The 57,671-nt window shown below is 53.0% G+C and carries 50 protein-coding genes and 1 rRNA gene (1 of these 51 running past the window's edge); 40 read left to right on the top strand and 11 right to left on the bottom strand.

Features of this window, described 5'->3' with window-relative positions; translation table 11 throughout:
* Positions 1–453, bottom strand: a 16S ribosomal RNA gene (locus ABLU78_RS18430); the annotation flags it as partial.
* 591 nt (positions 454–1,044) lie between these two features.
* Here ABLU78_RS18430 and ABLU78_RS18435 point away from each other — a divergent pair.
* Entirely contained in the window at positions 1,045–2,166 is a 1,122-nt protein-coding gene (locus ABLU78_RS18435; protein ID WP_032713608.1) for a cupin domain-containing protein, read from the top strand.
* Positions 2,167–2,258: 92 nt separating this feature from the next.
* Here the strand turns inward: ABLU78_RS18435 and ABLU78_RS18440 are convergent, their stop codons facing one another.
* From ABLU78_RS18440 to cusR, 3 genes are all read right to left on the bottom strand, one after another.
* Positions 2,259–2,579, bottom strand: coding sequence for a hypothetical protein (locus tag ABLU78_RS18440; RefSeq protein WP_045378631.1), 321 nt, complete (start codon positions 2,577–2,579; stop codon positions 2,259–2,261).
* Positions 2,580–2,688: 109 nt separating this feature from the next.
* Positions 2,689–4,131 carry a Cu(+)/Ag(+) sensor histidine kinase gene (locus ABLU78_RS18445; RefSeq protein WP_048229570.1) on the bottom strand — a complete coding sequence of 481 codons (1,443 nt, stop codon included), beginning with the start codon at positions 4,129–4,131 and terminating at the stop codon, positions 2,689–2,691.
* Positions 4,121–4,804, bottom strand: coding sequence for a copper response regulator transcription factor CusR (gene cusR, locus ABLU78_RS18450; protein ID WP_048229572.1), 684 nt, complete (start codon positions 4,802–4,804; stop codon positions 4,121–4,123). The genes ABLU78_RS18445 and cusR overlap by 11 nt, the downstream gene beginning before the upstream one ends.
* Positions 4,805–4,977: 173 nt before the next feature.
* Between cusR and ABLU78_RS18455 the strand changes: the two genes are divergently transcribed.
* The 6 genes from ABLU78_RS18455 to ABLU78_RS18480 all read left to right on the top strand — a co-directional run bounded on the left by ABLU78_RS18455 (position 4,978) and on the right by ABLU78_RS18480 (position 12,691).
* Positions 4,978–6,363, top strand: coding sequence for an efflux transporter outer membrane subunit (locus ABLU78_RS18455; protein ID WP_032713606.1), 1,386 nt, complete (start codon positions 4,978–4,980; stop codon positions 6,361–6,363).
* Positions 6,364–6,380: 17 nt separating this feature from the next.
* Complete coding sequence (gene cusF, locus ABLU78_RS18460) at positions 6,381–6,725, top strand: cation efflux system protein CusF (protein WP_020079739.1); 345 nt, start codon at positions 6,381–6,383, stop codon at positions 6,723–6,725.
* A gap of 45 nt (positions 6,726–6,770) precedes the next feature.
* Positions 6,771–8,033: an efflux RND transporter periplasmic adaptor subunit gene (locus tag ABLU78_RS18465; protein ID WP_048229573.1), complete on the top strand. Its 1,263-nt coding sequence runs from the start codon at positions 6,771–6,773 to the stop codon at positions 8,031–8,033.
* Positions 8,034–8,044: 11 nt separating this feature from the next.
* Positions 8,045–11,194 (top strand): CusA/CzcA family heavy metal efflux RND transporter, encoded by a 3,150-nt coding sequence (locus ABLU78_RS18470; protein WP_048229574.1) that lies wholly within the window; start codon positions 8,045–8,047, stop codon positions 11,192–11,194.
* A 278-nt stretch (positions 11,195–11,472) separates the two neighbouring features.
* Positions 11,473–12,231, top strand: coding sequence for a DNA/RNA non-specific endonuclease (locus tag ABLU78_RS18475; protein WP_207117396.1), 759 nt, complete (start codon positions 11,473–11,475; stop codon positions 12,229–12,231).
* Positions 12,232–12,346: 115 nt separating this feature from the next.
* Positions 12,347–12,691, top strand: a complete 345-nt coding sequence (locus tag ABLU78_RS18480; protein ID WP_048229578.1) for a DUF1294 domain-containing protein — start codon at positions 12,347–12,349, stop codon at positions 12,689–12,691.
* Between the two features lie 736 nt (positions 12,692–13,427).
* On the opposite strand, the gene ABLU78_RS18485 is transcribed toward ABLU78_RS18480, so the two are convergent.
* Together ABLU78_RS18485 and ABLU78_RS18490 are read right to left on the bottom strand one after the other, a co-directional pair.
* Positions 13,428–14,186 carry a caspase family protein gene (locus ABLU78_RS18485; RefSeq protein ID WP_084832200.1) on the bottom strand — a complete coding sequence of 253 codons (759 nt, stop codon included), beginning with the start codon at positions 14,184–14,186 and terminating at the stop codon, positions 13,428–13,430.
* A gap of 5 nt (positions 14,187–14,191) precedes the next feature.
* Positions 14,192–14,677: a hypothetical protein gene (locus ABLU78_RS18490; protein ID WP_070534019.1), complete on the bottom strand. Its 486-nt coding sequence runs from the start codon at positions 14,675–14,677 to the stop codon at positions 14,192–14,194.
* A gap of 310 nt (positions 14,678–14,987) precedes the next feature.
* On the opposite strand from ABLU78_RS18490, the gene ABLU78_RS18495 reads away from it, so the two are divergent.
* The 7 genes from ABLU78_RS18495 to ABLU78_RS18525 all read left to right on the top strand — a co-directional run bounded on the left by ABLU78_RS18495 (position 14,988) and on the right by ABLU78_RS18525 (position 29,916).
* Positions 14,988–15,590 carry a DUF1819 family protein gene (locus ABLU78_RS18495; RefSeq protein WP_102135186.1) on the top strand — a complete coding sequence of 201 codons (603 nt, stop codon included), beginning with the start codon at positions 14,988–14,990 and terminating at the stop codon, positions 15,588–15,590.
* Complete coding sequence (locus tag ABLU78_RS18500) at positions 15,587–16,189, top strand: DUF1788 domain-containing protein (protein ID WP_044865654.1); 603 nt, start codon at positions 15,587–15,589, stop codon at positions 16,187–16,189. Before ABLU78_RS18495 ends, ABLU78_RS18500 begins: the two co-directional genes overlap by 4 nt.
* Before the next feature lie 11 nt (positions 16,190–16,200).
* A complete protein-coding gene (gene brxC / locus ABLU78_RS18505; protein ID WP_348820611.1) occupies positions 16,201–19,842 on the top strand; it encodes a BREX system P-loop protein BrxC in 3,642 nt (1,213 codons plus the stop codon).
* A gap of 44 nt (positions 19,843–19,886) precedes the next feature.
* Complete coding sequence (gene pglX, locus ABLU78_RS18510) at positions 19,887–23,567, top strand: BREX-1 system adenine-specific DNA-methyltransferase PglX (protein ID WP_070534013.1); 3,681 nt, start codon at positions 19,887–19,889, stop codon at positions 23,565–23,567.
* 190 nt (positions 23,568–23,757) lie between these two features.
* Positions 23,758–26,355, top strand: coding sequence for a BREX-1 system phosphatase PglZ type A (gene pglZ, locus ABLU78_RS18515; protein WP_070534010.1), 2,598 nt, complete (start codon positions 23,758–23,760; stop codon positions 26,353–26,355).
* 10 nt (positions 26,356–26,365) lie between these two features.
* Complete coding sequence (gene brxL, locus ABLU78_RS18520) at positions 26,366–28,450, top strand: protease Lon-related BREX system protein BrxL (protein WP_021240660.1); 2,085 nt, start codon at positions 26,366–26,368, stop codon at positions 28,448–28,450.
* Positions 28,451–28,566: 116 nt separating this feature from the next.
* Positions 28,567–29,916 carry a phospholipase D-like domain-containing protein gene (locus ABLU78_RS18525; RefSeq protein ID WP_348820612.1) on the top strand — a complete coding sequence of 450 codons (1,350 nt, stop codon included), beginning with the start codon at positions 28,567–28,569 and terminating at the stop codon, positions 29,914–29,916.
* 46 nt (positions 29,917–29,962) lie between these two features.
* On the opposite strand, the gene ABLU78_RS18530 is transcribed toward ABLU78_RS18525, so the two are convergent.
* The 4 genes from ABLU78_RS18530 to ABLU78_RS18545 all read right to left on the bottom strand — a co-directional run bounded on the left by ABLU78_RS18530 (position 29,963) and on the right by ABLU78_RS18545 (position 36,114).
* A complete protein-coding gene (locus ABLU78_RS18530; RefSeq protein WP_077905616.1) occupies positions 29,963–30,952 on the bottom strand; it encodes a restriction endonuclease in 990 nt (329 codons plus the stop codon).
* A gap of 96 nt (positions 30,953–31,048) precedes the next feature.
* Positions 31,049–34,564: an AAA domain-containing protein gene (locus ABLU78_RS18535; RefSeq protein ID WP_348820613.1), complete on the bottom strand. Its 3,516-nt coding sequence runs from the start codon at positions 34,562–34,564 to the stop codon at positions 31,049–31,051.
* 324 nt (positions 34,565–34,888) lie between these two features.
* A complete protein-coding gene (locus ABLU78_RS18540; protein WP_032724090.1) occupies positions 34,889–35,266 on the bottom strand; it encodes a hypothetical protein in 378 nt (125 codons plus the stop codon).
* Between the two features lie 68 nt (positions 35,267–35,334).
* The gene (locus ABLU78_RS18545; RefSeq protein WP_348820614.1) at positions 35,335–36,114 is read right to left on the bottom strand and encodes an HNH endonuclease; all 780 of its coding nucleotides are present in this window, start codon (positions 36,112–36,114) and stop codon (positions 35,335–35,337) included.
* A 160-nt stretch (positions 36,115–36,274) separates the two neighbouring features.
* On the opposite strand from ABLU78_RS18545, the gene ABLU78_RS18550 reads away from it, so the two are divergent.
* The 8 genes from ABLU78_RS18550 (at position 36,275) to ABLU78_RS18585 (ending at position 43,405) form a co-directional block, all read left to right on the top strand.
* On the top strand, positions 36,275–37,165 hold the full coding sequence (locus ABLU78_RS18550; RefSeq protein WP_348820615.1) for a hypothetical protein: 891 nt from the start codon (positions 36,275–36,277) through the stop codon (positions 37,163–37,165).
* Between the two features lie 138 nt (positions 37,166–37,303).
* Positions 37,304–37,498 carry an AlpA family transcriptional regulator gene (locus ABLU78_RS18555; protein ID WP_001561320.1) on the top strand — a complete coding sequence of 65 codons (195 nt, stop codon included), beginning with the start codon at positions 37,304–37,306 and terminating at the stop codon, positions 37,496–37,498.
* 16 nt (positions 37,499–37,514) lie between these two features.
* The gene (locus ABLU78_RS18560; RefSeq protein ID WP_348820616.1) at positions 37,515–38,798 is read left to right on the top strand and encodes a ParB family protein; all 1,284 of its coding nucleotides are present in this window, start codon (positions 37,515–37,517) and stop codon (positions 38,796–38,798) included.
* The gene (locus ABLU78_RS18565) at positions 38,782–39,339 is read left to right on the top strand and encodes a DUF2857 domain-containing protein (protein WP_348820617.1); all 558 of its coding nucleotides are present in this window, start codon (positions 38,782–38,784) and stop codon (positions 39,337–39,339) included. Before ABLU78_RS18560 ends, ABLU78_RS18565 begins: the two co-directional genes overlap by 17 nt.
* Positions 39,329–40,201: an STY4528 family pathogenicity island replication protein gene (locus ABLU78_RS18570; RefSeq protein WP_348820618.1), complete on the top strand. Its 873-nt coding sequence runs from the start codon at positions 39,329–39,331 to the stop codon at positions 40,199–40,201. The genes ABLU78_RS18565 and ABLU78_RS18570 overlap by 11 nt, the downstream gene beginning before the upstream one ends.
* Before the next feature lie 159 nt (positions 40,202–40,360).
* A complete protein-coding gene (locus ABLU78_RS18575) occupies positions 40,361–40,972 on the top strand; it encodes a PFL_4669 family integrating conjugative element protein (protein ID WP_348820619.1) in 612 nt (203 codons plus the stop codon).
* Positions 40,962–41,387, top strand: a complete 426-nt coding sequence (locus ABLU78_RS18580; RefSeq protein ID WP_348820620.1) for a DUF3158 family protein — start codon at positions 40,962–40,964, stop codon at positions 41,385–41,387. Before ABLU78_RS18575 ends, ABLU78_RS18580 begins: the two co-directional genes overlap by 11 nt.
* A gap of 191 nt (positions 41,388–41,578) precedes the next feature.
* On the top strand, positions 41,579–43,405 hold the full coding sequence (locus ABLU78_RS18585; RefSeq protein ID WP_348820621.1) for a DNA topoisomerase III: 1,827 nt from the start codon (positions 41,579–41,581) through the stop codon (positions 43,403–43,405).
* 47 nt (positions 43,406–43,452) lie between these two features.
* Here the strand turns inward: ABLU78_RS18585 and ABLU78_RS18590 are convergent, their stop codons facing one another.
* The gene (locus tag ABLU78_RS18590; RefSeq protein ID WP_023182588.1) at positions 43,453–43,923 is read right to left on the bottom strand and encodes an Hsp20 family protein; all 471 of its coding nucleotides are present in this window, start codon (positions 43,921–43,923) and stop codon (positions 43,453–43,455) included.
* 387 nt (positions 43,924–44,310) lie between these two features.
* Here ABLU78_RS18590 and ABLU78_RS18595 point away from each other — a divergent pair, with 387 nt between their 5' ends.
* The 18 genes from ABLU78_RS18595 to ABLU78_RS18680 all read left to right on the top strand — a co-directional run.
* The gene (locus ABLU78_RS18595; protein WP_049009522.1) at positions 44,311–44,754 is read left to right on the top strand and encodes an STY4534 family ICE replication protein; all 444 of its coding nucleotides are present in this window, start codon (positions 44,311–44,313) and stop codon (positions 44,752–44,754) included.
* Between the two features lie 70 nt (positions 44,755–44,824).
* Entirely contained in the window at positions 44,825–45,208 is a 384-nt protein-coding gene (locus tag ABLU78_RS18600) for a hypothetical protein (protein ID WP_117125672.1), read from the top strand.
* 111 nt (positions 45,209–45,319) lie between these two features.
* Positions 45,320–45,979 (top strand): pilus assembly protein PilL, encoded by a 660-nt coding sequence (locus ABLU78_RS18605; RefSeq protein WP_348820622.1) that lies wholly within the window; start codon positions 45,320–45,322, stop codon positions 45,977–45,979.
* Positions 45,980–45,982: 3 nt separating this feature from the next.
* A complete protein-coding gene (locus tag ABLU78_RS18610) occupies positions 45,983–46,657 on the top strand; it encodes a TIGR03759 family integrating conjugative element protein (RefSeq protein ID WP_348820623.1) in 675 nt (224 codons plus the stop codon).
* Positions 46,636–47,154, top strand: coding sequence for a transglycosylase SLT domain-containing protein (locus tag ABLU78_RS18615; protein WP_348820624.1), 519 nt, complete (start codon positions 46,636–46,638; stop codon positions 47,152–47,154). Before ABLU78_RS18610 ends, ABLU78_RS18615 begins: the two co-directional genes overlap by 22 nt.
* Positions 47,151–49,169, top strand: coding sequence for a type IV conjugative transfer system coupling protein TraD (gene traD, locus ABLU78_RS18620; RefSeq protein WP_348820625.1), 2,019 nt, complete (start codon positions 47,151–47,153; stop codon positions 49,167–49,169). The genes ABLU78_RS18615 and traD overlap by 4 nt, the downstream gene beginning before the upstream one ends.
* A complete protein-coding gene (locus ABLU78_RS18625) occupies positions 49,166–49,798 on the top strand; it encodes a DUF4400 domain-containing protein (RefSeq protein WP_348820626.1) in 633 nt (210 codons plus the stop codon). The genes traD and ABLU78_RS18625 overlap by 4 nt, the downstream gene beginning before the upstream one ends.
* 211 nt (positions 49,799–50,009) lie before the next feature.
* The gene (locus tag ABLU78_RS18630) at positions 50,010–50,198 is read left to right on the top strand and encodes a hypothetical protein (RefSeq protein WP_064151388.1); all 189 of its coding nucleotides are present in this window, start codon (positions 50,010–50,012) and stop codon (positions 50,196–50,198) included.
* A gap of 20 nt (positions 50,199–50,218) precedes the next feature.
* Positions 50,219–51,823, top strand: a complete 1,605-nt coding sequence (locus ABLU78_RS18635) for an anti-phage dCTP deaminase (RefSeq protein WP_149607546.1) — start codon at positions 50,219–50,221, stop codon at positions 51,821–51,823.
* 175 nt (positions 51,824–51,998) lie between these two features.
* Entirely contained in the window at positions 51,999–52,307 is a 309-nt protein-coding gene (locus ABLU78_RS18640) for an RAQPRD family integrative conjugative element protein (RefSeq protein WP_348820627.1), read from the top strand.
* Complete coding sequence (locus ABLU78_RS18645) at positions 52,300–52,533, top strand: TIGR03758 family integrating conjugative element protein (RefSeq protein ID WP_049106822.1); 234 nt, start codon at positions 52,300–52,302, stop codon at positions 52,531–52,533. The genes ABLU78_RS18640 and ABLU78_RS18645 overlap by 8 nt, the downstream gene beginning before the upstream one ends.
* 9 nt (positions 52,534–52,542) lie before the next feature.
* The gene (locus tag ABLU78_RS18650) at positions 52,543–52,860 is read left to right on the top strand and encodes a TIGR03745 family integrating conjugative element membrane protein (protein WP_348820628.1); all 318 of its coding nucleotides are present in this window, start codon (positions 52,543–52,545) and stop codon (positions 52,858–52,860) included.
* Between the two features lies 1 nt (position 52,861).
* Positions 52,862–53,215, top strand: a complete 354-nt coding sequence (locus ABLU78_RS18655; protein WP_348820629.1) for a TIGR03750 family conjugal transfer protein — start codon at positions 52,862–52,864, stop codon at positions 53,213–53,215.
* A complete protein-coding gene (locus ABLU78_RS18660; RefSeq protein WP_319846450.1) occupies positions 53,212–53,871 on the top strand; it encodes a PFL_4703 family integrating conjugative element protein in 660 nt (219 codons plus the stop codon). Before ABLU78_RS18655 ends, ABLU78_RS18660 begins: the two co-directional genes overlap by 4 nt.
* Positions 53,868–54,635, top strand: coding sequence for a TIGR03749 family integrating conjugative element protein (locus tag ABLU78_RS18665; RefSeq protein ID WP_348820630.1), 768 nt, complete (start codon positions 53,868–53,870; stop codon positions 54,633–54,635). The genes ABLU78_RS18660 and ABLU78_RS18665 overlap by 4 nt, the downstream gene beginning before the upstream one ends.
* Positions 54,632–55,927 carry a TIGR03752 family integrating conjugative element protein gene (locus tag ABLU78_RS18670; protein WP_348820631.1) on the top strand — a complete coding sequence of 432 codons (1,296 nt, stop codon included), beginning with the start codon at positions 54,632–54,634 and terminating at the stop codon, positions 55,925–55,927. The genes ABLU78_RS18665 and ABLU78_RS18670 overlap by 4 nt, the downstream gene beginning before the upstream one ends.
* Positions 55,924–56,283, top strand: coding sequence for a TIGR03751 family conjugal transfer lipoprotein (locus tag ABLU78_RS18675; protein WP_121529923.1), 360 nt, complete (start codon positions 55,924–55,926; stop codon positions 56,281–56,283). Before ABLU78_RS18670 ends, ABLU78_RS18675 begins: the two co-directional genes overlap by 4 nt.
* Positions 56,280–57,671 carry the 5' portion of a conjugative transfer ATPase gene (locus ABLU78_RS18680; RefSeq protein WP_348820632.1) on the top strand. It continues 1,248 nt past the right edge of the window, so 1,392 of the gene's 2,640 nt are visible here — the first part of the coding sequence; the start codon lies at positions 56,280–56,282; its stop codon lies beyond the right edge, outside the window. The genes ABLU78_RS18675 and ABLU78_RS18680 overlap by 4 nt, the downstream gene beginning before the upstream one ends.

Raw genomic sequence — 57,671 nt, forward strand, 5'->3', positions numbered from 1 at the left:
GCCTTCCTCCTCGCTGAAAGTACTTTACAACCCGAAGGCCTTCTTCATACACGCGGCATGGCTGCATCAGGCTTGCGCCCATTGTGCAATATTCCCCACTGCTGCCTCCCGTAGGAGTCTGGACCGTGTCTCAGTTCCAGTGTGGCTGGTCATCCTCTCAGACCAGCTAGGGATCGTCGCCTAGGTGAGCCATTACCCCACCTACTAGCTAATCCCATCTGGGCACATCTGATGGCATGAGGCCCGAAGGTCCCCCACTTTGGTCTTGCGACGTTATGCGGTATTAGCTACCGTTTCCAGTAGTTATCCCCCTCCATCAGGCAGTTTCCCAGACATTACTCACCCGTCCGCCGCTCGTCACCCGAGAGCAAGCTCTCTGTGCTACCGCTCGACTTGCATGTGTTAGGCCTGCCGCCAGCGTTCAATCTGAGCCATGATCAAACTCTTCAATTTAAGTTTGATGCTCGTGAATTAAACTTCGTAATGAATTACGTATGTTCACTCAGAGACTTGGTATTCATTTTTCGTCCGAGGACGTTAAGAATCCATGTCACTTTGAGTGCCCACACAGATTGTCTGATAAATTGTTAAAGAGCAGTTGCGACGCGCTTTAGCGCTCTGTCGCGAGGTGGCGTATATTACGCTTTCCTCTTTCAGAGTCAACCCTGAATTTCAGAATTTTTCTCTTCAACCGAACCGGCTGTTTGTGTGAAGTGATTCACATCTGCCGTGTCAGTGGGTGCGCATTATAGGGAGCTGCTGAGATATAGCAAGCCTTAAAATACAAAAAACTTATCAAGCGCTCATTAATTACACTTTTCACGTTTATCCTTCTTGATATATAAATGCGAAAACCCAGTGTTCCTGCGGCTTGTAGCGTAGTTACAGTCAAAATCGTTTTTTGCGAAAAAGTGATTTTTCTCGCTCTGCCGACGCCCTCACAACGCTAATGGTGAATTAAGCATCACTCTTGACCCATGACAAAGCGCCACGCTTTCCCTCCTTTCTATAATCAGAGCCGTTTCTTCCTACTGGTAATAATCTATGGCTTATCAACTCAACATTAACTGGCCCGAGTTCTTAGAGAAGTACTGGCAAAAGCAGCCGGTCGTATTAAAGAAGGCGTTTCCGAACTTCATCGACCCCATCACGCCAGATGAACTGGCCGGGTTAGCCATGGAGCCGGAAGTCGATAGCCGGCTGGTCAGCCTGGTCAACGGTAAGTGGCAGGCCAGTAACGGTCCTTTTGAACATTTCGATGGGCTGGGTGAAAACGGCTGGTCCTTGCTGGCCCAGGCGGTAAACCACTGGCATATGCCTGCCGCCGAACTGGTGCGCCCATTCCGCGTACTGCCGGACTGGCGTTTAGACGATCTGATGATCTCCTTCTCCGTTCCTGGCGGCGGCGTTGGCCCACATATCGATCAGTATGACGTCTTTATTATTCAGGGCATGGGCAGCCGCCGCTGGCGCGTGGGTGACAAGCTGCCGATGCGTCAGTTCTGTCCACATCCGGCGCTGCTGCACGTTGATCCGTTCCCGCCGATTATTGATGAAGATCTGGAGCCGGGCGACATCCTCTATATTCCGCCTGGATTCCCACACGACGGCGTGACCCACGAAACGGCACTGAACTACTCCGTCGGCTTCCGTGGGCCAAACGGCCGCGACCTGATCAGCAGCTTCGCCGACTATGTGCTGGAAAACGACCTCGGCGGCGAACACTACAGCGACCCGGATCTCACCTGCCGCGAACATCCGGGCCGGGTTGAAGAATATGAACTCGACCGTCTGCGCAACATGATGATCGACATGATTCGCCAACCCGAAGACTTCAAGCAGTGGTTCGGCAGTTTCGTCACCACGCCGCGTCACGAACTGGATATTGCTCCGGCGGAACCGGCATATGAAGAAGAGGAAGTGGTCGATGCGCTGCTGGGCGGGGAAAAGCTTTCTCGCCTGAGCGGCCTGCGCGTTCTGCATATCGGCGACAGCTTCTTCGTGCATAGCGAACAACTCGACACTACCGATGCCGGCGCGCTCGATGCGCTATGTCGCTATACCTCGTTAGGTCAAGAAGAGCTCGGCAGCGGCCTGAAAAATCCGGCGTTCGTTAGCGAACTGACGCGCCTGATTAATCAGGGCTACTGGTATTTCGAAGAGTAAGAGAGTCGCGATACTACGGGCAGCCGCCTGGCGCTGCCCGCTATCTCTCAGGCATTATCCAGGCAACTCGCCCCCATCACCTCCACCACTGATTAGAGAGCTGGAATTTGTTGGCGATGCGCTTTTGCTTCCGCCTGATGGGCAAACGCCTGGCCATTATTCAGCGATTCATGAAATACCGCAGCCTGTTCATGTTCATTCATTTGTGAAAAAGAACGCGGCTGTTTCGGGGAGGCAGGATTGTCGCCCACCTGCGCAAGATGCCCCTGCGCCATCTGCTGATGGGCCGGCGACTGCCCGTTGTTCATCATCTCATGCGCCAACGCCGCGTTGTGATGAGTCATTTCCGCAGCATTCGCCACACTTGCTGCAAAAATAACGCTGATAGCCACGATAGTGCGTACTGTGTTCATTCTATTACTCCCTGCAGATTAACAAATAGTGAGTCATCAACAGGAAGGATAAAATACTGGCTCTGTCGCCAGCGTGACCGCATTATGACGAAGTCGTCAGATGAGGTCGTTATTGCGCATATTTTGGTAATACCACAATAAAACGCGTAGAGCGCGAATCGGACTGCACCGCCACGCTGCCGTGGTGAGCGCTGACAATCGATTTTACAATCGCCAGACCGATGCCGCTGCCCTCGCCTTTGCGCTGGCGCGAGGGGTCGACGCGATAGAAACGATCAAACAGGCGTGGCAGATGCGCGGCGGCAATCGGCGCGCCGGGGTTCTCCACCACCAGGCGAATCTTCTCGGCGCTTTCGCTCAACTGAATGGTCACCGCCTGCCCGGCCGGCGTATAGCGAATCGCGTTCGACAGCAGGTTGCTGATTGCCCGCCGCAGCATCAGCGGGTCGCCAATCACCCGGCAGTGGCTACCGACAAAACGCAGCGCCACCTCTTTTTCTTCCGCCCACGCTTCAAAGAACTCAAACACCTTATTCACTTCCTCGGCCAGATCCAGCGCACGCTGTTCAGGGATCAGCTGGTTATTATCGGCCTGGGCAAGGAACAGCATATCGCTGACCATCCGCGACATGCGCGAGAACTCTTCGAGATTGGAATAGAGCACCTCTTCCAGCTCCTGCTGGCTGCGGCTCTGGCTTAAGGCGATTTCGGTTTGCGTGACCAGGTTGGTAATCGGCGTACGGATTTCATGGGCGATATCGGCGGAAAAGTTCGACTGGCGAGTAAAGACATCCTCTATGCGCTCCAGCATATGGTTAAACGACAGCGCCAGCCGTTCCAGCTCAATGGGCACCGCCTGCGGGTCAAGGCGCACATCAAGATCCCGCGAGGTAATATTCTGGATCTGGCGGCTGATTTGGCGAATCGGCTTATGCCCCTGATAGACTACAAACAGCACGATGGCGATAATCAGCAGGCTGATTATCGACGCCGCGGAAATCAGCTTCGCTTTGAGTTCATTAATATAGTGCAGGTGAAAATCGATCGATAAGGCCATCAGCAGATGCCAGGCCGGTTTGCCATCTGCCTGCTTGCCCAGCGGCAACATGATTAGCCGCCAGGAGCGAGTCTCCATTTGATGATTATCATGAACCATTTCCCGCGGCTGCGGGTCGGTCCATGAAATCACATTACCATCGCGCAACTTCATCGCCAGCCCCGGCGTACTCATAATATGGCTGAGTTCCGGGCCGTCTGGCGACTGAAATAAGATATTGCCCTCGGCATCATCCAGACAGATAAAGACGTTAGCGTAGCCGCCAATCACGTTTTTTAAGATCTCCAGCCGCCGCTCCTGCGGATAGTCGGCGTGGTTGAGCACCGTCTCAAGCGTGGTGCTTAGCTGCTTGAGGTCGTGAACATCGCGCTCTTCAAAGTGGGCCTTCACCGAATGGATCATGATCCAGGTGAAGGCAAAGAAAGCGATGATGGTGGCGAGGCTGATAAAGAAGGTCAGCCGGGTGGCCAACGAAAAGGGGCGCTTAGCGGCCATCCGGCACCTCAAGCATATAGCCGACGCCGCGCACGGTCTGGATAAGCTTCGGCTCGAAGTCGTTATCGATTTTGGCGCGCAGCCGCTTCACTGCCACGTCGATAGCGTTAGTGTCGCTGTCGAAATTCATATCCCACACCTGCGACGCGATCAGCGAACGGGGTAGCACCTCGCCCTGATGGCGCAAGAAGAACTCCAGCAGGGTAAACTCTTTGCTGGTCAGGGTGATACGAGTCGCGCCACGCGTCACCTTGCGGCTGACCAAATCAACGCTGAGATCGGCCGCCTGAAACTGGCTTTCTACTATTACCGCCGCCCCGCGACGCAGCAGAGTGCGCACCCGCGCCAGCAGTTCCGCAAAAGCAAAGGGCTTCACCAGATAGTCGTCGGCGCCCAGCTCCAGCCCCTTCACCCGATGCTCGATAGTGCCAAGCGCGGTGAGCAGCAGGATCGGCATCCCTTTATTGGCGACGCGCAGCATGCGCACGATATCCCAGCCGTTGACGTCCGGCAGCATGATGTCGAGGATCAGCAGATCGTAGTCGCTGGTCATCGCCAGGTGATAACCGTTAAGGCCGTTGTCGGCCAGGTCGACGACGAATCCGGCTTCGGTAAGCCCTTTGGTCAGGTACTCCCCGGTTTTCTTCTCATCTTCGACAATCAAAATCTTCACGGTTGGCTCCTTCACGCGCGCTCTGTGCGGGTATTCAATTTTAGAGGAGCCCCTCCGGATAGCAATGAAATATCAGGAAAATGACAGCTTTGTCATTTTCCTGTCACGCGTTGAACAGAGCCCGCTGCGTAAAGTATCCGCCATTGATAAATCGCCGAAAACCGTCTGTCGCCATGCGCCCAATAAAGCTTCTTACTCTCAGCGTGATATTCGCCTTAACCGGCTGTTTGTCACTTGCTCCGGACTACCAGCGCCCCGCCGCGCCGGTACCGCAGCAGTTCTCTCTCAGCCAGAACAAACTGGTTACCGCGACGGCGGGCTACCAGGAGACCGGTTGGCGCACCTTTTTCGTCGACCCGCAGGTGAAAAGCCTGATTAGCACCGCGCTGACCAACAACCGCGATCTACGGATGGCGACGCTGAAAGTGCAGGAAGCCCGCGCCCAGTACCGGGTGACCGACGCCGACCGCTACCCGCAGCTTAACGGCGACGGCAGCACCACCTATGGCGGCAAGCTCAAAGGCGACACCACCACCAGCAGCGATTATGCCGCCGGCTTGAATCTCAGCTACGACCTCGACTTCTTTGGCCGGTTGAAAAACCTTAGCGAGGCCGACCGACAGAACTTCTTCGCCAGCGAAGAGGCGCGGCGCACGGTGCATATCCTGTTGATTGCTAACGTTTCACAAAGCTACTTCAACCAGCGGCTGGCGGCGGCGCAGCTGCAGGTGGCGAACGACACCTTACAGAACTATCAGCAGTCTTACGCCTTCGTTGAAAAACAGCTGCTGACCGGCAGCACCACCGTTCTGGCGCTGGAACAGGCGCGCGGCATGATCGAAAGCACCCGTGCCGATATCGCCAAACGGCAAGGTCAACTGGCGCAGGCCAATAACGCCCTGCAACTGCTGCTCGGCAGCTATCAACGGCTGCCGGACGATAGCGCCAGCAGCGCGGTGGATCTGAAAGGCGTAACCCTGCCGCCGTCGCTCTCCTCAGAGATCCTGCTGCAGCGGCCGGATATTTTAGAAGCCGAACACAGCCTGTTGGCGGCAAACGCCAATATCGGCGCCGCGCGGGCGGCCTTCTTCCCGTCGATTACCCTGACCAGCTCGCTCTCCGGCAGCAGCAGCGAGCTCTCCAGCCTGTTTAACGCCGGCAGCGCGATGTGGAACTTTATCCCAAAAATCGAACTGCCGATTTTCAACGCCGGGCGTAATCAGGCCAACCTCGATCTGGCGGAGATCCGCCAGCAGCAGCAGGTAGTCAACTATGAGCAAAAAATACAGTCCGCCTTTAAAGAGGTGGCCGACGCGCTGGCCCTGCGCCAAAGCCTGGCCGATCAGATTGCCGCCCAGGAACGCTATCTCGCTTCACTAAATATCACCCTGCAGCGCGCGACTGCGCTCTATCGTCACGGCGCGGTCAGCTACATCGAAGTCCTGAGCGCCCAGCGCGACATTTTCACCACCCGACAAACCCTGCTGGAACTCAACTATTCCCGTCAGGCTAATGAAATCACCCTGTTCACCGCCCTCGGCGGCGGCTGGATGGAATAACCCGAGGAGTCTTGATTATGAATTCACTGTCTAAAATCGCCCTGTTCACCCTGTTCTCTGGCGCAGTGTTCGCGGCCCAGGCCGCCGAACCGCACGCCGGTATGACAATGCACGAGCAGCCCGCTGCCGCGCAGACGCAAAGCATCACTGGCAAAGGCGTCATTAAAGCCATTGATATGGATAGCAAAAAAATCACTATCGCCCACGACGCCATCCCGGCGGTGAACTGGCCGCCGATGACCATGCGCTTCACCATCACCCCGCAGACGCAGCTCAACAATGTGAAGGATGGCGACAGCGTGGACTTCACCTTCGTTCAGCAGGGCAATCTGTCGCTGTTACAGGATATCCGCGCCCAATAACGGCCCGGCGACGGTAGCCTACCTCAACAACTGAATGGACGACACATGGCATCCCTGACACTGAAAAATACGGCGCTGATCCTCGGCAGCATGCTGGTTGGCTTCGCGCTTACCGCGGCGCTGTATACCCGACTGACGCCGACAATGGATAGCGATCCGGCGGCCGAGCAGCAGCGTAAAGTGCTGTTCTGGTACGACCCGATGTACCCGAATACTCGCTTTGATAAACCGGGTAAATCGCCGTTTATGGATATGGACCTGGTGCCAAAATACGCTGATGAGGAGAGTGCCGCCGCCGGTGCGCCGGGGGTGCGTATCGACCCGACGCAGACCCAAAACCTCGGCGTAAAAACCGCCGCGGTCACCCGCGGGCCGCTGCGCTACGCCCAGACCTTTCCGGCCAACATCAGCTATAACGAGTACCAGTACGTGATTATGCAGGCGCGGGCGGCGGGCTTTATTAATAAAGTCTATCCGCTGACCGTCGGCGACAAAGTCAAGCAAGGCACGCCGTTGCTCGAGCTGACCATCCCGGACTGGGTGGAAGCGCAGAGCGAATATCTGTTGTTGCAGGAGACCGGGGGCACCGCCACGCAGGTTGAGGGGATCCTCGAGCGTCTACGCCTTGCCGGGATGCCGGATGACGATATCCGCCGCCTGAAAACCACGCGTAAAATCCAGACCCGCTTTACCCTCAAAGCGCCAATCGACGGGGTGATCACCGCCTTCGATCTGCGCGCCGGAATGAATATCGCCAAAGATAATGTGGTGGCGAAAATTCAGGGCATGGACCCGGTGTGGGTCAGCGTGGCGGTGCCGGAATCCATCGCCTGGCTAATTAAAGACGCCTCGCAGTTCGCCATTCAGGTTCCCGCCTGGCCGGGCAAAACCTTCAGCATCAACAAATGGACCATTCTCCCCAGCGTCGATAGCGCCACCCGTACCCTGCAGCTGCGCCTGCAGGTCAACAACCCGGATGAAGCGCTGAAGCCGGGGATGAACGCCTATCTGAAACTGACCAGCGAAAGCGCGCCGATGCTGCTAATCCCATCAAAAGCGTTGATCGACAGCGGCAGCGAGCAGCGAGTGATTTCCGTGGATAACGAGGGCCGCTTCGTGCCGAAAATCGTGCAGGCATTCCATGAATCCAATGGCGTTACGGCCATTCGCAGCGGTCTGCAGGAGGGCGAAAAAGTCGTCGCCAGCGGCCTGTTCCTGATCGACTCGGAAGCCAATATCTCCGGCGCGCTGGAGCGCATGCGCACGCAGGCTCCTGATGTCACGGCTCCTGCCGCCCACGCGCACTGAGGAACGGAACAATGATTGAATGGATTATCCGCCGCTCGGTGGCCAACCGCTTCCTGGTGATGATGGCGGCGCTGTTTCTCAGCATCTGGGGGACCTGGACCATCATCCACACCCCGGTAGACGCTCTGCCGGACCTCTCTGATGTACAGGTGATCGTCAAAACCAGCTATCCGGGGCAGGCGCCGCAGATCGTCGAAAACCAGGTCACCTGGCCGCTGACCACCACCATGCTGTCAGTCCCTGGCGCCAAAACGGTGCGCGGCTTCTCGCAGTTTGGCGACTCCTACGTGTATGTGATTTTTGAAGACGGCACCGATCCTTACTGGGCGCGCTCGCGGGTGCTGGAGTATCTCAACCAGGTGCAGGGCAAACTGCCCGCCGGGGTCAGCGCCGAAATGGGCCCGGACGCCACCGGCGTTGGCTGGGTCTTCGAGTACGCGCTGGTCGACCGCAGCGGCAAACATGACCTCGCCGAACTGCGCTCGTTGCAGGACTGGTTCTTAAAATATGAGCTAAAAACCATTCCAAACGTCTCGGAAGTGGCGTCGGTAGGCGGCGTGGTCAAGGAGTATCAGATTGTCGTCGACCCGATGAAGCTGACCCAGTACGGCATCAGCCTCGGCGAGGTGAAATCGGCGCTGGATGCGTCTAACCAGGAAGCCGGCGGTTCTTCCGTCGAACTGGCGGAAGCCGAATATATGGTGCGCGCCAGCGGCTACCTGCAGACGCTCGACGACTTCAAAAATATCGTACTGAAAACCAGCGATAACGGCGTGCCGGTCTATCTCGGCGACGTCGCGCGGGTGCAGATCGGCCCGGAGATGCGCCGCGGTATCGCCGAGCTTAACGGCGAAGGCGAAGTGGCCGGCGGCGTGGTGATCCTGCGCTCCGGCAAGAACGCCCGCGAGGTGATCTCGGCGGTCAAAGAGAAGCTGGCATCGCTGCAAAGCAGCCTGCCGGAAGGGGTTGAAGTGGTTACCCCCTACGACCGCAGCCAGCTTATCGACCGCGCCATCGACAACCTCAGCTACAAGCTGCTGGAAGAGTTTATCGTCGTTGCGCTGGTCTGCGCCCTGTTCCTGTGGCACGTGCGCTCGGCGCTGGTGGCGATTATTTCGCTGCCGCTCGGCCTGTGTTTCGCCTTTATCATGATGCATTTCCAGGGGCTTAACGCCAACATCATGTCGCTGGGCGGGATCGCCATTGCGGTGGGGGCGATGGTCGATGCTGCCATCGTGATGATTGAGAACGCCCATAAGCGGCTGGAAGAGTGGGAACATCAGCACCCGGGAGAGAAGCTAAGCAACGACATCCGCTGGAAAATCATTACCGATGCGTCGGTGGAGGTCGGCCCGGCACTGTTTATCAGCCTGCTGATCATTACCCTGTCGTTTATCCCGATTTTCACCCTCGAAGGCCAGGAGGGCAAACTGTTCGGCCCGCTGGCCTTCACCAAAACCTGGTCGATGGCCGGGGCGGCGCTGCTGGCGATCGTGGTGATCCCGATCCTGATGGGCTTCTGGATCCGCGGCAAGATCCCGGCGGAGAACAGCAATCCGCTGAACCGCTTTTTGATCCGCATTTATCACCCGCTGCTGCTGAAGGTACTGCACTGGCCGAAGACTACCCTGCTGATCGCGCTCCTGTCGATCCTGACGGTTATCTGGCCGCTTAACCGGGTCGGCGGCGAGTTTCTGCCGCAGATTAACGAAGGCGACCTGCTGTATATGCCGTCAACGCTGCCGGGGATCTCCGCTGCGCAGGCGGCGGATATGCTGCAGAAAACCGATAAGCTGATCATGACGGTGCCGGAAGTGGCGCGGGTGTTCGGCAAAACCGGCAAGGCCGAAACCGCCACCGACTCGGCGCCGCTGGAGATGGTAGAGACCACGATTCAGCTCAAGCCGCAGGATCAGTGGCGACCGGGGATGACCATGGAGAAGATCGTCGAGGAGCTGGATAAAACCGTGCGTTTGCCGGGGCTGGCGAACCTGTGGGTGCCGCCGATCCGCAACCGCATCGACATGCTCTCCACCGGCATCAAGAGCCCGATCGGCATTAAAGTTTCCGGCACTAACCTGGCCGATATCGACGCCATCGCCGAACAAATTGAAGTGGTGGCGCGCACCGTGCCGGGGGTCACGTCAGCATTAGCCGAGCGGCTGGTCGGCGGGCGCTACCTCAACATTGATATTCAGCGTGAGAAGGCGGCCCGTTACGGCATGACCGTCGGCGATGTGCAGCTGTTCGTCTCGTTCGCCATCGGCGGCGCGATGGTTGGCGAAACGGTAGAGGGCGTCGAGCGATATCCGATCAACATCCGCTACCCGCAGAGCTATCGCGACAGCCCGGAGATCCTCCGCCAGTTGCCGATCCTCACGCCGCTGAAGCAGCAGATCGTGCTCGGCGACGTCGCCGAGGTTAAAGTCGTTACCGGGCCATCGATGCTGAAGACCGAGAACGCCCGCCCGACCAGTTGGATCTACATCGACGCCCGCGACCGCGATATGGTGTCGGTGGTGCGCGATCTGCAGCAGGCCATCGGCAAAGAGGTGAAGCTGAAGCCGGGCATCAGCGTCTCCTACTCCGGGCAGTTTGAGCTGCTGGAGCGCGCCAATCAGAAGCTGAAGCTGATGGTGCCGATGACGCTAATGATTATCTTCGTGCTGCTGTACCTGGCGTTCCGCCGCTTCGGCGAGGCGTTGCTGATTATCACCAGCGTGCCGTTCGCCCTCGTCGGCGGGATCTGGTTCCTTTACTGGATGGGGTTCCATTTGTCGGTGGCCACCGGTACCGGCTTTATCGCCCTGGCCGGAGTGGCGGCGGAGTTTGGCGTGGTGATGCTGATGTACCTGCGCCACGCCATCGAGGCGGAGCCATCGCTGGAGAACCCGCAGACCTTCAGCGCCGATAAGCTCGACGAGGCGCTGTACCAAGGCGCGGTGCTGCGCGTGCGGCCAAAGGCGATGACCGTGGCGGTGATTATCGCTGGCCTGCTGCCGATTTTATGGGGCACTGGCGCCGGTTCGGAAGTGATGAGCCGTATCGCCGCGCCGATGATTGGCGGGATGATCACCGCGCCGCTGTTGTCGCTGTTTATCATTCCGGCGGCATATAAGCTGATGTGGCTGTATCGGCATCGGGGCAAGCGCGGAGAATAAATAAAGGCAAGCCCGTTGGTATTTCACCGGCGGGCTTTTTAATTATTAGACCCACAAGTCATTCCCTCATTTAACCAACATCCACACTCATATTATCTCATCCTCTACGCCAATCGGCCTTCACGCCACGTTATTCCCTTTAGCTTCATTGATTTTCCTGCTCACCCTGACTGCGTATTTATCACGCAGAGAAAAGGTGGGCCTTAATTCAATGAGCGCTATCGATGAACCTGAATCCTTTTCCACCCTGTTTATTTTTGCTGTTATTACTTTCTGCCCTGAATACGATATCACCCTGCCATGCCGCGACAGCAAAGGTGGATAATTGCGAAGTTGGCTGCCCAACCGGCGGCAGCCAACAGACGCTCTTCCGCGCGGCCTACACGCTGAACAATAACCCCAGTCGAAAACTGGCCAACTGGGTAGCGTATAAAATCACCCGTGCCAGCGAGGCCAGCAACCGGGCAAGAGTGTGGAAGCAGGACCCCGATTTACCCGCAGCCGATACCCTGGCGCCCGCCGACTATCGCCGGGCCAACACCTTACTGGCGGTCGATCGCGGCCATCAGGCACCGCTGGCGAGCCTCGGCGGCGCGGAGGACTGGCCTGCGCTGAACTATCTGTCGAATATCACCCCGCAGGAAGCGGCGCTGAATCAGGGAGCATGGGCGCGGCTGGAAGACGCGGAGCGCGCGTTAGCCGGGCGCCCGGAGGTGACGGCGCTTTATTCGGTTACCGGGCCACTGTTCGAACGGCATATCGCCACGCTGCCCGCCGCGCCGGGCGTGGAGATCCCCAGCGGTTACTGGAAGATTATTTTCCTCGATAGCGGCCCGCAGAGCGGCCAGTACGCAGCATTCGTGCTGGACCAGGCAACGCCGCGCGATGCCAATTTTTGCGACCATCAGGTGACGGTGGCGGAGATTGAGCGCCGCACCAGTCCGCATTTGACGCTGTGGTCAGCACTGCCAGCGGCCACTGCCGCAACCTTAAAAACGCAGCCGGGTAGGTTGGCGCGGGAAATGGGTTGCAGGTAGGGAACGGAGGGGTAAAGTTGTCGACCTGTCGCGATTAACAATCGGCGTCTTACCGCCAGCCAACAAACCAGGTATAGTTGCCGTCTCTGCCACCGCTAAGCGCTGTTGATATCGTATGAAGCTCGGTTATTTTTGTTACTTCCTGCTGGCCCTTGCCGCCGTCGGCAGCGTGTTACTGCCCTATTCCATCGCCATGTGGTTCCTGCTGGCGAACGTGCTAACCTGGCTTATCTACGGCATCGATAAATTAGCCGCCCGTAAAGCCTGGAGCCGGATCCCGGAATCCACCCTGCTGGCCTTCGGCCTGCTTGGCGGATGGCCGGGCGCGATTGCCGGGCAGCAGTGTTTTCGCCACAAAACCCAGAAGCAGCCATTCAGAACGTATTTCATTATTAGCATCGTGCTGAATGTTGTGGTGCTGGTTGGCGGGTATTGGCTGTACCGGGATTATGGGGTGTAGGGTTGGTGACCTGCCCGCTAGTGGTTATGAGCCTGATTCCTGCGAGTTTAATACGTATCCCGAATGTCGCACATTAATCCTCTCGTTTACAGGCATTCAAAATAGCTCTAAATTGCAACGGTATAGTATTGTTTCTTATGCCAACGTAATCGACAGGGGAAATACTTTATCCGGAAAAATTTGCAGCCGAATTAGTGCGGTTGGTGGATGGATAACGCTCTCATTCGTTAAACGGCGTGATTAAACCGATACTGAAATTCACATAAAAAGTGCCATCGGATGATCTTATTGTCGACTTGGTGCGAAGGCCGGACTCGCCTTTGCGTTTAATTTATTGAAAAATAATGGGTTTTGAGGTTCTAACTTAGGGATTTGCCCCCAAAATGGGACATAAAATTGAATACTGGGTGGAAGATCGCAAAGTTGCGTGATTATTTTCCAAGTCCGAAACGCATTCGAGGGTAAGGCCTCTGCCGGCATTTAGCCAGTCGCAGCGAGATTTTTCGAAAGCTTCCAGACCAAAACCACGAGATGGCTAAAGTGCTGTATGAGAGTGGAGAACCCTTCACTATAATCGAATAATGTTCAGTTAGCTTATATTCTGAGCGTTGTAATACCTGCGTTCTTATCATCAATATAATACTTTCTAACAGGAAGTATAGCACGAGGCGAATGGACTTCGCCTTGGCCAGTAACGAAGCCCTATGATGTTATCTAATTAGCATTGTATATATATTTATAAGTGCGCATGCAAATAAGGGTTGAGACTAAGTATTAACTGATTTTCTGGTAATAACCGCGGAGCTACCCAAGCAGGATTTTGTGCATTATTCTCTACTCGTGCAGATTTCTGCCGGACCGCATCCCGAATGTCGCCAATACAACTCAAAGCAGTTCTGTAAGACTGCGAACTGTTAGAAAACTTCTCCGCCTGTTTAAGAAGTGACGAAATAAAGAGGCCACCATTCTCAGTATCGAGAGAATACTCATCTTCGGAACAGGAATAAAGCGTCACGGTCTGAGGGGGCGTATTTTCTATTCGACGCTGATACAGCATCCTTGCCTGACTTTCCGTAAGAAATTCAGGACGAGAACTATAGCTCTCCATTGCTGCTTCAAGCATCATGTCGTTGGCGACATGGCCAGATGCTAATACTCTACAACAGTCAAAAACATTTATTTGTCGAGGACTTAATCCTTTGAGGTCATTTTCAAACATAAGTTGCCCACTATCATTAAGATTAAACCGCGTCTGTGTTTCATCGCGATCTCCATGACCAGTGAAGAATACTATAGAAAAATCTACAGTTTTTTTAACATCGTTCAGTTCAGTTATCAAGCTAGCTCTGGAAGGGTTCTCAAGAATACATATTTCATGTTCATACCATGCCCCTCCTTGTAGACTTTTTAGAAAATTACGGATATTTGCAATATCTACTTGTGTACCGGGTAAATCACTAGCAACATTTGCAATAATAATCGCCTTTCGTTTCATAACTCTTACCCTATATATCTGTTAACAATTTCAATGAATTCTCTTTCGTAGGTATCAATATTTTCGTTTTCATCATTCAAAGGTTGTTTCCAAGCTTTTTTGTGAAGACGAATCCATGATTTAATGTCGGTATGTTGCAAAAACTTATCTTCATTATATTTAAAATGTGAACAAAGACTACTGGCGTAATTAAAAACAAGAGTTGTATAAATATTATACTGAAGGTATTTAACCGCTTCCGGTGAGCCATCTTTAGCTTTGACCGGATCCCATGAATCACAAAACTCTTTGTATTCGCAGTGAGGATACGCCATAGATATTTTAAGAATGTCACTGATTTCTTTATTGAGGTAGCTGAGATTTTCATCTTTTTTACGAGCCACAAAAAACCAGTAAGTGATGCCAGTAGATACAATAACACTGGCGACAGGAGAGATGTATTTAAACCAGTCAATTCCTTGACTGGCTGCGGTTACTGCAATATCAGACAAAATTCAACTCCATGAAAAAAAAGAGAAATAGGCACAAATTAATACCACATAAAAAGTATTGTTTAAAGGTAAGAATGACTCCCCGTGCATACGATACGTTGAAATAATGTATAACTGGGACTCGTAGCAAAGGAGGGGAGAAATGAGCATTTATTATTCAAATTACAAAGAAAGTAGCCCTTCCCCCACTTTCTGCTCTTTACTATCTCACAAATTGCCTTTTCTCATGGCATCCGGCCCCTTCCCCCATTACAATCATTGTTTGTTTTTTTGCGAGCTGCATAGCAGTCTTCAGAGGGTAGATATGACGATGAAAAACGACAAGGCATGGATTGGAGACCTGCTAGGCGGGCCGCTGATGAGCAGGGAAAGTCGAATCATCGCTGAGCTCATGCTTACCGCTCCCGATGAACAGACCTGGCAAGAGCAGATCGTGGGTCATAACATTCTCCAGGCTTCCTCTGCCAATACTGCAAAGCGCTATGCCACAACGATAAAACTACGCCTGAATACGCTTGATAAAGCCGCGTGGTCACTTATTGCGGAAGGGAGCGAGCGCGAGCGTCAGCAATTGCTATTTGTCGCTCTGGTACTCCATTCACCGGTTGTTAAAGACTTCCTGGCTGAAGTGGTAAACGATCTGCGCCGACAATTTAAAGAAAAGCTCCCTATAGATAGCTGGGATGAGTTCGTGACCAGCCATCTTCGTCAGCAGCCCGTACTCACTAGTTACTCAGATTCATCCATCAAAAAAATGGGTAACAACCTGATTAAAGCACTGGCTGAGGCGGGTTATCTGGATACGCCACGCCGACGTAATCTCCAGTCAGTCTTTCTTTTACCAGAAACCCAGGCAACCTTGCAGCGCCTCGGGCAACAAGAATTGGTTTCTATTCTGGAGGGGCAACGGTGATCGATCCCGTGCTTGAATACCGCCTGTCACAGGTTCAGAGCCGCATTAGCGAAGAGCGCTTTCTCAAAAACAACGGCTCAGGTAATGAGATTGGGTTCTGGATTTTTGATTATCCTGCTCAGAATGAGCTACAGGTACGTGAACACCTGAAGTATCTTTTCCGTAATCTGGAAAAGGACCACAAGTTCACGCACCTCAACATCTTTCAGATCATTATCGACATGCTCACCGAACGTGGGTTATTTGAGCGCGTCTGTCAGCAGGAAGTGAAAGTCGGTACCGAAGCGCTGAAAAAACAACTCGTTGGCTTATTGAATCAGAAAAAGATCGCGGATTACATAGCAAAAAAAGTCGATCTTCAGAATCAAGAATTTGTCATCCTGACAGGCATGGGTAATGCCTGGCCGCTGGTTCGTGGCCATGAGCTGATGAGCGCCTTGCAGGACGTAATGGGTTTTACCCCTCTGTTGATGTTTTATCCGGGAACCTATAGCGGACACGATCTCTCCCCCCTGGCGGGTATTGATTCCCGAAATTATTATCGCGCCTTCAGGCTGGTACCCGAAAGCGGGCCTGCGGCGACATTGAATCCTCGTTAAAGAGCACAGCAATGAATATTGAACAGATCTTTGAGAAACGTCTGGACCGAAATATTAATGGCGTTGTGAAAGCCGAACAGACGGACGATGCCAGTGCCTGGATTGAGCTTGATGAATACGTCATCACCCGGGAACTGGAAGGACATCTTCGCCATTTCTTCGAATCTTATGTTCCGGCAACCGGTCCGGAGCGCATACGCATGGAAAACAAAATTGGCGTATGGGTTTCAGGGTTCTTTGGCTCAGGTAAATCACACTTTATCAAGATTCTGTCGTATCTATTGTCTAACCGCAAAGTCAGCCATAACGGTACAGAACGTAATGCATACTCCTTCTTTGAAGAAAAAATCAAAGATGCTCTGTTCCTCGCTGATATCAACAAAGCGGTCCATCATCCGACGGAAGTGATTCTGTTCAATATTGATTCTCGTGCTAACGTCGATGACAAAGAAGACGCCATCCTTAAAGTCTTCCTGAAGGTGTTTAACGAACGGGTTGGCTACTGCGCTGATTTTCCGCACATCGCCCATCTGGAGCGTGAGCTGGCTAAACGCGGCCAATACGACGCATTTAAGACCGCATTCTCCACTATCACTGGTTCAAGCTGGGAAAAAGAGCGCGATTCCTACTATTTCATCAGCGATGAAATGGCAGAAGCCCTAAGCCAGGCCACAGGTCAAAGCGTTGATGCCTCGCGTCAATGGGTGGAACAGTTGGATAAGAACTTCCCATTAGATATCAATAATTTTTGCCAGTGGGTTAAAGAGTGGCTGGATGAAAACGGCAAAAACATCCTCTTCATGGTGGATGAAGTCGGCCAGTTCATCGGTAAAAATACGCAGATGATGCTGAAGCTGCAAACTATCACTGAAAATCTCGGTGTAATCTGCGGTGGGCGCGCATGGGTTATTGTCACTTCACAAGCGGATATCGATGCTGCCATCGGTGGGATGAGCAGCCGCGACGGGCAAGACTTCTCTAAAATCGTAGGTCGTTTCTCTACCCGTTTGCAGCTTTCAAGCTCCAACACATCCGAAGTTATCCAAAAACGTTTGCTGGTGAAAACCGATGCCGCAAAACCAGCTCTGGCTAAAGTCTGGCAGGAAAAAGGCGACATTCTGCGTAACCAGCTGGCCTTTGATCCCACCACAACGGCTTCTTTACGCACCTACACCAGTGAAGAAGAATTTATTGATAACTACCCGTTTGTTCCGTGGCACTATCAGATTTTGCAGAAAGTCTTTGAATCTATTCGCACCAAAGGTGCCGCTGGTAAACAGTTAGCCATGGGCGAACGTTCACAGCTGGAAGCCTTCCAGACTGCGGCTAAGCAAATCGCTCCACAAGGGTTAGATTCTCTGGTTCCCTTCTGGCGTTTCTATGCGGCAATTGAAAGTTTCTTGGAACCGGCAGTGAGTCGCACCATTACCCAGGCCTGTCAGAACGGTATCCTGGACGAGTTCGATGGTAACTTACTGAAAACGCTGTTCCTGATCCGCTATGTCGATTTGCTGAAAAGCACACCCGATAACCTGGTCACCCTTTCTATCGATAAAATCGATACTGATAAAGTTGAGCTACGCCGTCGTGTTGAAAAAAGCCTGAATACGCTCGAACGCTTAATGTTGATCGCACGCGTTGAAGATAAATACGTATTCCTGACCAATGAAGAAAAAGAGATCGAGAACGAAATCCGCAACGTTGAAGTCGATTTCTCTGCAATCAATAAAAAACTGGCATCGATCATCTTTGATGACATTTTGAAAAATCGGAAGTATCGCTACCCGGCGAATAAGCAGGACTTTGATATCAGCCGCTTCCTGAACGGGCACCCGTTAGACGGCGCAATGCTTAACGATCTTGTGGTGAAAATTATTACCCCCAAAGATCCGACCTATGATTTCTATGATAACGATGCTGCGTGCCGCCCATACACCTCTGAGGGGGATGGCTGCATTTTAATTCGTTTACCTGCCGATGCCCGTACCTGGACCGACATTGATTTAGTCGTCCAGACTGAAAAATTCCTCAGGGACAACGCCGGTCAGCGCCCGGAACAAGCCAGCCTGCTTTCAGAAAAAGCCCGTGAGAATAGCGTTCGCGAGAAACTGCTCCGCGTCCAGCTGGATACGCTTATTGCAGAAGCGGACATCTGGGCAATTGGCGAGCGCTTACCAAAGAAATCTTCGACGCCATCCAGCATCGTGGATGAAGCCTGCCGCTATGTGATTGAAAACACGTTTGCCAAGCTAAAAATGCTGAAGCCGTTCAACGGCGATATCGCACGTGAAATCCATGCGCTACTTACGGTGGAAAATGATACGGAGCTGGATCTGGGCGAACTGGAGGAATCCAATCCTGACGCGATGCGCGAAGTGGAAACCTGGGTCAGCATGAATATCGAGTTCAATAAGCCGGTCTATTTACGCGATATTCTAAACCACTTTGCCCGCCGCCCTTATGGATGGCCAGAAGAAGAAGTGAAGCTTCTGGTTGCTCGTCTGGCACGCAAAGGCAAATTCAGCTTTAGCCAGCAGAATAACAATATAGAGCGTAAGCAGGTGTGGGAGCTCTTTAATAACAGCCGTCGCCACAGCGAACTGCGTCTGCACAAAATTCGTCGTCACGACGAATTACAAATTCGCAAGGCCGCGCAAACCATGGCGAAGATTGCCCAGCAGCCATTTAGCGAACGTGAAGAGCCGGCACTGGTTGAACATATCCGTCAGGTCTTCGATTACTGGAAGCAAGAGCTGAATGTCTTCAGAGCGAAAGCGGAAGGTGGAAACAATCCAGGCAAAAATGAGATTGAGTCAGGTCTGCGCCTGCTGAATTCCATTCTTAGCGAAAAAGAAGAGTTTGCTCTGATTGAGAAGGTCACCACCCAGGCAAACGAATTGCTGGATTTCAGCGAAGATCGCGAAGATTTGGTCGATTTCTACCGCAAGCAGTTCTCCACCTGGCAAAAGCTGGGAGCTGCGCTGAACGGAAGCTTTAAATCCAACCGCAGCGCACTGGAAAAAGACGCCGTGGCGGTAAAAGCGTTAGGTGAGCTGGAAAACATCTGGCAGATGCCGGAGCCTTACAAGCATCTCAATCGCATCACGCCGCTGATTGAACAGGTTCAGAACGTTAACCATCAGTTAGTTGAACAGCACCGCCAGCACGCCCTGGAACGTATTGACGCCCGCATCGAAGAGAGTCGTCAACGCTTGCAGGAAGCGCATGCCACATCGGAGCTGCAAAACAGCGTTCTGCTGCCGATGCAAAAAGCCAGGAAGCGCGCTGAAGTCAGCCATTCGATTCCGGAAATTCTGGCGGAACAGCAAGAGACGAAAGCGCTGCAAACGGATGCTGAGAAGAAGATTAACCAGTGGATCGACGAGCTGCGTAAAAAGCAGGAAGCCCAGATACGGGCTGCGAATGAGGCAAAAAATGCTGCCGAGCCAGAACAAACCTATGTTGTGGTAGAAAAGCCCGTTATCCAGCCGGTACCGAAAAAAACGCATCTGGTGAATGTCGCCAGCGAGATGCGAAAAGCCACCGGTGGTGAAGTGCTGGAAACCGCCGAGCAGGTGGAAAAAGCGCTTGATACGCTTCGCGCTGCCCTGCTGGCAGCCATTGAGTCAGGTGACCGGATTCGTCTTCAGTAACCCCATTTCAGGGCAGCACTCTGCTGCCCTTTGCAGGATTTTCTATGAATACCAATAACATCAAAAAATACGCTCCACAGGCCCGTAACCAGTTCCGTGATGCGGTGATCCAGAAACTAACCACGCTGGGGATTTCCGCTGATAAAAAAGGCAATCTGCAGATTGCGGATGCCGAGATCGTCGGCGAAACCGTGCGCTATGGTCAGTTCGACTACCCCAAATCCACCCTCGTCCGCCGCGATCGTCTGGTTAAACGCGCACAGGAACAGGGCTTTGACGTGCTGGTTGAACACTGTGCCTATACTTGGTTTAACCGCCTATGCGCCATTCGTTATATGGAAATCCACGGCTACCTTGACCACGGCTTCCATATGCTATCGCACCCGGATAACCCAACCGGCTTTGAAGTGCTGGACCACGTGCCGGAAGTAGCGGAAGCTTTACTGCCAGAGAAAAAGGCGCAGCTGGTCGAAATGAAGCTGTCCGGTGACCAGGACGAAGCCATCTACCGTGAACTGCTGCTGGCCCAGTGCCACGCACTGCACCGTGCGATGCCGTTCCTGTTTGAAGCAGTCGATGATGAAGCTGAACTTCTGCTGCCGGATAACCTGACCCGTACTGACTCTATTCTGCGCGGTCTGGTGGACGGTATTCCGGAAGAAGACTGGCAAGACGTTGAGGTTATCGGCTGGCTATATCAGTTCTATATCTCTGAGAAAAAAGATGCCGTTATTGGCAAGGTGGTACAGAGCGAAGATATTCCTGCCGCCACCCAGCTGTTTACCCCAAACTGGATTGTACAGTATCTGGTGCAGAACTCCGTCGGCCGCCAGTGGTTGCAGACCTACCCAGACTCGCCGCTGAAAGGTAAAATGGAGTACTACATTGAGCCCGCCGAACAGACACCGGAAGTGCAGGCGCAGCTGGCTGCCATTACGCCTGCCAGCATTGAACCGGAAAGCATCAAGGTGCTCGACCCGGCCTGCGGATCCGGGCATATTTTGATTGAAGCCTATAATGTGCTGAAAAATATCTACGAAGAGCGCGGCTACCGTGCTCGCGATATTCCACAGCTGATTCTGGAAAATAATATTTTTGGTCTCGACATCGACAACCGCGCAGCCCAGCTTTCTGGTTTTTCATTATTAATGATGGCCCGTCAGGATGACCGAAGGATATTCACCCGCGACGTGCGCCTGAATATTGTCTCCCTGCAGGAGAGTCTGCATCTGGATATTGCTAAACTGTGGCAGCAGCTAAACTTCCACCAGCAGAACCAGACCGGCAGCATGGGGGATATGTTTGCCGAAAATACCGCCTTAGCCCATACCGAAAACGCAGAATATCAGCTGCTGATGCGCACGCTGAAACGCTTTGTGAATGCCAAAACGCTGGGTTCGTTGATTCAGGTGCCTCAGGAAGAAGAGGCTGATTTAGAGGCGTTTCTTGATGCTCTGTATCGCCTGAAACATGAAGGAGATTACCAGCAGAAGACTGCAGCGAAAGCGTTTATTCCGTATATTCATCAGGCGTGGGTCCTTGCACAGCGATATGATGTTGTGGTGGCTAATCCACCGTATATGGGCAGTAAGGGAATGAATGGTGAATTGAAAGAGTTTGCCAAAAATAATTTCCCAGATAGTAAAGCCGATTTGTTTGCAATGTTTATGCAGCATGCATTTTCTTTACTTAAAGAAAACGGATTGAATGCGCAAGTCAACATGCAATCATGGATGTTTTTATCAAGCTTTGAATATTTCCGTAAATGGCTATTCAATAACGCTACTTTTCTTACGATGGCACACTTTGGAGCTAGAGCCTTTGGTCAAATTTCTGGAGAAGTAGTACAAACAACAGCGTGGATATTATTGAATTCCGTAACAGAATCCTACACTCCATGTTTTTTAAGATTGACACATGGCAAAAATGAGGTAGAAAAAGAAGCGTTACTGAAAGAAAAAAAATATTTATATACGAATTTAAATCAAAATGACTTCATAAAAATCCCAACACACCCAATAGCCTATTGGATAACCCAATCTATGATTGAGAGCTTTGGGAAATATAAAAAAATGCGTGACATATCTGATCCAAAATCAGGGATGTCTAGCACTGATAATGAACGTTTCCTAAGGATTTGGCATGAGGTATCGTACAATAATATTGAGTTATTTTGTAATTCAAGTAATGATAGCTTATTATCAAAAAAACAATGGTATCCATTTATAAAAGGTGGAACAAACAGAAAATGGTATGGAAACCAAGATTACATTATAAATTGGAAGCACAATGGAAAAGACATAAGGAAGTTTATTTCTGAAAACCCTGAAAAGCAAGTGGGTGGAAGGATAGTTAACGAAGATAAATTTTTCAAGCCATCTTTATCATGGTCGCGTATATCTAGTGACAAATTTTCCGTCCGCTATTATCCTTCTGGATTCATATTCTCTGATGCAAGCAACGGAGCATTTCCCCCAGTTCATATTCATGAAAACATTCTCGCTTTTTTAAACTCTAAAACTTGCGGTGAGTACCTTGAATTTTTATCTCCAACAGTTAACTATCAATCAGGTGAAATATCTAGGTTGCCGATTTCGGAGGGGCTGATTATTGATCAAAATATCAAAAACTTAACCCGTGAGATTATTGACATTACAAAGAACGATTGGGATAGCCAAGAAATATCATGGGAATTCACAAAAAACAGCTTATTAAAGTTCAAAGAATGTACAATCAAAAGCACTTTTTCAGCCTTCCTAGAAGATTCCATGAAAATGACTAAAAAGTGTCTTACACATGAATCAGAGCTGAATTATTTAATTTCAGAGTATTACAGAAATGGGCTTAATAATCATACTATTGAATTAGGTGATATAACGCTTTTTTCAAACCCATATAATAAATATGCTTCCAAAAAATTGGAAGATAATAACATGCTATTTCAATCAGATACGATAAAGGAATTTCTCTCTTATTCCATCGGTTGCATGATGGGACGCTATTCCCTCAATCGAAAAGGCCTAGTCTATGCCCACGAAGGCAACAAAGGCTTTACCGAACTAGTCGCTGAAGGTGCCTACAAAACCTTCCCGGCTGACAATGACGGTATTCTGCCGCTGATGGATGACGAGTGGTTTGACGATGACGTCACCTCTCGCGTCAAAGAGTTTGTTCGCACCGTCTGGGGTGAAGAGCACTTACAGGAAAACCTCGAATTTATCGCTGAAAGTCTCTGTTTATACGCGATCAGCCCCAAAAAAGGCGAACCTGCGTTGGATACCATCCGTCGCTATCTTTCCACCCAGTTCTGGAAAGATCATATGAAGATGTATAAAAAACGCCCGATCTACTGGCTGTTCAGCTCTGGTAAAGCAAATGCGTTTGAGTGCCTGGTCTATCTGCATCGCTACAACGATGCGACGCTGGCGAGAATGCGTACCGAATATGTGGTACCGCTGCTGGCGCGTTACCAGGCCAATATCGACCGCCTGAACGAACTGGTTGATGATGCCTCCGGCGGTGAAGCCACGCGACTGAAGCGTGAGCGTGATAGCCTGAGCAAGAAATTCAACGAACTGCGCAGCTTCGACGATCGTTTACGCCACTATGCTGATATGAGAATCAGTATTGATCTCGACGACGGCGTTAAGGTTAACTACGGTAAGTTTGGCGATCTGCTGGCGGATGTGAAAGCCATTACCGGCAGTGCGCCTGAGGTGATGTAAGTCAGATAGCATACCTTCCCACACCACCGGGCTTTAGTCCGGTGGTGATCTCGATACGGGAAACCGGCCTTATTCAGGCATCCGTCACCTCCAGTTCATGATAAAATGCGGCTTTGTGTCAGAACGCGGAACACAGTTTCCAGGCGTTCAGGCATCTTCGAATATACAGAATCAACATGGGATTGTGACCTTGCAAAATCAGGAATTTATTGCCGGCCTTAAAGCAAAATTCGCCGAACACCGCATCGTTTTCTGGCACGATCCCGATAAGCGTTTCCTCGAAGAACTGGGCAACCTCGAACTAGAGAACATCACGCTGCTCGATATGACCGACCAGTCACAGCTGGCAGTGAAAAAGCGCATTGAAATTGATGAGCCTGAACAGCAGTTTTTGCTATGGTTTCCCCACGATGTGCCTCCCAAAGAGTTCGACTGGCTGCTGGATATTCGTCTTTATAGTACGGAGTTCCATGCCGATTTCGCCGCCATCACGCTGAATACGTTAGGCATTCCGCAGCTTGGCCTACGCGAGCATATTCAACGCCGGAAGGCATTTTTCAGCACTAAACGTCTTGCTGCCTTAAAAGGCCTGGTCACTGAGCAGGAAAACGAAGCTTCTCTTAATAAGAAGATGATTGCGGTCATCGCTGGCGTAAAAACCGCAAAAACGGAAGAGATTCTGTTCGGCCTGATTACCCAATATGTTAATCAGCAAAAAGATGACGACAGCGACCTGGAAAACACGCTGGCAATGCTGAAACGCCACGATCTGGAAGGCGTGCTGTGGGACATTCTGAATCAGGAAATGGGTTATCAGGCCGAACATCCGACCCTGGAAAACCTGATCCTCAAGCTGTTCTGTACCGATCTCTCCGCGCAGGCAGATCCGCAGAAACGCGAATGGCTGGAAAAAAACGTACTGACCACGCCGTCAGGCAGAGCCTCCGCGCTGGCCTTTATGGTCACCTGGCGCGCCGACCGTCGCTACAAAGAAGCCTATGATTATTGCGCACAGCTGATGCAGGATGCGCTGCGACCAGAAGACCAGTACCGTCTCAGCTCGCCGTATGATCTGCACGAGTGCGAAACCACGCTGAGCATTGAACAGACCGTTATTCATGCGCTAGTGACGCAACTTCTGGAAGAGAGTACCACGCTTGACCGTGAAGCCTTCAAAAAGCTTCTGTCCGAACGCCAGAGCAAATACTGGTGCCAGACGCGTCAGGAATACTACGCCATCTATGACGCGCTTCGTCAGGCTGAGCGGCTGCTGAATCTGCGTAATCGTCATATTGACGGTTTCCACTATCAGGACAGCGCAGCGTTCTGGAAAGCGTACTGCGAAGAGCTGTTCCGCTTTGACCAGGCCTACCGCTTATTTAACGAATACGCGCTGTTGGTTCACAGCAAAGGCGCAATGATCCTGAAAAGCCTGGATGACTATATCGAAGCGCTGTATTCCAACTGGTACCTGGCAGAATTAAGCCGGAGCTGGAATAAGGTTCTGGAAGCCGAAAACCGTATGCAGGACTGGCGTATTGCGGGCGTTCCACGGCAGCAGAACTTCTATAATGAGGTGGTTAAGCCACAGTTTAACAATCCACAAATCAAGCGCGTATTCGTGATTATTTCCGATGCGCTGCGTTATGAAGTGGCTGAAGAGCTGGGCAACCAGATCAATACCGAAAAACGCTTTACTGCCGAACTGCGATCCCAGTTGGGCGTGTTACCCAGCTATACCCAGCTGGGTATGGCTGCATTATTACCTCATGACGAGATATGCTACCAACCGGGTAATGGCGATATCGTTTATGCGGACGGGCTGTCTACCTCCGGTACGCTTAATCGCGATACAATTCTGAAGAAATATAAAGGGATGGCAGTAAAATCCGACGCTCTTCTGAAATGGAAAAATCAGCAAGGACGGGATCTTATTCGCGATTACGAAGTCGTCTATATCTGGCATAACACCATTGATGCCATTGGCGACAGCGCATCGACGGAGGAGAAGACCTTCGAAGCATGCCGCAACGCGGTGGTTGAACTGAAGGATCTAGTGACCCGTGTAATAAACCGTCTTCATGGTACACGCATTATCGTCACGGCGGACCACGGTTTCCTGTTCCAGCAGCAGTCCCTTTCCGGGCAAGATAAAACCACGCTGCAGATCAAACCAGACAATACGATTAAAAACCACAAGCGCTTTATTATCGGCCACCAGCTTCCTGCCGATGATTTTTGTTGGAAAGGAAAAGTAGCGGATACCGCAGGCGTCAGCGATAACAGCGAGTTCCTGATCCCGAAAGGGATCCAGCGTTTCCATTTCTCGGGCGGCGCGCGATTTGTGCATGGTGGTGCCATGCTGCAGGAAGTCTGCGTTCCCGTATTGCAGGTAAAAGCGCTGCAGAAAACCGCTGCCGAGAAGCAACCTCAGCGTCGTCCGGTAGATATCGTTAATTACCATCCGCTGATCAAACTCGTCAATAACATTGATAAAGTCAGCCTGCTGCAAACCGACCCGGTAGGCGAACTGTTCGAACCGCGAACCCTGAATATCTTTATTGTCGATAACGCCAATAACGTGGTTTCTGGTAAAGAGCGCATCTGTTTTGATAGTGACAACGATGCCATGGAAAAACGCATACGCGACGTGACGCTGAAGCTGATTGGCGCGAATTTCAATCGTCGTAATGAATACTGGCTGATACTGGAAGATGCGCAAACGGAAACGGGTTACCAGAAGTACCCTGTGATTATCGATCTGGCATTTCAGGATGATTTCTTTTAAGTGAGGCGATATGCAAACCCATCATGACTTACCCGTTCCAGCCGTATCCGAAGGGGAACTCGTCGCAGAAGGTTACGATCTGGACGCCTTACTGAATCAGCATTTTCGTGGTCGGGTGGTGCGAAAAGATCTGACCAAGCAGCTCAAGGAAGGGGCTAACGTCCCGGTCTATGTGCTGGAGTATCTGCTCGGTATGTACTGCGCTTCCGACGATGACCAGATCGTCGAGCAAGGGTTGCAGAACGTTAAGCGCATTCTGGCTGATAACTACGTCCGCCCTGATGAAGCGGAAAAGGTGAAATCGCTCATTCGTGAGCGAGGATCCTACAAGATCATCGATAAAGTATCGGTAAAGCTCAATCAGAAGAAAGACGTTTACGAAGCCCAGCTCTCCAACCTCGGCATTAAAGATGCACTGGTTCCGCCGCAAATGGTCAAGGACAACGAGAAGCTATTGACCGGTGGCATCTGGTGCATGATCACCGTGAACTACTTCTTTGAGGAAGGACAGAAAACGTCGCCCTTTTCTCTGATGACGCTTAAACCTATCCAGATGCCCAATATGGACATGGAAGAGGTATTTACCGCACGTACGTACTTCAACCGCGACCAGTGGATTGATGTCCTGCTACGTTCCGTAGGTATGGAACCTGCTAACATTGAGCAACGAACCAAGTGGCACCTGATCACCCGCATGATCCCTTTCGTGGAAAACAACTATAACGTCTGTGAACTGGGTCCACGCGGTACCGGTAAAAGCCACGTCTATAAAGAGTGTTCGCCAAACTCACTGTTAGTTTCCGGCGGGCAAACCACAGTAGCAAACCTGTTTTACAACATGGCCAGCCGCCAGATTGGCCTGGTTGGCATGTGGGATGTAGTTGCGTTTGATGAAGTAGCGGGGATCACTTTCAAAGACAAAGACGGCGTGCAAATCATGAAAGATTACATGGCGTCTGGCTCGTTTTCCCGTGGCAGAGATTCAATTGAAGGCAAAGCATCAATGGTGTTCGTCGGCAACATCAATCAGAGCGTTGAGACGTTAGTCAAAACCAGCCATTTGTTAGCCCCCTTCCCTGCCGCCATGATCGACACGGCGTTTTTCGACCGTTTCCATGCCTATATCCCCGGCTGGGAAATCCCGAAAATGCGCCCGGAATTCTTTACCAATCGCTACGGCCTTATCACAGATTATCTCGCCGAATACATGCGGGAAATGCGTAAGCGCAGTTTCTCCGACGCGATCGATAAGTTCTATAAGCTGGGTAATAACCTCAACCAACGCGACGTTATTGCTGTAAGGCGCACGGTTTCAGGTTTATTGAAACTGCTGCATCCTAATGCCGCCTACAGCAAAGAAGATGTCCGGGTTTGCCTGACTTACGCTATGGAAGCCCGTCGTCGTGTCAAAGAACAGCTTAAAAAGCTGGGCGGACTGGAATTCTTCGATGTGAATTTCAGCTACATCGATAACGAAACGCTGGAAGAATTCTTCGTCAGCGTGCCGGAGCAGGGCGGCAGCGCATTAATTCCTGCTGGCATGCCGAAACCTGGCGTAGTGCATTTGGTTACACAAGCGGAAAGTGGCATGACGGGCCTGTATCGCTTCGAAACCCAGATGACTGCCGGTAATGGCAAGCATAGCGTTTCCGGTCTGGGATCAAGCACCTCGGCTAAGGAAGCTATCCGGGTTGGATTTGATTATTTCAAAGGCAACCTCAGCCGTGTTAGCGCAACAGCGAAATTTTCTGAACATGAGTACCACCTGCACGTAGTCGAATTGCACAATACCGGACCAAGTACCGCGACTAGTCTTGCCGCACTGATTGCGCTGTGTTCTGTTTTACTGGCGAAACCCGTTCAGGAACAAATGGTTGTGCTAGGCAGTATGACACTCGGTGGAGTAATCAACCCTGTTCAGGATCTGGCGGCTAGCTTACAACTCGCCTTCGACAGCGGCGCGAAAAAGGTACTTCTGCCGATGTCTTCCGCGGTAGATATCCCGACGGTGCCAGCCGAGTTGTTTACCAAATTCCAGGTCAGTTTTTACTCCGAACCTGTAGATGCGGTTTATAAGGCATTGGGAGTAAATTAAGACATACCGAGGAATGGATCACATTTCTCGGTATGTTAATGCCCATATTATTTTTATTTAGTATAACATCTTCCTAAATACATTTATTTTATGAAAAACTTCCCGGTAAAATAATAATGAAACTTATTGCCAACGGATTAAATGGAGAGTTTTTTAGATCATGTTTACCCCCTCCAGGTAAAGAAATTGATGGTGTTGTTGCCGCCATTGCTTATGGAGATGATAAAACCACGCTCCTCGAGCATTGCATAAAAAACCATCACCGACTTGATATTTGGATGCGATATGATCATACAGTTCCTGTATCGCCTGCATTTTTATCAAAACTTCTCGCAAACGTTAAAAATAATATTTTTTGTAAACTTATACCAGATTGCCTGCACAGCAAAGTTATTTGGTGGAAGGGATATGGCGCTTATATTGGTTCAGCCAATTTAACTGAGCGTGCATGGTACTCGAATATAGAAGCCGGTATTTTCTTCACTGAGAGTGATTTATACAGTTCTAATTTAATTGAACAGTTAGAGGAATTCTTCGATAACTTAGCGTCACTTGACTCTTGCGTTGATCTTAGTAAAGAGATTATTGATGAACAAAGACAATTATTAAAACTAAAAGTCGAATTAGAGAAAAAAGAACGAGAGCTTATCAAAAAGCGGAAAATACCTGAATGGGGTGGCGTGAATTTTGTTGATAACAAAAAAACTAAAGATAGAAGGAAAGAGAGTTTCCATAAAGAATGGGAAAGCACATTTTCAATCATCAAGAGTATCTCAGACCAAATTAATGATTACAGACCTGCATGGATATCAGAAGATACTCCAAAATTTTGGCAAACCGATCAATTTCTACACGCATACTATTATAAGAAAGTTCATCAACAAGATAATACTTATCCTTTTGAGGATTATCACCGTACCAATAGTAAAAACCCACAAGCAGCATTGATGAATATGCTCTCCTGGTGGAAAATCCAATCAGTTCCTCCGTCTAATGAGGATATTCATCTTGGGATTTACGCCCCCTACATTCGCGAACACTTGTCAAAAAATAATATTGGTTCATTGACAGAGGATAAGCTCTATCAAATATTCTCTTACACACATGCAACAATGGACCATGTGATAAAAATGAGCGCTGAAACATTTGGCTATTCAGCCAAAACATCCTTAAATAAGGAAGTGCGCGCCGTTTTATTCACAAAATGGATCATGGGCCAAACCAATCAAAAAGGCATGACTATTGCTGAATTACTCAATTACGTCCTCTATGGTGGAAAGGCCTCATTGATGTGGGAAAGAATCTACCAAGCTGGAAAAGACGATGAATACAAATTTCAGCATTATGGTATTAACTCTATCGCAGAAGTTGTTGGATGGGCCAGACCCGATGATACTCCTCCCAGAAATGGCAGAACCAACAAGGCTTTACGCGCATTAGGCTATCCAGTTCGCGTGAATATTTAGTATCGCCTACAGCAACGCCTGTTTATATAAAAACAGGCATCGAATCTCATGCAGGCAAATACGTTTTCTTAAGCGGCACCAATAACTTAGTCTCAATATCCACTTGCTCATAGTTTTCCACTAACGCGCGGACCAAATCGTCAAGCGTCCATAGCGTCAACGGGATCGTAGAACGATCGGCCTCATAGCGTGCATCCTTGCTAAATCCACCTGTGCTGACATACAGCCCGCGATCGTCTTTATGACGGCCACCGATAAAGCTACGGATTTGCTGGCTGCTCATCTGTTCCCGCCGGTGCTTCACCTCCACAATAATGCGCGGATTTTCGAACCCAAAGCCGTCAGGCGAAGCAATAATATCTTTCCCACGGTCAGCACCTGCAGGCGATACCTGGGTTTTATATCCCATGCTGCGTAACACGCCTGCGACCAGATTCTGCATCTCATCCCAGTCGAGACGGTTGATACGATCCTTGATGCCTTCAAAAGCGATCATTTCCATGTCGCGCAGAGGATTAGAAACAACCTCATCCTCTTCACCTGAAACAGGTACTTCCGGCACGACATCTGAGACAGGCTTTTTGCCCTGCACTAATTCATTCACGGCAAAATCAGGCACCTGAAAAACCGTCAGCGTTGAGCCAAGGGTGTTTCTGGTTGCATCACTCAGACTATCGCGCTTAATCTCTTCCGCATTCCACTTCACTTTACGGGCGATGCCCATGCCATCTTCAAGCCACTCGGCATGAAACTCAAAATCTGAGGCGATTTTCCCTATTAAATAGGTCCGATTAGAAGGTGAATAAGTGATAGCCCAGTCACCTTTCTGCATCTCATTCACAAAGCGCCAGACCTGGGAAGCACCGGAACGAACTGTGCCTGGCTTAGTCTGTGGCTCAAGCTCCTGATACCGGGTAAACAACTGCTCTCTTGAGCATCCCGGTTTCACATAGGGAGCGAGCTGCGACCAGCCGATTGCAACAACCTGTTTGTCCCTAAAGTCATCGTACAATTTTCCGCCATCGCCGCGGATCATCCACATTTTAGTCGTCACAATAATTCCTTCTGAAAATGCCTCACAGCCATCTTACACTGGGGAAACACTGTTAAGATGGCTAATCACATTCCTGATCTAAACCTGACGCCTCTCAAGGCTATTGTAAATTGCCTCAATCTCGCCCTTCAGGTTATCACCACAGTAAACCATTGATGTATCGTATCGTTCATATCGCGCTTCACGTGTCGCACTAAACCAGTTGAATGATCCCACGCACAGCAAACCATCATCACCAATTACAATTTTGCTATGAACGCGATTGACCAGTTTTGTCGCAATACCAAGGGCATTCAGTTTCTCCAGCGCCGCTTTGAGGTTCTGCTGCTTCTCTTTTCGCTTCTCAAAATCATTATGTTCAGTGTTGTAGCTTCTGTCAGTAACTACCGTGACGTTAATACCACGTGAACACGCCGCAATCATGGAATCAAGAAAACCGGTTTGCTCCAGTTTTTGCCAGGTCAGCCATGGAGAAACTATCGTGATGTGTTTACCGGTATTTTCAAACGTCTGATTCAGGAAATTATCATGCTGCTCCACACCATGGAGTGTGTAGATTTTGGTCTCGGCAGTTTTTAAATCCTTACGCTCTTTATAATCAAAAGAGAGCGCATTCTTCTCTGACTCAAAGAGATATTTTGCCAGTAATCCCCGCGGAGATGAGGCTGGCTGGATCTCAAACAGGTCCATATCGCCGAAGACCAAGAAACTGTCCTTCGCACGGGAGACAGCAACATTCAGCATGCTGTTATCGCTATCAATAAACCCGCCATCCTCATGCTTTGAATAGACTGGCGAGAATATAACAATCGCTCTTTCCGCCCCCTGAAGAGAATGCACGGTGCCCACCGTGAGCGACGTTTCATTCGCGCCAGTGCTGATACCTTGTTTACCCAGCGCCTGTTTGATGGTCGATACCTGCGCGCTAAAAGGCGTCACGATACCGACAACCTCATAAAGCGATTTGCCGTAATGCGTTTCAATATCTTGCTGGTTATCTGTCAGCCAGGCCGTTATCGTTTCAGCCTCAAGCAAATTATATCGACTTCCACTACTTGCCAGCTCTCCTTTACCATCAATATGGAGATAACCCATTGCGGGCATTAAATTGCTCTCTTCACGCCCTCTTTTAGGCAATAACTTACCGTGGTAGCAGAGCGTATTGCAGTATCCAATAATATTATCGAAGCACCGGCGGTGTTCATACAAGTACATCCCACGAGCCAGCTCGGGATCATATTGATAGCGTGAGGCATACTGCGCTATTTTCATGACGCTGCCAGATGCAGCGCTTTTACCAAGCTCTGCGATTGCCGTATATTTCTCAGTTATCTCTTCTTGCGTACTACCTGACAGAATTTTTTCTGCCAGCATGTTACCTATATCAATAGCGGGAGCAATACTCCATATTGGCGGGATCTGTTCCGTATCACCAATCACCAATGCCTTTTTAGCTAAGGCAAACGAGGCAGCAGCCACTTCAGGAAGCACCTGCCCGGCTTCATCGACAATGAGTAAATCGGCGAAGTCATATAAATAGCTTTTCTCGAATTTACGCTGCCCTTTGTGTTCACTTATCTGCATATTGCCGGGCAGCATATAGCAAGTCATGACCACGCATGGTGTGAGTTTCATTCGGCGTTGCCAGCGGGCGGTTACCCCTTTAGCTCCTTTCTTGCCCTTCTCTTTTTGCAGATCATCGATCTTCGCCATATCCATTAGCCAACGACCTTCCCAGTAGTGGGTCGTAAGTAAGAATGCAGGGAAGCGAATCTGCGTATCAGCCAGTTCATCTGCCTGTGAGAAGCTCAGTTCCTCGTCGCTCTCATGTCCTAAATCAAGTGTCAGCCTCTGCCATTCCTGAGCCGCCTGCTGTTCTTTAAGAACGATTTCATGCGCGGAGTCAATCTGCTGTCGGTAGGTTGTTTGCTCGCGCTCAGCGGAGTTGAGCAGTCCATCTATATTACGTTCGATGGTTTCAGGATCAGACCACTGATTTCCCGCAATCAGAGCACCTAATTTATCTTCGAGAAACAGTTGTATTTGGTACTGCCGCTTACTGCGAACCGCAGGGAGCCAGGAAAATAATGAATAGATCAGTGATTCACCTGCCCGATATTTTTTCCATTCCGTTTTAGCACTCTTCAGTAGAGTGACTTTTTGTTCTTGCCCAGAGAGTAATTTATTTAAATTATCGAGATATTGCTCAATGTCGTTAGCAATAAGCTCACGCGCAGCCCGAACCTGGCTTAACGTTTGCCATGTTGCGTTCAGTCTTACCAGTTGCTCGGATTTTGCTGCCAACTGACTGTGCAGGACTTCAATGACCTTTTCAGGGGAAGAACAATCTTTTTCAGGAAAGGCTGCCTTAGCTTTCTCCAGATAAAACAGCAGTGCATCCTCTACATACTCTTTTGACTCAACCTGGTTGAAGAAATCTTCAGTTTGGTATTTTTTGGCTGCCTCGGCTTTACGAGTGCTTGAGGGGAAATAAGCGCCGAAGCTTTTCAGCTCTGGCAACCATCGTCCGGCCATTGCACCAGTACCCTGGGAAAAGTCTTTCCCGAACGCCTCGATAATGTTGGTTACAGCCTGGTTATTCGTTGAAGTCGCGATAATAACCGGAGGCTCCGCTTTTTCGAGAGCCGCTCTGGCCCACTGCGTGGCGATGATAGAAAGCACCAGCGTGGTTTTCCCGGTTCCCGGAGGGCCGTTAACGGCAAGGATATCGCCATGCCTGGCATCCAGAAAATGGCTTAAGGCATCGCGCTGAGCCTTTGCCAGCGGGAACTTATCTCCGGAGTGTCCAAGCCTGTCGCTGAATTTTGCTTCCGGAGCGAGCAAAGACTCTGCAGCATGAACCTCCCGCGAGGCGAAACGATTGAAAAGCGGCACATCCTTTTTGCAAACAAGCAGGTGGTCATAAAGCGAAAGGATATGGAAACTGGCGCCGCCAGATTGCGCCGTTTTAACAATATAACCGTGCTCAGCGAGTTCATATTGCTCGGGATTTTTAATCCAGTCGCCGACAACGTTCTTCAGTAGCCTCTCTGAATCATCCAGATATTGACGCCAATCCTGCTGCCAGGCTGCATATCGTGCTTCTCGTTCTTCATCCGTTTCGGCAGTGTTATCAACGCTGTCATCAAAGTTGATAGAGAATGACGTATGTGTCGTTTTATATTTGTCATACTGCTCAATCTCACCAATCGAAAATGCCCCTTTTGGCAAAGGTTCAAGCAGGTCTCTGGGAATGGAGGTTGCTGGCGTCGGATATAAAAAACCTTCACGGCTCAACAGGGCTAGCGTCACTATCGGGGTAACAATATCAGGCGCACCAGCGGAACGGTCCTTTCCATGCTGCAGTAACCGGAAATAAACCTTTGGCCGCAAGATGACATCGACTGTTTCGACGTCGTCTTTTTCTCCTTCAAAAAATTTACCGACAATCGCTTCGTCAAGACGTCCCGCCGCTATCTCATGCCAGTGAGTGAAATTTTTGACGTCTTTCCGTTCAAAACTGCCCTTTCCTGACTCAGCATCTGCCAGCGAGTTGCGCCAGTATGAGGCAAACCCTAAAGCATTTTCATCCATTACCAGTCCTATGACTCAATGAAATCCATTGATTTATCAAATATAAAATCACCGTATGGATAACTATTGTCCACGTTGAAAAGCTGGCTGCAATGTTTTGTTCACGCTTCGATACAAATACTCGGGTTATACGGAGTCCAGGAGGCAACCATATCCTGCTGCATGGCACATAAAAGCTTTATAACCAAAGCAGCAGAGGGTTACCGATTGCACAGCACGCTCCAGAAGCCAGTGAGCCCTACTGGCAGCGTTCAATGCAATATTGGAACCTGTAAGTTCAGAAAATAGCGCTGTCGAAGATGGTTCTGTATGTAGGCTCTCCAGCTATTGTTTTGTCCGATGCTTGCGAATAAAAGCATTCAAAATGTCGCCTTCACCATGCATGACAGAAAAAGAATATTCACATTCTTTCTTTATCAAGATTCCACATAATTCCTTGTGCAAATCTACATTAACACCCTTTCCTTTCTGCGCTTTCTTCACACCGAGCTCACATGAACTGATTAATTCAACGTTACAGGGTTTCTTCAAACAATTCACACCATCAATAAAGCCCTGGAGTATGCATCTATTTGCGGTCGTATCACTGTAGGAGAAGGTCAGATATTTTATTTTCCCTTCACATTCCAGCACAACTTCCGCCGAACCTTCACGTGTTGCAGCATCACAACTTCCTGTTGAATATATTTTTACCATCTTCATTTTGTACCTTTCCCCTTACCAAACGAATCATGACATCCTATATCAAAGGTATTCTCGTCAAAACTCAACTATCTCAGTAAATTCTCCCGATGCCATTCCAGATAACAATACGATTCAACAGAAAACGTCTTTATTTTCTCTGGCAATAAAAATTGCTCTTTAACACTAATATCCAGCTCATTACTAATTAATAAACGCCCATCGTTCTCAAACGAAATCCATCCCTGATCGAACAAAATATCAATATGCGCAGCTAATATAATTCCATTATAAGGATCAAGGCGTTCATTCCCATTCTCGCAGGCAGCCCACGGTTTTATATGGCTGGCACGGAGTAACGGCGCAAACGTCGTTCCCGTAACAGGGCATGCCGGATACAGCATGAGACAATTTTTCCGAAAGGTACCCTGCCCCAGCCGTGCCGCAATCAGTTGCTCGCGTACAGTATCTTCAATACTTTTATCCTGCTGAATAATAAGACAGTCACGTTGCGCCTGTTCATTTCCATCAGAAGATATTAACGAAAGAACGCGCTGCTCAATCACACTCTCTGAAAGCAGACTCAATCGCTGATGCACACGCTGCGCTGAATGAGAAAGCGCAGCAGGAGCGCCCTGCTCGTCAAGCCAGCCGACACGCACATCACTAAGCCAGGAATCAAAACGGTCACGACTATTTTTCAGACTATTGCGAAACTCATTGGCAGTTTTGCCCGCTCCGAAACGGGGATAAAACAAGGCATAAGCCTCTTTCCATTTCTGAACACCCAGTCCCACGGGTGGTTGAGATTTACCGTACTTCGACAAATACCACGCCACTTCAAGCAAATCATCTTCCGAGCTATTCAATGTTACATCCTGTTTTTCCAGCGTAATTCATCACCAGATTATGTCTGAAAAGATCGTTAACTAAACTGATCAGGTTAGTTGTTTTAGCAAAAACATCTCACACCGGTTTTCACCATCAACAAACACGACACACAACCAACAACACAAAAAGGAACACCCCATGCCCCCACACAAAATCCGCCAGGAGTGGCTGACTCTGGATGAGGCCGCAGAAGTCATCCGGCAGCACAACATCACGTTGCTGCCCGCCGACCTGATACGTCATGCCCTGCACGGCGATCTGCCAATCTCGGTCTACTTCCCCTCGCCCGTCCTTCTGAAACCGCTCAATCCTCCTTGCCGCCTGGCCTGTCGATTCAGCAAGTCTCCCTTTCCACCTTCGCAGTGCAACAAACCCGGCAACCGCAAAGTAATGGCGAATTCTCCGCCGTGCAGACGCGACCCGACTCTGCAACTGACCACCAGCCATCTGTGGAATTTGCCGTTAATCGGCCTTGAGCGCCTGCTGCTCCACCAGCAACTGGCGAAAACACTCAACCGTCCCTGCCCCAAAGATACCCACTGCTGCAACCAGATTGGCATCGTGGTCTGCGATGAGAACGACAGGTACTATCAACTCTGTCGCCGCAAGTCACTGAGGAAACTATTAATCGAACTCCTCGCCACGCAGAACAGCCTCCAGGAAGAACTACACCTGTTAGTCGGTCAGCTGTATGGCAATGGACGCGATAACCTTAAATCCCGACTCACCCTTTCAGTTTGCTACTTAGAGGACTCATTGCCGCCTGATGCATCACTTGTGATCCGCCGCGATCATCTCGAAGATTTTTTGGCTCGCCACCAGCCAGAATCAAAGGAGCGGATCACCTCAGCGCTTTCCCGTTTACTGTGGCTGGCCTGCAAGCACAACCCGCTACTGGATGATGAACTACTGAACCATCCCTACAAACTGCTGAACATTTTCGAATGCTGGGCGCGTGAGGATGGTATGCACCAGCCGCTGAGTGGCGAGACGTTGAAAACCGCCCTCCAGCGCGGCGCACCGCCGTAACGCGATCAACTAATCCTTTCAACTAACAACTCTCACTAACCCAGATAAGGATTTTTACTGCCTGGCAGGGACGCTGCTGCTTTGATAACCACGCCCATCGTGCTGATGTGAACGACTCTGGACACAGGAGGAATGGTTATGAATAGCGACAGATTTTTACGCTTACGCCAGGTGGAAGACAAAATCGGCTTCGGTAAATCGTGGATTTACCGGCAAATCCAGCTGCAACAGTTTCCGCCATCCATTCGACTCAACAGCCGCCACGTCGCCTGGCTGGAAAGCGAGGTGGACGCGTGGATCCACCAGCGCATCCGGCTTACCCGCGATGTCTGAATGCCGGAGGAAGATTATGTGCGCTTCACACCTGCTCAACCGCTGGCTTCACGGTGCCAGCAATAGCGGAGAACAGGAGATGGTCCTGGTCAGTCTGGAACAAATCCAGCCGTTCTCTCTCAATCCCCGCGTCACCCGCAACCCCGGCTATGATGCGCTGAAAGCGTCAATTCTCGCCCGTGGGCTGGATAACCCGCCGGTGTTGACCCGTCGCCCCGGTGATGAAAAATACATGCTCGCCAGCGGCGGGAATACGCGCCTCGCCATCCTCAATGAACTGTGGCAGGAGACACAGGATGAGCGTTACCACCGTGTCTGCTGGCCGTTCAGACCATGGCCGGAAACGCTGTCACCGCAGCAGGGCGAAGTCCAGTGCCTGATCGGCCATCTGGCCGAAAGCGACCTGCATAACGGATTGATGTTTATCGAACGGGCGGAAGGGGTCCTGCACCTGCGCGATCTTTACCTCGAGGCAGGTATTGAATGCCCGACACAGCAGGTGCTGGCGGAGCAACTCACCCGCGACGGCTATCCCGTCAGCCAGTCGCAAATCAGCCGGATGCTACAGACCGTCGACTGGCTGCTGCCCTGCATCCCTAACGCACTTTACGGCGGCCTTACCCGAAAGGTTATCGATCGCCTGCTGGCACTGCGCAGCGCAGCGGAACAGGTCTGGGTAAAGCTGATGCCGTTGGAACGCCAGCCGGAATTTGCCGACCTGTTCAGCACCGCCCTTGCCACCTTCAATGGCGAGCCGGAAGGCGTGGTACCGCAACTGGTGCAGGACGAACTACTCGGTGAGATGAGCTGTCGCAGCGGCATGAGCTGGAATACGTTGCTGGCGGAACTGACCGATGGCCAGAGCAAGCGGCAGGTGCTGCTGGGACCTCCGGTCGAAAAGGTCCTCTGGCCGCCACCGCCGGAAGTGGAAAAAGCACCACTACCAGAGCCTGAGCCATCGACTGAACCCGCCGCTCCCGGCGAGTCAAAGCCCTCGCCGCTGGTGCATACCGCTCGGTCGCTGTGTGCCTGCTGGGGACTGGACGCCTGTATCCAACCTGACGACAGCGCTCCGGCCGGTTTCACCCTCGCGGCCTGCCACGAATTTCCCCATCCGGCGGCACAGCGCTGCTATCAGGTGCTGGCGGCCCTGAATGGCGACACCAGCACGCCGATGCCCGCCCTGGAATTACTGTTGTCACCGGACTACGACAACGCTCAGATCCAGCAACTGATGCAACTTATCAGCCTGTGCCGCCAGCGGCGGCTGCGGGAGGTTCGCCATGACGCCCTCAGTTAACCAGGCGGTGCTCACCCACATCGTCCAGGCGCTGAAGGAGGGGCAGATCCGCTACTGCGAATCGCTCGGCTTCAGCCCGCAGGAGCTGTGCGAGCTAACGCGCCTTACCGCCGACGACATCCTGTTTCTCAGCAACAGCGCGGTGCAGTTCATCACCACCCACATTGACCACGAGATGCTGGGCCGGATGCTGGCGAGGATGGAGCAGGAGCGGCTGTTCCAGCAGCGTCTGGAGGAAGCCCTGTCGCTGGGCGCGTCCATCGAGTTCATCAACCACTACTTTGGCCTTTCCACGCCGGAGGTCTGCGCCCGGCGGCGGCTGATTGGCCTGTTTGTCCGACAAGGGCGCAACAATGCTCCGGATGAGCAGATGGAGACGCTGGTATGGAATGAGTGGCAGAAGACGGGCGTGAGCAAGCTCGACTCACCCGAAGCGCTGACCGCCATGATGGCAATGGCCCGCGAACACGATCTGTCGCTGACGGTTATCTGGAACCTGCTGCGCCAGTGGACTCAGGAGAAGCTGCTGCATGAAGAGTGACGATCGGCTGCTGTTTCTCGGCAACCCGCAGCAGAGCGTGCCGAAGCGCCTGCTGCTGGCGCGCAACCTCTCCCCGCGCGACAAGTTCGCGTGGCAACTGCTGCGCCTGCATGCCCGCGACGACGGCAGCGGCGTCTTCCCCTCCTACAACGAACTGCAGGGCTGGCTCTCTGACCAGCCTGAAGGCGAGAAGGCCTCGCGCAGTACCGTCAGCAATGCGCTGATGATGCTGCGGATCACCCGCTGGCTGAGCCTGTGCCAGCGGCTGCGCAACGAGCAAAGCGGCAGGATCACCGGCAACCTCTACGCCCTGCATGATGCGCCACTGACTCATGCCGATGCCTGTCGGATGGACAGCGAATATCTGGCGCTGCTTACGGCCTGTTCCCGCCACCGCAACCGGCGTATCCGCACCATTGCCATCGGGTTACTGCTCACCCTGCAACAACCTGTGGACAGTGGACGAACCTGCACTGAGTCTCCATTGAAGACCGCCCCTGGTCTTAATCGAAGACTCAGTAAAAAATGCCCGAGTCTTCAATTAAGACTCAGTGATGTGGCGGGGGCTGGCGGGCAGCCGGAACCGCATTGCGTACATACTGGTACAGATTTAAACAATAAACATCAAAAGCGTACGCCAGACCTGCACTGGCCTGTGGATAATCCCTTCAGCGCCAGCGAGCGCCGCGCCGCCGAACGCGCGATGCGCAATCTGGATCCCGCTCTCTGCCAACAGGTGCTGGACGACTGTCTGTGGCGGATCGCCGCCCACGATATCCACCGCCCCCTCGCCTATCTGCTGGCAACGCTGGAGAAAGCCAGGCGGGGCGAGTTCAATCAGCTTCGGCGCAGGCGCAGATAGCCCCGATTTTATGCGCACCGCATAAAGCCGGTGTACCAGCTATCAATCAAACCTCATTCATCGGCGAAATTAACTTTCTGCGAACCAGATGGGTTTCCTGTCGCCTGGCTGATTGCGCGGACCGACACTGCGGGCATCTGAATCCATGGAGAATTTCCGATGCCTGGCACAACCCTGTTCAGCGATATCCGCATCACCCTGCACACCCGCGTCACCGCCCGGCTTTGGCAGGCGCATCCCACCGGAATGCTGCTCTGTCTGGCGTTACTCAGGCGTCTGCTGCGCGCCGAAGAGGCCGACGATCCGTGGGCCGCCCACTGGCTGAAGCAACTGCGCATCCGCCTGAACCTGATCGCGCACCTGCTGAAGCAAAAAAACCGTCGGCTGGACCAGGCCTTCGCCAGCCTGCCGGGCGCTATCCACACCACACACGTCAGTAACCCGTCCCCGACCGAATTCATCCTGCCGCTGGCGCTGTTCTCACCGCCCGGTTCGCGCCTGCTGCAACAGTTGATTGATTACGATCTGCTGGTCCGCCGCACCCTGCTTGCCTGGCACCTCGGCCTTATCACCCAGGCGGAGAAGCGCGATTTCATTGCCACCATCCCACGCCTGATGCTCCAGGTGTTCAGCTTCGTGAACCGCTTTCGCACCACCGGTGTAACCCGCGCTGACGTGCGGGCGAACAGTCCGCTGGCGCAGACGATGGCGCATAAGCTCGGGAATTTGCCCAAAAAGATGCTTGCGGAGATACAGCGCGATGTTCAATGACGATGATGATGAACGCTCCGCCCGCAAAAGCTCGCTAAAGGGCCTTTTAAAGGCCTTTAAGGGTAAGGGAGAACTGCGAGCGCTGGTGCGGGAATTACAGACGCTGCGCGTGCAACTGCAACAACGTCAGCCTGTGCTGAAACAGGCGGTGTATGAATTGCCGGGGCGTAATGTACCGCTGATCCTGTGCAGTAACCCGGCACGCTCCGGCGTCAGCTATCTGCGCTGGCGTAATCTGGACAACAACCGTTCGGGATGCGTGGCGTTGCAGGAGGCCATTCAACAGCCGGACGCGAGCGATGAACTGCGCGATGCGCTGATGGCGCTCGAATGGCAGCGGCAGGTACTGAATACGCAGCTTTCAGTTGTGACGTTTATGCTGCGGCGGATACAGCCCTTAACCGCGCTGGTTTAAAATTTTGCGCAAAGTTAAACCCTGAGTGTCACGTTAGCGATTGTTTTAAACTCAGTTCATGCACCTAAAAACAGGCACTATCCGCTTAATGCACGTTTTAAGGTGCAATTTTTACCTTCTTCCTCCAGTTTCCCCTGTCACCTTATCCCTCCGGCACACCATGCTGAACTCCCTTTCACCGGAGACAGCCCATGCAACTTTACCTGTGCGAAAAACCCTCTCAGGCGCGCGATATCGCCCGTGTTCTTGACGCCCGTAACCGCAGCGACGGCTACCTGCATAACGCCACCGTGACCATCACCTGGTGCTTCGGCCATCTGCTGAGCATGGCCGCGCCGGAGGATTACGATCCCACACTGAAACACTGGCGGGCAGAGCATCTGCCGTTTATTCCCCCGACATGGCGGCTGGTGATCCGCCCGGAGGTGCGCAGGCAGTTCCGCATTATTGAGAAGCTGCTGAAACAGGCGGATGCAGTGGTGATTGCCACCGACGCCGATCGCGAAGGCGAAACCATCGCCCGCGAAATTCTGGAACAATGTCGCTGGCGCGGTCCGGTCCAGCGACTGTGGCTGTCAGCACTGGATGACGCCAGTATCCACAAGGCGCTCGCCACGCTGCGACCCGGCGACAGCACGTTTCCGCTGTACCAGGCCGGACTGGCGCGCGCCCGCGCTGACTGGCTGGTCGGGATCAACATGACCCGCGCCTGCACGCTGATGAACCGGCGGCACAAAGGCGTGCTCTCCGTGGGCCGGGTACAGACGCCGACCCTGCGCCTGGTGGTGGAGCGCGACCGGGAGATCACCCGTTTCACGCCCCGCCCCTGGTGGCGGGTGGACGCCCGGCTGCATGCGGAGGGTTGTTCCTTTCTGGCGCAGTGGCAGCCGGATAAAGCGTACTGCGACGACGAAGGCCGCTGTATCCGTGAATCCGCCGCCCGCGAGGCCACTGCGCGCCTGCAACAGGCCGGAACCGCGCTGGTAATGGACGTGACAACCCGGCGGGAGAAAACGCCGCCACCGCAGGCCTTCACCCTCAGCGCCCTGCAGCAGGTCTGCTCAAAACAGTGGGGCATGGGCGCACAGGAGGTTCTGGATATCGCCCAGCGCCTGTATGAAACCCATAAGGCCACCACCTATCCGCGCACCGATTGCGGTTATCTGCCGCTTTCCATGCACGCTGAAGCACCACAGGTACTGGCCGCACTGGTCGCCAGCGACACCTCACTCCAGCCCCTCGCCACGCAACTGAATCTGCAGCAACGCTCACGACTGTGGGACGACAGCAAAATCACAGCCCACCATGGCATCATCCCGACCCGTAAAACGGTAGATCTGACGCAGCTAAACGACAGCGAGCGCAAGGTCTACGGTCTGGTACGCAACCATTTTCTGGCGCAGTTTTTGCCGGACCATGAGGTGGATAAAACTGACCTGCGCCTGAACTGCGCCGGGGAAACGCTGGCTGCCCGTGGTTCTGTGGTGATTGTCAGCGGCTGGCGGCAACTGTTTTTGCGCGAGATGGCAACCCAATCGCCGGAAGAAACACAGTCCATCCCCGCCCTGCAACAGGGGCAAACCTGCCAGGTGGAACAGGTGGACGTTCGCGCCCGCCAGACCCAGCCGCTGGAGCACTACACGGAAGGGACGCTGATTGCCGCGATGAAAAATGCCGCCCGTTTTGTCAGCGATGAACGCCTGAAGCAGCGGCTGAAAGAGAACGCCGGTATTGGCACCGAAGCCACCCGCGCCGGGATTATCCAGACGCTGCTTAAGCGCGGTTATCTGATTAAGCAGCGACGCTTTCTGCTGGCAACGGATACCGCCAGCACGCTGATTGACGCCCTGCCGGAAACGCTGAAAGATCCGGGCACCACTGCGCTATGGGAGCAGATGCTGGATGAGATCGCGACGGGAAAAATGGGGCTGGAGGCGTTCCTGGTGCAGCAGAAAGAGGCCGTTACAGCGCTCACGGCTCAAATAGTCAGGAGCCAGAAAATCACCCCATCAGGTTAGCAAAACGCCCGGCGTTTGCCGGGCGTGAAAACAACGTCAGTCAATGATTACGGCTTGTGTTCAATCGCCGGGTTGTTGTTGATGGCGATGCGCTGCGGTTTCTCTTCTTCCGGGATATCCTGGTGTAATTCAATCGCCAGCAAGCCGTTTTCCAGCGAAGCGCCGGTCACTTTCACATGCTCCGGCAGACTATAGCTGGCCCGGAAGTCGCTGCGGCTGATACCCCGATGGATCCACCCTTCTTCGCCGTTTTCGGTTTTCTCCTCTTCACGTTTACCGCTGATGTTCAGCTGACCGCCGACGGTTTCAATTTCCAGTTCACTCTCTTTCCAGCCCGGCACGCTGAGCGTCAGTTCATAGCGATTATCCCCCAACCGCCGGATATTGTAAGAAGGCGTGGAGGGCAACGGCGTACTGCCGGTTAGCTGGCTAAAAAGGCGATCGATACGGTTAAAACGGTCCGCAAACAGAGAGTCGGAGAGATCGTGTAATACAGGAAAAGTTCTGAGAGTCATCATGTACCTCCTGAACAGTAAAAAAGAATATTCAAAAAGTTCATGTCTTATGGGCAGGTGTTCCTTACCCGCTTTCTATGTAAGGTTACTGGGCTACTTTTCAACTCACCGAAGCGCAATTTTGTGATGAAAACCACATATTCTCCGCCCGGCCTGTCACGGAAATTATTCAGCCACCGGTAACAAATCTCGCTGTCCTCTCACCCCGAAAGCTGTTGCTGTAATGCCGTTATCACCAAAGTCCGCCATGCATTCCTGAAACGCGGAGGCGCACAGCGCGGAATGCCCGTACTGCCAGTAACTCTGAGGGCTTGCAGCCCATGAGCCAAACCCGAAGCGGGGCATCCCCGCGCATGGGGCCTCCGCACCTTTCAACACGGAGATACCACCATGAACGATACCCACTACTTCAACCTGTACACCAGCGGTCTGGGCTACCTCAACCGGATCCGGGAAGTAACCCCGAAAAAAGGCGAACCGTTCCTGTGTTGCGACATTGCCGCACTACGGGGCGAAGCCAGCAACGCGGAGCACACCTGGTTCGACTGCCGCATCAGCGGCAAGGAAGCGCAGAAACTGGTGCGCCGCTGTATCGACGCCTGCGAGCAGAAACGCAAGGTGCTGATCCAGTTCCGCCTCGGCGATCTGTATGCCGACACTTTTGTCTACAGCAAAGGCGACCGTAAAGGCGAAACCGGCGTCAGCCTGAAAGCCCATCTGCTGCAAATCGGGCTCATTAAAATTGACGGTGAAGAGGTTTACCGGGCAGAGCGCGAAGCGGAATCCCAGCCAGCGCCAGCCGCACCGCCAGCAGAGCCTGTACCGCAGTTCTGACGCACAGCATTCACCCTGCCGGGGAAATTCCCCATCGGGGCGTTTCCCTGGTCTTTTACCGGAGAGACGCATGATGAATACCGTATTGAACTCACGTGAAGAAGCCCTTGACCGGGGCAAACTGATTAACCTTGATGACGAGGCGCTGGACGCTGGCTTACCGCTGGATCTGGCCATAACTCTTCCGGCCCACAAGCACTGTCTTGAAGACCGGAATGACAACGACATCAATGACTTGCTGAAAGGTGTTGAAATGGCAGCGGTAGTGGCCTTTATCTCCCACCAACCACCGCAGCGCACCATTCGTATCGACTACCGCTGGGTGCTGTCGCAAAAAACTAACGGCAGCACCCAGCAGCAAACCGTCAGATTGACGTTACGCGTTCATTTTTCTGAGCAAGGCATCCCCATTGCCGCTACGCTGGGGCTGATGGGGGAAAGATTCCCTTACTGAACTGATTTTGCGCCCGTAACCGGGCGCTATTTTTTGACACCGCAAACAGTTGTCGGTAGCCCCTTCCCCTCTCATCCTGCACGCTCCTGTCAAAGCCCTGTGGAGGATGCGATGAAACGACTGCTGACAGCTCTGCTCCTGTTTATTTTCAACGGCGTGGCCGCCGCCTCCCCTGCAACGCCAGAAGTCGTCCGCTACGACCGCTATCTGCTGGTCAGCACGTCACCGCAACAGCCGCCACTCGAACAGCTTACCGCCCTGTCCGTTCCGCCCGGTTTTCATCCGACGGTAGGGGAAGCGTTGCAATACCTGTTGCGCGACAGCGGCTGGTCTTTGTGTCTCGCCGATGCGCACCGGGCGCAGCTTTATGGGCTCCCATTACCGCTGAGCCAGTACAATACCGGCCCCCTGCGCCTGAATACCGCCCTGCAACTGCTGGCTGGCCCGGCGTGGCGGATGACCACCGACGAAAATCGTCGCGAGATTTGTTTTGCCAGTGACAGTTTCCTCCCCCCGACGGTGGCTTACCGTCATCCCATGTCCCTCCGCCCTTTGGGGCCGTTAACGGCCCCGTTTTTTCTCGCCGGAACTGTACAGCGTGGCGATATCCGGCTGGCAGTGATTGTGCCGCCTGAAGCCGTTTACCTCCATCAGGCGGTGTGGCTGCGCAGAGGGGAACAGTGGCAAGGCTGGCGGCTGGAGCGGTTTGATGAGCGCCGGGCTGTATTCCGCCACGGCAAACGCCAATTGACGCTGAAGATGCCGGAGTAAGCGATGAAACGCCTGGTTCTTCTGTTACTGCTCACCGCCAACGCGTGGGCGCAACCGCTTCAGGTGCAGACCAGCCAGAACGCGGGGTCAGCCCTGCAACCGCTGACCACGCAGCAACAGGCCACCGTCTGGGGCGTCACACCAGAGGAGTGGCAGCGCTATCTCACGCTGAAACAGCAGGTGCGCGGCGTCTGGTCGCCGGGGCTCGACCCGCTGACCACACTGGGCGTCGAAGCTGAAACAGATAGCGAGCGCCAGCGCTTCGCCGAACTGCTGGTCAGGCAGGAGTACCAACGGCTGGAAAAGGAGCTCGCCTTCCAGCGCGCCTATGACGCGGCCTGGCAACGCCTGTATCCGGGCCTGACGCCGCTGAAAACCACCTCCGCCAGCACTTCCCGCGTTTCGCTGTTCGTTAAAGATGACTGCCCGCCCTGCGACAGCCTGCTACGTACCCTGCTGGCGCAGCAGCGTCCGCTGGATATCTGGCTGGTCGGAAGCGAAGGCGATGATAACCGGGTGCGCCGCTGGGCGATGGCGCACGGCATTGACGCAAAACTGGTGGGTAAGCACAGCATCACACTTAACCACGACGCGGGCCGCTGGCTCCTTTTGGGGGAGAGCAAAATCCCGGTGGCGCTGGAGCGTAAGGGGGAGCAATGGCGCGAGGTCCTGCCCTGATCCTGCTGCTGCCCTGCCTGGCGCTGGCGCAGTCGCTGCCAGAAGCGTACCTGCGTGCAGCAGAGCATTTCCACGTACCGCCGGAACTGCTGTGGGCCGTCACACAGACCGAAAGCGGGGCAAACCTGAACGGCAAGCATCTCCCGTGGCCGTGGACGCTCAATATCAAAGGCACCGGCTACCGCTACGCCAGCCGGGAGCAGGCCTGCCAGGCGCTGCTGGCCGCTATCCGCAGCACCAGCCCGAAGCGCATTGACGTGGGGCTCGGGCAGATCAATATCGGCTGGCACCGGGCGTATTTTGACTCTCCCTGCGACGCCCTGCATCCCCTGCAAAACCTGTCGCTCACCGCGCAACTGCTGCGCAAGCGCTACGATGAACGTCCCGGAAGCTGGCTCAACGCCGCTGCCCGATATCACCGCCCTGCGGGCGGCGCGCCCGCTGCACGCTACCGAAAACAGGTCAGCCGCCATATGCAACAGGCCGCACCGCCATGAGCCGTTACGCGCTGGAGGCGCAGCTGCGCCCGCCCGTGGAGTTTTACAGCACCGTCACCGCTTGCTGTGGCGCATTAATCTGCCTGACGCAGGCCCCGCTACTGATGCTGACGCCGTGGCAGGCCCGCCTGATGGCCTGCTCCCTGATGCTGCTGGCCCTGCGGCGAGGCTTCCAGGGGGGGCACATCGTGCGCTACCACCGCAACCTCCTGCGCCTGCCGCGCTACGCGCTCACCAGCCGGAAAATCCCGGTTAGCCGCCAGAGGCTGTTTCTCGGTAAAGGCTTTCGCTGGCAGCCTATCCACACCCAACGTTTGTACGACTGCCTGCAACCGGAAGCTGCACACTGGCTGCGCCCCGGATGGTGCTACCGTCTGGCAAGGCACATCGAAAAACGCAGCGAACATCCCCTTCCCAATCTTGCCCATCTGCTCAGTACCGACCACTGGCTGAATCCCGTACGTCCGCTGCCACCCGTCGGCGGCAATCCGTGGTTGCATGGGGTGGAACTTAAAGAGTGCGACGTCACCCTGCCGCTCAGTGAACGCCCCGGCCACACGCTGGTGCTCGGCACCACCCGCGTCGGCAAAACCCGCCTGGCGGAACTGCTTGCCACTCAGGACATCCGCCGTGGTGAGGTGGTGATCGTTTTCGATCCGAAGGGCGACGCGGATCTGTTGAAGCGTCTGTGGACAGAAACGCAGAGCGCCGGACGCGGCGATCGCTTTATCCTGTTCCACTTGGCGTATCCGGAGATCTCCGCTCGCTACAATGCCATCGGGCGCTTTGGCCGCATCTCGGAGGTGGCGTCACGCCTCACCGGACAGCTTTCCGGCGAAGGTAACTCGGCGGCCTTTCGCGAGTTCGCCTGGCGCTTTGTCAATATTATCGCCCGTGCCCTGGTGGCGCTCGGACAGCGCCCCGACTATCAGTTAATATCCCGCCACGTCGTCAATATCGACGCCCTGTTTATCGACTATGCCCGCATCGTCCTGCCGCGCCACAACGCGCGGGCATGGGAAGTGGTGGCGCAACTGGCGGAGCGCGTTAACGATAAAAACACACCGCGCCATATGCTGGGCCGCGATCCTCACGTGGTGGCGCTAGAGCAGTACCTCAACGCGGAGAAATTCTACGATCCGATCCTCGACGGCCTGCTCTCGGCGGTGCGCTATGACAAGACCTACTTCGACAAGATTGTCGCCTCACTGCTGCCGCTACTGGAAAAGCTGACCACCGGCACGCTCGCCGCCCTGCTCGCCCCGGACTACCACGATCTTGATGATGCGCGACCGGTCCTCGACTGGCAGCAGGCGATCCGCCAGAAAGCGGTGGTCTATGTCGGGCTGGATGCACTCTCCGATGCAGTGGTCGCTGCCGCTGTCGGTAACTCGATGTTTGCCGATCTGGTGAGCGTCGCCGGGCATCTCTACAAATTTGGTCTCAACGAAGGGCTACCCACCAACAGTGAAAAACCGCCGCCCATCAACCTACACTGCGATGAGTTTAACGAACTAATGGGTGACGAATTTATCCCGCTGGTCAACAAGGGCGGCGGCGCGGGTATTCAGGTCACTGCCTACACGCAGACGCTGAGCGATATTCAGGCCCGCATCGGCAGCGCGCCCAAAGCTGGCCAGGTGGTGGGCAACTTCAATAACCTGATTATGCTGCGGGTGCGCGAAACCGCCACCGCAGAACTGCTGACGAAGCAACTGCCTCAGGTGGAAGTGCGCAGCCGCCAGGTCAGCTCCGGTGTCACCGACACGCCGGGCGGCACCAACAGCTTCAGCAGCAACACCCGCGAGCAGGTAACCACCAGTAAAGTGCCGCTACTCGATATCGCCGCGCTGATCCAGCTTCCCAAAGGCCAGGCCTTTGCCCTGCTTGAGGGTGGACAGTTGTGGAAGCTCCGCCTGCCATTGCCCGTGGCGGATAAGCACTGCCCGCTGCCGGAGTCCGTCGCGCAACTGGCGGCCTGGATGCAGGCGCGCCAGCAGGGACAGCCGGAATGAGTGAACAACGACCGTCTCCTTCGCGTCCGACACAGGGACCAATAGGCTGGCTACTGTCGCTGGCCGGGCGGCTCATCGGGCTGGTTATTGGCGCGCTGGTGCTACGGGTAGTGCTGGAACTGGCGGGGCTGTATTTCTGGTGGCCGCATGAGGGAAGCGAGCATGTTTTCCAGGTGATGAGGCGGGAGCAGGTGGAACTGGTTAGTGCTTTGCAATCGCATCCATCGGGGAATGATATTGTGATACTGCTGGAAAAAGGGGCAACTCGCGTACTTATGGTCAACAGGCTCCTGCAAAAACCGCTCACCGCCCTGGCTTACACGCTGCTGAGTTTTATGTTGCGCCTGACATGGCTTGCCGCCATGCTCCCACTGATTTGCCTGTGTGTTGTAATCGGGCTGACCGAAGGTCTGGTACAACGGGATTTGAGGCGGTTTGGCTCCGGGCTCGAATCTACATTCCTTCACCGTTATGTCATCAGGTCCGGCAGTTCGGTCGCCACAACGCTTTGGGTGTGTTATCTGGCGCAGCCGCTGTTCCTGCCTGCAATGCTGATTTTACTGCCCACCGCTTTATGGTCCGGGATAACGGTATGGATGGCAGCAGGGAGTTTTAAACGGTGGTTATAAACACAATAAAACACTAAAAAATTCATATTGTTATATAAAAACACATTAATATATGCATCAACTGTTGTACTTAGTTGGAACCAAATGCACAACGATGAACTAATGGAATGGACAAAGGATGATTATAGGATTATAGGTGTAATAGATTACAGTGTAATCCTTGACATAAACTTGGGGATTTGTACTATGCACTGCGCTTACAGGAGGAAGTATGTCAGTTGAAAATGAAGGTGTTGTGTATGTCAATTTTAAATCGGTCTCGCAAAGTTCTGATCGTGAGAAAACGATTTTTGAAGGATATGAGACCACTACCCATTCAACGATAGTAACTATCGAAGAATATGAAAGAAAAAAAATTATAGATGAATTAGTAGAGCGGGCTGAAAGTATAATTTGGTAAATAATTTGGTGTAATCGCAAATGACGAACACAGCAATAGCGGAAAAAGAATCAAAAAACCAGTCGATGGATGATGATTCGACAAAGAAAAAATCCATTGATTTCATAAAATCCAGACAGTCAAAAACCCTTATAATTGGCATATGTGGCACTGTTGGTTCCGGTTTTAGGTCACTCGTCGAGACTGTAAAGGAAGAATTAGATATTTATGATTATGATACTCATACCATTAGAGTTAGTGATATAATCACAGATCTTTCTAAGAAACACTCGAAACTTGATGAACTAATTATTAGCAATGCTGCAGAGCGTTATCTAAAATTACAAAAGCAAGGTAACTTAATCAGGGAAACAATAGAAACCACTTATTTATCTCAAGCGGTAATTAGCGAAATAACCAGAATAAAAGCTGAAATAAAGGTAAAAAAAAGTATTCTTCCTGAAAAAAAAGATATTGGTAAAGTTGCATTTATTATTGACCAATTAAAACATCCTCATGAAGTTGAGCTACTTCGATTAATATATCCACATAATTTTTATCTGTTTGGTATGCTTAGAAGTGAAAGCGAACGAATTATAAACTTAAGAGATGAGGGTATATCAACAAATGATATTTACAAGATAATTACTGAGGATAAGAAGTCCGAGAAAAAAACCGGCCAGCAAACTGAAAAAACGATATTAGATTCCGATTTTTTTATCAACAATAATTCAGGTAATAAGTCATTACAAAAACAAGCAATTTCGCGATGCATTGCATTGATTCATGGTAAGAATGGCATAACTCCTACACGTGATGAGAAAGGCATGTATACTGCTTTTTCTGCTTCTCTAACATCTGCCTGTCTTTCAAGACAAGTCGGAGCAGCTATTTTAAACGATGATGGCGATATTATAGCCACAGGACGTAATGATGTCCCTAAATCTTTTGGTGGGCTATATTATGAAACGGGAAACATTGCTGACGATCATCGCTGCATTCATAAGGGAGGCCATTGTTTCAACGATGAACATAAAAATAAAATCAGAGAGAAGTTTGAATCAATTTTAAAAAATTATAACATTTTTACTAACGAAGATCCGAGATCTTCTGAAGATGAACTACCTCGTATGCCCAAAGCGGTCTCATCTAGCGAAATTGCTGACCTATTATTTAATGAAACGCCGGTGTCTTCTATAATAGAATACTCACGAGCGATCCATGCAGAAATGGATGCAATTACTTCTCTAGCAAGAAACCCTAGTGAAAGTACAAAAGGCAAAATTTTATATTCTACAACATATCCCTGTCATAATTGTGCACGGCATATTGTGGCATCAGGAATTAAAAAGGTTGTTTTTATAGAACCTTATGAAAAAAGCTTAGCATTAAGATTACATAACGATGCTATTAGTGAATTAAATGAAGCAGATAAAGTAAACTTTTTGTTATTTGAAGGTGTATCACCAAGACGATATCAAAAATTCTTCTTGGCCACTGGAGATAGAAAAGACGAAAATGGAAAAGCTAGACAATTAACATCTAAATATGGAAATCATATAGACATCCAATTTCTTGATGCTCCAGATGATTATGAATTGAAAATTCATGAAGATTTCACGAAAAGTTTTTCGTCATCTGATTAACTTATGATCCATGGCTCGCAAACGTGTTGACGCGAGCCAGAATAAAATGCAACCCATTGTTTTAATTGAACTTCAACATACCAATCAAGCATCTTTTATTATTGAATAATAATTTACAGATCCCATCTGATTGAATTTTTCTTATTATCACTCCGGTATTCACGGAGTGATATAAATGAACAGAATTACACTACTAAATGTATCTATTCTTCTTCTCCAAGGAGTTGCAATCGCCTCCCCGGAATCCACCCAGCTAGCCCTCGCGCTAAAGCAACTCGACGGCGTGAAAACCTCGCTGGAACGCGCCCAAACCAGTGCCAGTACCGATCCACAGTCGCGCTACCTCTTCGACTACTTACAGGCACAGCAGGACATCGCCACCGTTGAGCAGGGCATCCGCCGTTACCTTGCCCCGGAGAGGGCGCAGCCGCGCGCTATTCAGCCCCTGAGCACCAGCTACCAGCGGGAGCATCCCGATGACTGACTCGCAACTCGCCGCCTTTCAGGCCGCCAGCCTGAGCAAACCGGAGACCGTCAGCCTGCTCATACTCGGCCTGTTTACCAGCGTCCTGCTGCTGTGGTGCGCCTGGACGCTAATGGTCGCCTGGCAGGGCGTCTGCCGCCAGCGCCTGAGCTGGCAGAGCTTTGGCGCGGTGGCGGCCCGTTCACTGTTACTGGTGCTGGTCAGCTTCTGGCTGGTACTGAGCTGAGGAGGTATCATGCGCTGGCTTCTGTTACTGCTGTTCGCCACATTTAACGCCCTCGCCGACCTGCCGACGATGGAAGATCCGTCGCGCGGCCAGGGCAAGGGCATTATGGAGACGCTGCAAAACTACGTTTTTGACATCGTGGTACTGCTGGCGCTGGCCATCTGCGCCGTCGGTTTTCTGGTGGTGGCGAACAACTGCATTGCCACCTACTCGGAGATCCAGAGCGGGCGCAAGCAGTGGAAAGATCTGGGCTCTATGGCAGGCGTCGGCAGCATTCTTCTGGTGGTCATCATCTGGCTGCTCAATCAGGCCTCGGACGTCCTGTGATATGGCGACCATTCCCTTTCTCCCCGACCGCCTCAACCGCGAACCCGTGGTCTGGCGCGGCCTGACCACCAGTGAGATGTTTCTGGCGCTGGCTCTCGGTCTTGGCGGCGGCTGTGCGTTCGGCATTCTGCTGACCCTGATAACCCACTACTGGCCGTTGATCCCCGGTTCGGCACTGGCGGGTGCGGCATTACTGATTCAGGGCGGCGGGCGCATCCTGGCCCGCGCCAAACGTGGCAAGCCTGATAGCTGGCTACCACAGGCAATCCTTGCCTGGCTGGAGCGTCATCATCTTCGCGGCGGACAACTGGTTCAGCACAGTGCCGTATGGGTGGTACGCAGGAGCCCGCAATGAGTCGTTTTCGCCATGCGCTGGCCGAGCGCGATAACCATATTCTGACGCTGCGGGCCGTGATTGTCCTGCTGTGCCTGTGTCTGGCGGGCGTTGGCTACGGCTGGTATAGCGCCCCGCAAAAGCTCACCCTCTGGTTCCCGCCGGACCTGCGCAGCGGCAGTACCCGGCCGTGGTGGGAAGTGCCGCCCGCCAGCGTTTACGCCTTCACTTTTTATATCTTCCAGCAGCTTAACCGCTGGCCGGATAACGGTGAGGAGGACTATTCCCGCAACCTCCGTTCGCTGCGCGCCTACCTGACGCCCGCCTGCCACACCCGTCTGGAGCACGATTTCCAGGTACGGCGCAACGGCGGTGAGCTGCGCGAGCGCACGCGCGGCGTGTATGAACTTCCCGGCCACGGCTACAGCAGCCTGGTGCATGACGGTGATAACCCCCCTGTCCCGCGCGTCGAGACCTTAAGCCGGGATGCCTGGCGGGTAACGCTCGACGTGGCAGTTGAAGAGTATTACCAGAACGAGCCGGTGAAAAAGGCGCTGGTGCGCTACCCGTTGCAGGTGATGCGTTATGCCATTGATGCGGAGAAAAATCCGTGGGGGCTGGCGATCGACTGTACCGATGCCGCGCCGCAGCGTCTGGTGGCGGAGGAGAAACCATGAAGCCAGTCCTCTTTGCTTTATTGTTCAGTTTCCCCGCCTTCGCCACTGAGGTGGTGCAGTGGGAAAACATCCCGCTGCCCGTCACGCTGCATGTCGGGCAGGAGCAAATTGTCGACGTGGGTAAACCGGTGCGCATCGGCTATCCCGCCACGCTGGAAGGCAAAGTGCGTCTGCAAAGCGCGGGTGGAAAGGTCTTCCTGCTGGCGAATACGATGTTCCCGGCCACCCGCATTCAGCTACGAGATACTGACAGCGGTGAACTGATCCTGCTGGATATTGAGGCCATCCAGGGCACTTCGCCACTTGAACCCGTGCAAATTAGCTATACGCCGCAGACGCCTGCCACAGCCAAAACGCCCGTCCCGGTAACAGCATCAACCGAGCCCCTGCCCGTTCTGCTGGTACGCTATGCCGCGCAGAACCTGTATGCGCCGCTGCGTACCGTCGAAGCCCTGCCAGGCGTGACGCCCGCCCCCGTCCGGCTGGCGAAACGCATCACCACCTTACTGCCTCAGCAACCTGTTACCTCCATCCCGCTGGCTTCATGGCAGGTCAATGCCACCACCGTCACCGCCATCCGCCTGCAAAACCGCAGCGGGCGGCGCATCACGCTCGATCCGCGCGAGCTTCAGGGGCAGTTCACCGCTGCCGCGTTCCAGCATGACTGGCTCGGCCCGCGTGGTCTGGCAGAAGACACCACCGTGGTGTACCTGGTAACGGAAGGCCCGGTTTCCCGCGCCCTGCTGCCGGAGCCGAAACCATGATGCCGCGCCAGAGTCTTCTGCTGAAAATCCTGCTGCCTGTTATTGTCTTTCTCACTGGCTGGTTGCTGCTGCGCCCGGCAGGCAAAAGTACGAAGGAGACCACCCCGCCCCGCACCGTGGCAGCGTTAACGCCACAGGAACTACGCGATCTGGGTATCGACGGCGACACGCCTGCCGATACCGTCGCCACGCTGGTCGGCCAGATGAAGCAGTACCGCCGGGAGCTTCAGGTAATCCAGAGCGATAACGAAAGCCAGCAGGCCCGCGAGAAGCGGCTGAAAGCCCAGCAGGCGACGCTGGTATCGGAGTTGCGCGGCGATATGCGCAGGCAGCAGGAGCAGATGCGCGACGAGCTACTAAAAAGCCAGCGGGGACTGCTGGATAAGCTCAACCATCTGATGACCAAGCGCCCGGACGATATCCCGCCCGGTCTGGGGCTGACGCCCGGTGAACTGCCTGCTGACGTACAGCCAGATATCCGCTGGCTGGAACCGCTGGATGCACCTCCGACCGTGGATGAAAAGCTGCTGCGCGTCCCCCTGAAAGCGGCGGACAAGCCGCCACCGAAACCTGATGTGAAGGTCTACACCCTGCCGCAGAACGCCACGCTGACCGGATCGGTGGCGATGACGGCGCTGATTGGCCGCGTACCGCTTAACGGCACCGTCAGCGATCCCTACCCGTTCAAGCTGCTGATTGGCGAGGACAATCTCACCGCCAACGGCATCGAACTGCCGGATGTGGCGGGCGCTGTGGTCTCCGGTATCGCCTCCGGCGACTGGACGCTCTCCTGCGTGCGCGGGCAAATCACTTCCATGACCTTTTTGTTTCACGACGGCACCATCCGCACCGTCCCACAGGGCGGCAAATCTGGCAACAAACAGCAGGAGATCGGCTGGCTTTCGGATAACCAGGGGCTGCCGTGTATTCCCGGCGAGCGCAAAAGCAATGCGAAGGAGTACCTGACCTCGCAGTTCCTGCTGGCGGGTTCCGGTGCGGCGGCGCAGGCCTTCGCCAACGGCGAAAGCACCACCGTGGTCGAGGACGGCAGCATCACCAGCGCAGTGACGGGCAACAACGGTCAGTACGTGCTCGGCCAGGCCATCGGCGGCGGATTAAAAGAGACCGCCGACTGGATGAAACAGCACTACGGCCAGATGTTCGACGCGGTGTATGTGCCGCCGGGCCACAAGGTGGCGGTGCATCTCACCGAACCGCTGGCTATCGACTACGAGCCGGAAGGCCGCAAAGTGAAATACCAGCAGGCCAGCACACCGGGAGGGCTGGAATGAAATTTACCATCCTTATACTTCTGTTGTTACTGGCCGGATGCAGCACCTCACAGGAAGAACTGATGCCGGTCGATCCTGATGCCAGCATGCTCTCGCTGTGGCAGCAGCAAAGCGGCGGCAGTGCCGCCCTGCTTGATGCTCGCGCCCGGTTGCGACGCCCGCCGGATGGTCCGGTGTCGCAACCCGAAGCGGATACCATCCGTAGCCAGTTTCCGCGCCTGCCCAATCCGGATCTTGTGTTGTACGTTTTCCCGCACCTTAACGGCAACACCCCGGTGCCTGGTTACAGCACCGTCTTCCCCTTCTATACCCGCCCGCAGTATGCATTACCGGGCGAACGCCTGACTCCGCCATGAATGAACGGTGCGGTCTCCCGCAACAGGCGCTGAATACCAGCTACCGCAAGGGCCCGTCCTTTGTCGACTGGCTGCCGTGGGTGGAGTTTTTGCCGGAGTCGCAGACGCTGCTGCTGGAAGATGGCCGCTCGGTGGGCGCGGTGTTTGAGCTAATACCTGTTGGCACCGAAGGCCGCTCGACGGCCTTTCTCGAACAGATGCGCGATACCGTCACCGACGCATTACAGGATGCCTTTGATGAGCATGAACGTGCGCCGTGGGTGGTGCAGTTTTTCTGCCAGGACGAGGACGACAGCGAGGCGTGGCTGGCATCACTTTCAGCTTACGCCGCACCGGAAATTCGCAACTCCGCCTTTACCCGCGAATGGCTCACGCAGATGGCAAACCATATGGCGAATCTCACCCGCGATGAGGGGCTGTTTCTCGATAACACCGTCACCCGTACCCGGTGGCGGGCGACGTGGCGGCGCACGCGGATGGTGGTGTACCGCTGGCTTCCAGGTTTCTCGCCGGACGAACCGTCCCCGGAAGAGACGCTGAACAATATCTGCGAGCGTCTCACCGCCGGGCTGAAAGCGGCGGGAATTAACGCCATCCGCCAGAATGAACAGGCCATTCACCGCTGGATGGTGCGCTGGTTTAATCCTGCGCCTCCAGTGGAAGATAAAAAAGCCTTCTGGCGACAACTGGATTTACCGGAAGCTGAATCTCTGCCCGTTATCACCGATTTCGCTGAACGACTGCTGACGAGCGAACCGCGCTCGGACGCAAAGAACGGCGTTTGGTGGTTGGATAACCGACCGCATAAAGTGATGGTGGTCGACCGCCTGCGCAAAGCGCCGCCGCCCGGCCTGCTGACCGGAGAAACCTCGCGCGGCGACGGCATCAATGCCCTGTTCGACCTGCTGCCTGCGGGAACCATCATAAACCTGACCGTAGTGGTGTATCCGCAGGACAAGCTGGAGCAGCATATCAGCCACCTCGCCGACCGGGCGATTGGCGACAACACCGATTCGGAATACACCCGCCGCGACTGCCACGAGGTACGCAGCTATCTCAAGGACGGCCATAAGCTCTACCGCAGCACGCTGGCGTTTTACCTGCATGCACCCGACACCGATACCCTGTTTCGCCAGCAGCGCCAGTTGCACAGCCTGTTGCTTAACGCCGGTCTGGTACCCGTACAGGAGCAGCATGAAGTGGCCCCCTTAAGCCACTGGTTACGCTGGCTGCCGATGTGTTTCGATCCCCTGCGCGATCTGTGCGGGCTGTATACCCGGCTCAACTTCGTTCAGCATATCGCCGGGCTGATGCCGGTGTACGGGCGGGAAACCGGCACCGGGCATCCGGGGATTTGTTACTTCAATCGCGGCGGCGCGCCGCTGTGC

The organism is Klebsiella sp. JN_Kp122 (assembly GCF_040062085.1).
Classification (GTDB): Bacteria; Pseudomonadota; Gammaproteobacteria; order Enterobacterales; family Enterobacteriaceae; genus Klebsiella; species Klebsiella aerogenes.

Excerpts from the sequence above, each read along its gene's own strand:
- ABLU78_RS18550 (WP_348820615.1), top strand. The coding sequence starts at position 36,275 with ATGCCCCCACACAAAATCCGCCAGGAGTGGCTGACTCTGGATGAGGCC.
- ABLU78_RS18625 (WP_348820626.1), top strand. The coding sequence starts at position 49,166 with ATGAGTGAACAACGACCGTCTCCTTCGCGTCCGACACAGGGACCAATA.
- ABLU78_RS18590 (WP_023182588.1), bottom strand. The coding sequence starts at position 43,923 with ATGATGACTCTCAGAACTTTTCCTGTATTACACGATCTCTCCGACTCT.
- ABLU78_RS18580 (WP_348820620.1), top strand. The coding sequence starts at position 40,962 with ATGTTCAATGACGATGATGATGAACGCTCCGCCCGCAAAAGCTCGCTA.
- ABLU78_RS18640 (WP_348820627.1), top strand. The coding sequence starts at position 51,999 with ATGAACAGAATTACACTACTAAATGTATCTATTCTTCTTCTCCAAGGA.
- ABLU78_RS18615 (WP_348820624.1), top strand. The coding sequence starts at position 46,636 with ATGGCGCGAGGTCCTGCCCTGATCCTGCTGCTGCCCTGCCTGGCGCTG.
- ABLU78_RS18585 (WP_348820621.1), top strand. The coding sequence starts at position 41,579 with ATGCAACTTTACCTGTGCGAAAAACCCTCTCAGGCGCGCGATATCGCC.
- cusF (WP_020079739.1), top strand. The coding sequence starts at position 6,381 with ATGAATTCACTGTCTAAAATCGCCCTGTTCACCCTGTTCTCTGGCGCA.
- brxC (WP_348820611.1), top strand. The coding sequence starts at position 16,201 with ATGAATATTGAACAGATCTTTGAGAAACGTCTGGACCGAAATATTAAT.
- ABLU78_RS18465 (WP_048229573.1), top strand. The coding sequence starts at position 6,771 with ATGGCATCCCTGACACTGAAAAATACGGCGCTGATCCTCGGCAGCATG.
- ABLU78_RS18575 (WP_348820619.1), top strand. The coding sequence starts at position 40,361 with ATGCCTGGCACAACCCTGTTCAGCGATATCCGCATCACCCTGCACACC.
- ABLU78_RS18485 (WP_084832200.1), bottom strand. The coding sequence starts at position 14,186 with ATGAAACGAAAGGCGATTATTATTGCAAATGTTGCTAGTGATTTACCC.
- ABLU78_RS18495 (WP_102135186.1), top strand. The coding sequence starts at position 14,988 with ATGAAAAACGACAAGGCATGGATTGGAGACCTGCTAGGCGGGCCGCTG.
- ABLU78_RS18525 (WP_348820612.1), top strand. The coding sequence starts at position 28,567 with ATGAAACTTATTGCCAACGGATTAAATGGAGAGTTTTTTAGATCATGT.
- ABLU78_RS18455 (WP_032713606.1), top strand. The coding sequence starts at position 4,978 with ATGCGCCCAATAAAGCTTCTTACTCTCAGCGTGATATTCGCCTTAACC.
- pglX (WP_070534013.1), top strand. The coding sequence starts at position 19,887 with ATGAATACCAATAACATCAAAAAATACGCTCCACAGGCCCGTAACCAG.
- ABLU78_RS18565 (WP_348820617.1), top strand. The coding sequence starts at position 38,782 with ATGACGCCCTCAGTTAACCAGGCGGTGCTCACCCACATCGTCCAGGCG.
- ABLU78_RS18665 (WP_348820630.1), top strand. The coding sequence starts at position 53,868 with ATGAAGCCAGTCCTCTTTGCTTTATTGTTCAGTTTCCCCGCCTTCGCC.
- ABLU78_RS18480 (WP_048229578.1), top strand. The coding sequence starts at position 12,347 with ATGAAGCTCGGTTATTTTTGTTACTTCCTGCTGGCCCTTGCCGCCGTC.
- ABLU78_RS18605 (WP_348820622.1), top strand. The coding sequence starts at position 45,320 with ATGAAACGACTGCTGACAGCTCTGCTCCTGTTTATTTTCAACGGCGTG.
- ABLU78_RS18445 (WP_048229570.1), bottom strand. The coding sequence starts at position 4,131 with ATGGCCGCTAAGCGCCCCTTTTCGTTGGCCACCCGGCTGACCTTCTTT.
- ABLU78_RS18645 (WP_049106822.1), top strand. The coding sequence starts at position 52,300 with ATGACTGACTCGCAACTCGCCGCCTTTCAGGCCGCCAGCCTGAGCAAA.
- ABLU78_RS18535 (WP_348820613.1), bottom strand. The coding sequence starts at position 34,564 with ATGGATGAAAATGCTTTAGGGTTTGCCTCATACTGGCGCAACTCGCTG.
- ABLU78_RS18530 (WP_077905616.1), bottom strand. The coding sequence starts at position 30,952 with ATGATCCGCGGCGATGGCGGAAAATTGTACGATGACTTTAGGGACAAA.
- ABLU78_RS18540 (WP_032724090.1), bottom strand. The coding sequence starts at position 35,266 with ATGAAGATGGTAAAAATATATTCAACAGGAAGTTGTGATGCTGCAACA.
- ABLU78_RS18600 (WP_117125672.1), top strand. The coding sequence starts at position 44,825 with ATGATGAATACCGTATTGAACTCACGTGAAGAAGCCCTTGACCGGGGC.
- ABLU78_RS18470 (WP_048229574.1), top strand. The coding sequence starts at position 8,045 with ATGATTGAATGGATTATCCGCCGCTCGGTGGCCAACCGCTTCCTGGTG.
- ABLU78_RS18440 (WP_045378631.1), bottom strand. The coding sequence starts at position 2,579 with ATGAACACAGTACGCACTATCGTGGCTATCAGCGTTATTTTTGCAGCA.
- ABLU78_RS18555 (WP_001561320.1), top strand. The coding sequence starts at position 37,304 with ATGAATAGCGACAGATTTTTACGCTTACGCCAGGTGGAAGACAAAATC.
- ABLU78_RS18675 (WP_121529923.1), top strand. The coding sequence starts at position 55,924 with ATGAAATTTACCATCCTTATACTTCTGTTGTTACTGGCCGGATGCAGC.
- brxL (WP_021240660.1), top strand. The coding sequence starts at position 26,366 with ATGCAAACCCATCATGACTTACCCGTTCCAGCCGTATCCGAAGGGGAA.
- traD (WP_348820625.1), top strand. The coding sequence starts at position 47,151 with ATGAGCCGTTACGCGCTGGAGGCGCAGCTGCGCCCGCCCGTGGAGTTT.
- ABLU78_RS18610 (WP_348820623.1), top strand. The coding sequence starts at position 45,983 with ATGAAACGCCTGGTTCTTCTGTTACTGCTCACCGCCAACGCGTGGGCG.
- ABLU78_RS18660 (WP_319846450.1), top strand. The coding sequence starts at position 53,212 with ATGAGTCGTTTTCGCCATGCGCTGGCCGAGCGCGATAACCATATTCTG.
- ABLU78_RS18655 (WP_348820629.1), top strand. The coding sequence starts at position 52,862 with ATGGCGACCATTCCCTTTCTCCCCGACCGCCTCAACCGCGAACCCGTG.
- ABLU78_RS18595 (WP_049009522.1), top strand. The coding sequence starts at position 44,311 with ATGAACGATACCCACTACTTCAACCTGTACACCAGCGGTCTGGGCTAC.
- ABLU78_RS18560 (WP_348820616.1), top strand. The coding sequence starts at position 37,515 with ATGTGCGCTTCACACCTGCTCAACCGCTGGCTTCACGGTGCCAGCAAT.
- ABLU78_RS18630 (WP_064151388.1), top strand. The coding sequence starts at position 50,010 with ATGTCAGTTGAAAATGAAGGTGTTGTGTATGTCAATTTTAAATCGGTC.
- ABLU78_RS18635 (WP_149607546.1), top strand. The coding sequence starts at position 50,219 with ATGACGAACACAGCAATAGCGGAAAAAGAATCAAAAAACCAGTCGATG.
- ABLU78_RS18435 (WP_032713608.1), top strand. The coding sequence starts at position 1,045 with ATGGCTTATCAACTCAACATTAACTGGCCCGAGTTCTTAGAGAAGTAC.
- ABLU78_RS18650 (WP_348820628.1), top strand. The coding sequence starts at position 52,543 with ATGCGCTGGCTTCTGTTACTGCTGTTCGCCACATTTAACGCCCTCGCC.
- ABLU78_RS18670 (WP_348820631.1), top strand. The coding sequence starts at position 54,632 with ATGATGCCGCGCCAGAGTCTTCTGCTGAAAATCCTGCTGCCTGTTATT.
- ABLU78_RS18570 (WP_348820618.1), top strand. The coding sequence starts at position 39,329 with ATGAAGAGTGACGATCGGCTGCTGTTTCTCGGCAACCCGCAGCAGAGC.